Consider the following 54434-nt stretch of genomic DNA (forward strand, 5'->3'; position numbering starts at 1 on the left):
GATGCCCTTTGCTATAGTGCCAGTGATATTTTTGCCGCCGGCTTCCGCGACGAAAATCTGGGCAAGATTATCGGGGTGCACAAAAATACCGGTGCAGGGGGCGCCAATGTATGGACACATTCGCTGCTCTACCACCTGACCCGTGATGAAACGGGCAGGTCCGATTTTTTCCGCCCCTTGGGCTACGGGGCCGATATCCGGGTGGCAGTTCGCCGAACCTTGAGAAACGGCCTCAATCGCGGTGTGCCCTTGGAAGATTTGGGAATCGTTCCCGACAAAGTATGCCGTCTTACACGGGATGATCTACTTTTTAAAAACCGGGACCTTCTTGCAAAGGCTGTAGAAACGCTACAAAATGGGGTATACGACCGGGAAATTCCAGACGCTAAGCCCGTATAGCCATACCAACATCCATGTTTTTCCTGTAAGTTTATGGTTTTGGTAGTTATAGATAAAAACGGTCACGATGCGCTGTACACACGTTTTCCCCCAACGATGGTCTCCTGAATTTGTATGTTTTGGTCAAAGATGACGATATCGGCATCCTTGCCTATGCTAAGGCTTCCTTTCTTATGGTCGATGCCCATAATGCGGGCCGGAGTGTTGGTCATCATCAAAATGGCATCGAGCAAGGGAACGTCACCCATTTTTACCATGGTCCTAACCAGCCTGTCGGCAGTAGCGACACTACCGGCAAATGCACTGCGGTCGGGAAGTTTGGCCACACCATCCTCCACAATAACCTTTAGTCCGTGTTTTTTATGCCCTAAAATGCTTTCGCCGGAAGGTTTTCCCGCCGCGCGCATGGCATCGGTAATCAACGCTATCTTATGGGGCCCCTTTACCTTGTAGATCAGTTTTAACAGGGGGGAGGGGAGGTGTATTCCATCGGCAATTATCTCTACGTCCAGTTCGTCCATCAATAGGGAGCTTTCAATAACACCGGCGTAGCGAAAGGCATTTCTTCTACTAACCCCCGACATACCCGAATAGAGGTGGGTAGATAGGGAATATCCGTTCTCGACGGCCTCTACGACCTCCTCGTAAATGGCGTCGGTATGGGCAATGGCCGGAAGCACATTGTTTTTGAGCATGTAGCGTCCGAACTCCATCGCTCCTTCCAGTTCGGGGGCGGCACTCCAGCGCACGATGTGCTTCGATTTTTGCAGAATTTCGCGGTATTCCGCGGGATCGGGGTTTCTTATATACCTCGGGTCTTGTGCGCCCCTTTGGCTCATGGCAAAATAGGGGCCTTCTAAATGGAGTCCCAAAAACTCGGCCCCCTTGTCATTGATTTTAAGGGCCTGTTCGTAAACCTCCAAGGTGTTTAATAAATCTTCCTTGCCTCCGGTCAAGGTTGTCGGGAGCATGGCCGTGGTTCCGTATTGGGCATGCAGTTCGGCAATTTTCAGGAAGCCCTCGACTTCCCCGTCCATAAAATCATGGCCCCCACCACCGTGGACATGGATGTCGATAAATCCGGGTGAGATATACTGACCTTTGGCATCGATCAGAATGGCATTGTCCGTTTTTTTTGCCTCGCCTTCGTATATGGCGGTGATCTTGTTTTCGGTTACCTCTACGGTGCCCTTGGGAATTATTCTGAACGGAGTAATGATCTGTCCGTTGTGTATGACAAACTTTTGCATATTCTGTCTTTTATACCTTAGCTATTGCCGCCTCTAGGTCCTTTACTTCTTTCGAAACCGATTTTCTAAATATCCATCCCATCAGGGAATAGACTAGCATACTCACAATGACGGGTAGGCCTACTTCGAGGGCCATACTGTCCATAGGGAGGACTTTTGTTATCGTAAAGGCGACCAATCCCGCCAATACCGAAGCAATGGCCGCTACCGGGCCACAAGACCTGAAAACGGGAATCAAACCGAACAACAATGGCACGGCAATAGGCCCCAATAGGGCTCCGAACCAAGTAACGATAAGGCCCAATACACCGCCAAAATACTCGTATTGAAATGCAACGATAATAGTGAGTAAGGTAAAGGTAAAGGTGGTGATCCTGGCCGAAAGCAAGGAGTTTTTTTTAGTTTTGAACCTATCCGACAATACGGGCAGTATATCGCGGGTAATTACGGCCGAAATGGTATTGACGTCCGATGAGGTCATCGACATGGTATTGGCAAACAGGGAAGCAATGACCAGCCCAATCAGTCCGTTGGGCAAAAGTTTTTGTATTAAAAGGCCATAAGATTCGGAAGGGTCATCCAATCCGGGAAGGATAAGGGGAGCGGCCCACATGGGAAAAAACAGGATTAGGGGCCATATAAGATATAGTATCCCCGAAAGGTAGGCAGCCTTTGAGGCTTCCCGTTCGGTGTTGGAAGAAATATACCTTGTCGCCAAGGGCCAGCTACCGCCATTATAACTCAAAAAGTTAATGAACAGAAATACCAGGGCGAAGCCCACGGTGTACGGGTCGTTGAAAAGTTGACTGTTTTCCGAAGGGAGTTTGTCCCATATTTCAAAGATGGAATCCCAGCCCCCGAAACGGCTCAATACTATGACGAACATCGTAATACCGGCTACCAACTGTACCACGAATTGGGCCAAATCGGTCAGGATTACCGCCCAAAGGCCCCCAATGGTGATGTATATCAAAGAAACACCCCCGGAAATCAATATACCGTAGGTAAATGAAATTCCGGTGGTAACGTTGAGAAGAACGGCAATAGCCGCCCATTTGGCACCAACATCAAAGAGTTTGAGCACCACGCCCACCCAGGCTATCAGCTGTTGTGTAAAAACATTGTAGCGAATGGCCAAGTACTCCAAGGGGGACTGAATTTTGAATCGTTTACGTAAACGGACCCAATAGACCGGAAAGATTTTGGCGGTAACGATAACGGACATTCCAATGGTAAAGGCCCACCATACGTACAACGAAAATCCGTAGGTGTACGCCAAGGCCGCATAGGCCACAAAAACAGCACCACTATACCCGGAAACGTGATGTGAAATTCCGGAGAGCCACCAAGGCAAATCGCCACCGGCAACAAAGAAATCCTCGGAACTCTTGTTTTTAAAATAGGCATAGGCGCCAATGATGATCATTGATAAAAAGAACATGCCAATTACCAAAAAGTCGATATAGTTTAGTTCCATGATTGTGCTGTAAGTTTTTTTTGCACCCTTCTGTCGATGGGGTACTATGGTTTTTTAAAGTTTGGAAGCGGAGCCGTTGTCGAGAAATATCTTGGTTTTTGGATGCGTTCTCAATATGGTGGCGGGGCAGTCGGTACTTATCTCGTGATAAAGGGTATTGCGAACGGCTTCGGCCTTTCTTTCGTCCGGTACTACACAGCTGATCGTATCGCAGTTGAGTATGGCCGTTATGGTTAGGGTTAGGGCCTGGTCTGGAACATCGTCCAAAGTGGGGAACCATCCTTCACCGGTCTGCTGTTTTTTGCACGCCTCGTCCAAGGTGACCAGCTTGACCCATTTCGGGTCGTTAAAATCGGCTACGGGCGGGTCGTTAAAGGCAATATGCCCGTTTTCGCCTATACCGATGCAGGCGAGGTCTATGGGGTGTTTTTTTAACTCGTTGGTGTAGTACAGCATTTCTTGCTCCAAATCTTCGGCATCGCCGTTTAGGTAGTATGTTTTTTTGGGCGCCACCTCGTCCAGGATCCTTTCTTTTAGGTACTTGCGAAAGCTGGCGGGGTGTTGGTTTGAAATGCCCTTGTATTCGTCCAAGTGAAAAACCGTAATCTTTTTCCAATCGATGTCCCTTTCCTTTAAAGATTCCAAGAAGGTAAATTGGGATGATCCCGTTGCGAGAATGAGATTGGCGCCTCCCTTTTGGGCAATGGCCTCCTTTAATGTACGCTCGACAAAATCAGCTGCCGCCTTGCCCATTTCCTTGGGGTTGTTGTAAATGCCAACGGGTATGTTTTCAATGATCAATTCTTTTTCCATTATTTGGTTTTTTGGTTTTCTTTTAATTAACCTATTGCCGAGGTCCGCTTAGATTGAAAAACTAGGGGGTTGCATCCTTATCGTTGGCAACTGATTCTTGAAATTTTATATAATAATCTATATTCTCCTTAATAATGATATCGAGGGGTACGTGCTGTATTTTGGTAGGGGACTTCTTTTGTACAAAAAAATCGAAAAGGGTTTTGATGGCCATTGTCCCTTGCGAAATTGGTCTTTGGGAAATAAGGAAATCGATGTTTCCCTTTTTCATTTCAAGAATATTGGCCTGTAGCATATCAAAGCCGATCAGTTTAATGGGGAGTTCATGTTGGGCATGGTACTTGGCAATGATATGGGCCCTTGAATTGGTGACAAATACCCCTTGGATGTCCGAATTTTTAATGTAGTACTTGGTCAGTTCTCGGGTTATATCGGCCTCTTCTATTGAAGGTATGGTAACGGAGTTTATCTTTACGTCACCCATCTCTTTTGAAGCCTTGAAAAATTCCCGGAACCCCTTTTCGATCATATTGATATGGCTGTTCTCAAGCCCTTTTACAAAATTTAATATCAAGATGTTGTCGGAATTGTTTAGGATCGAACTCATCAACCTGCCCGCCACATGTCCGCTTCCCTTAAGGTCCGGACCTATATAGGAAAGGTTTCTTTGGTTCGGGATTATGGCGTCGACAAAGACATAGGGAATTTTTTTGTCGTCGAGCTTTTTAATGAACGAACGGCTTTCCTTTTCAAAGAGAGGGGCCAAAACAACGCCGTCCGGATTCATTTCGATTATCGCTTCGGCACTTTCGATAAAACTCGATTCATCAAATAAACTATATTCCATGGAATGGCATACAAGGCCAAAATCCCTATAGGAGCCAACGGCCTCTTCCACGCCGCGCTTGGGTAGGCTCCAATAGCTGTTCGGGTCGCTTGCCCGCGGAAAGAGACTGCAGACAACAAAGTGTTTTCCCAAGGCCAGGGTCCTAGCCAAGAGATTGGGGTTGAAGTTGAGGTTTTTAATGGCTTCCTCTACCTTTTTCTGTTTGGCAGGGGAGACCTTTCCCCTGTTGTGTATGACCCGGTCTACGGTTCCAATAGATACATTGGCGTAATTGGCAAGGTCTTGAATGGTTGTTTTCTTTGTCTTGATCATTTCTTTATGAAACAACTGGTTTTTAAGTCTTTAAAAAATTGTGTGCCTACACATATTTGTAAATATAATAGCTTTTTTTGGTTAAATTAGCTTGGTTTTAAAAAAAAAGAGGCTGATGTTGTGAAAAGTATGTGTTCGGACACATTTTTATGGTTTTCGCTTGTTTGTTATTATAATTTGATTAATTTAGTTTGTAAAATGAAAGGTTTTAGTTTAAAAAAATCTTTCTTATTCTTTTTTTCGTCAAATATGATTTGTCTATTTAATCGGTTATCACATCTGATTGGTAGTGAAGTTATTTTTCTTGATAGAGACTGTGTGCCTACACATAATTTGCATAAAAGGAAGAGTGCCAGGTGGTGTAGGTAGAGGTATCAAAGGATGATTTGATGTAAACTCGGAAAGCGCGTAAATAAATAAACGATAGAGAAACCAATGGGTGAAAATCGACGAAATTTTATAAAATCAACGGCATTGGCCGGCTTGGGAGTGGGGCTGACAGGGGCTGTTCCCCTAAACCTTAACGGCAAGGACAAACGCGAAGGTAGAATAGGTATTATCGGACTCGATACCTCCCACGTAACGGCTTTTACCAAGGCTATAAACAATGGCAATAGACCCGACTTGGAAGGGTTTAAAGTGGTTGCGGCCTATCCTACCAAAGGTAGTGCCGATATGTCGGCGAGTATCGACCGCTTGGAAAAGTTCACCACGGAGGTAAGGGCCATGGGGGTAGAAATAGTCAGCGCTATCGACGAGCTCATTGATAAAGTGGACTTTGTTCTTCTGGAATCCGTTGACGGCAGAAGGCATATAGACGAGGCCTTGCCCGTGTTAAAGGCCGGCAAGCCCATGTTTATTGATAAACCGATATCCAATAACTTGGTCGGGGCCATAAAAATCTTTGAGGCTTCCAAAAAATACAAGGTGCCGATATTTTCGGCCTCCAGTACCCGGTTCGCCCCGGAGTCCATTGAAATTGCAAAAGGGAAGAAGGAAATTGGCAAGGTCTTGGGCGCCTATACCTATGGTCCCGCGGGGAAGCAGGTGGGGCATATGGACTTGGCCTACTACGGGATTCATGCCATTGAGGCGCTTTTTACCTTAATGGGTACGGGTTGCAAAGAGGTGGCGAGATGGGATACCCCGGTGTCTACTACCGTTACCGGAATTTGGGACGACGGCAGAACGGGCGTTTTTGCTTCCACTCCCGTGGGCGGGAAGTCTTATTTTGGTGGCGTGGTGCACGGTAGTGAGGGGGTAGCGGAAAAGATTAAGGTCTTTGACGGGTACGAACCCTTGCTGGTAGAGGTCGTCAATTATTTTAGAACCGGAATAGTACCGGTCGATTATAACGAGACCCTGGAAATCTTTGCATTTATGGCCGCGGCCGACGAAAGTAAACTAAGGGGAGGGAAACCCGTCGCACTCAAGGATGTCATGCAAAGGGCGACCATGGAGGCAAAAAAAATCTAGAAAACATAAAAACGCACCAAGGCCGAGGGTAAGGCAACCAAAGACCCAAGACTACTGGGTCCTGCCCATAATTGTAGGACGGCGTATTAAATAATTTGAAACATCGAATATCAAAAGAATACCACATGGAAAACAAAAGAAGGTCATTTATAAAGAAAACGACAATGGGGGCATCGGCGGTTACCATAGGAGGTGTGCTTCCTGGGTTTAGTGCCCAAAGTTATGGCAATATCCTAGGGGCCAATGAGCGCCTCAACGTGGCCAGTATGGGGGTAAACAGCAGGGGGAAGGCGGTAGGCTCCAATTTCGCCAAACAGCCCAATTGCGAGGTTTTATACTCATGTGATGTAGATACAAGGGCGTCGGAGCGGTATATCGATGCCATAGGCAAGATCCAGAACAAGAAGCCGAAGCATGCCACCGATTTTAGAAAGGCCCTGGATGATAAGGACGTTGATATTCTTATAGTGGCGGCACCGGACCATTGGCATGCACCTGCGGCCATCATGGCCTGTAAGGCGGGAAAACATGTGTATTTGGAAAAACCCGCGAGCCATAATCCCCGGGAAGGGGAGCTCGCCGTGGCAGCGGCCCAAAAGTACGACCGGGTTGTACAGATGGGAAATCAACGCCGTTCGTGGCCCAACGTGATCGCCGCCATAGGGGAACTGAAAAACGGGATAATAGGCAGACCGTATTTTGCAAAGACCTGGTACGCCAACAACAGGCCGTCGATCGGTATTGGCAAGCTTGCCGAAGTACCCTCTTGGCTAAATTATGATTTATGGCAGGGCCCGGCCCCACGGGAAGCCTTTAGGGACAATATCGTTCATTACAACTGGCATTGGTTTTGGAATTGGGGTACCGGCGAAGCATTGAACAACGGCACCCACTTTGTCGATTTGGCCCGATGGGGACTGGGGGTCGACTATCCTGTTAAAGTAAGCTCGAACGGTGGAAGGTACCGTTATAAAGACGATTGGGAAACCCCCGATACACAAATCATAAACATGGAATTTTCGAACGACACCTTAATGACCTGGGAAGGGCGTAGCTGTAACGGCCGTACGGTCGAGGGAGGTGCCGTAGGTGTTATGTTCTATGGTGAAAATGGCTCCTTGGAAATCGAAGGTGGCAATTCCTATAAGGTCTACGACTTAAACAATAAGTTGATAAAAGAAGTAACGGGCAGCCGAAAAATTGGTAGTGGTAACTTGTCCGATCCTTCACAGGATCTCGATGTTTTGCACATTCAAAACTTTTTTGATGCCATTAGAAAGGGAACTGCCTTGAATTCCGATATCGTCGGGGGGCACCAAAGTACCTTGCTGGTCCAATTGGGTAATATCGCCCTGCGTTCAGGAAGCACTTTGAATATCGACCCCAATAATGGGCGTATAAAGGATAATAGTGAGGCCATGAAGTATTGGAGTAGGGATTACGAACCCGGGTGGGAAAAGGTTTTGTACTGATGTGTAACCGTTAAGGGGTATGGGGATGTCTGTTTGACGAAGGCGGCTTCGCGCTGTTTGGCTTCCTTACTGTTGATAGGCCCCTTAGGTCGAAAATCGGCCGAGAAATAAATAAAATCCGCCCGAAATAAGGAATTATTGGAAATCGAAATGAAAAATAATACATACGATGCCATTGTCGTAGGGTCGGGCATCACTGGTGGATGGGCGGCCAAGGAGTTAACGGAAAAAGGTCTAAAAACCCTTGTCTTGGAAAGGGGAAGGCATGTAGAGCATCAAAAGGATTACAATAATACCTATAAGGCTCCTTGGGACTATAAGTACCTGGGCGCCGTTTCGAAGGAGGACAAAAAGGATTATTTTATTCAAAGCAAGAAGTACAACTTCAATGCCGGTAGCAAACCCTTTTTTGTCAAAGACACCGAACATCCCTATACACACCCCGAGAACAAACCTTATCGTTGGTTCAGGGGCTACCAAACAGGTGGCCGCTCCTTAATTTGGGGGCGCGGGGCTTACCGCTTTAGCGATCTCGATTTTGAGGCCAACTTAAAGGACGGGGTCGGGGTAGACTGGCCGATAAGATATAAGGATATAGCGCCTTGGTACGACTATGTGGAGAAATTTATCGGGGTGTGTGGCTCGGTCGAGAACATATCCCATTTTCCGGATGGTCAGTTTTTACCTCCATTTGAATTGAACCGTGCCGAAAAGGTAATAAAGGAAAGATTGGAGTCGCATTACGGGGATCGCAAGTTGATTCCAAATCGGGCGGCCCACCTTACCGAGGTAAAACCGGGCCAATTTAAGGGAAGGTCGAAATGCATGTCCCGCAATATGTGCCATACAGGCTGTCCGTTTGGTGCGTATTTCAGTAGCAATAGTTCCACGCTTCCGGCTGCAAGGGATACGGGCAGGTTAACGCTAAAATCGAATGCCATAGTTACTTCCCTTATTTATGATGAAAAAACCAATAGGGTTTACGGGGTTCGTGTCATAGATGGCGTAACCAAACAAGAAACCGAATACTTTGCAAGGGTGGTGTTCTTATGTGCGTCTACCCTGGCCACAACGGGAATCTTGTTGAATTCCAAATCGAATAGTTTCCCTAATGGACTGGGTAATTCAAGTGGTGTTCTCGGGCATTATTTGATGGACCACCATAAAAATATTACCTCCTCGGGTATTCTCGAAGGGTATTTGGATAGAACATACAAGGGGTATAGGCCTACATCGGTCGCCATTCCCCGGTTCAGGAACCTGGGCAATACCGACATGGACTTTATCAGGGGGTATGGTATGTGGGGGTCGGCCCAACGCGAAGGGGTAAACCCCAATAAGGAAGGGGTAGGTGCCGATTTTAAAAAATCCCTGACCTTACCGGGGCCTTGGAAGATGTCGCTTTCGGCCTATGGGGAATGTTTGCCGTACTTCGATAACAAGGTCGAGCTCGATGAAGAACGGACGGATCAATGGGGGCTCCCTTTGTTGAAAATAAGCGCGGAATTTCGGGATAACGAAATGAAGATGCGAAAAGATATGAAAGCGCAGGCCAAGGAAGTCTTGGAAGTGGCGGGACTAAAGGAAGTTGAGGTGCACGAAGGCCCCAGTATACACGGCGACTCCGTACATGAAATGGGAACGGCAAGAATGGGCCGGGATCCAAAAACCTCATTTTTGAATGGCTATAACCAAAGCCACGACATTCCCAACCTGTTCGTAACCGACGGTTCCTGTATGGCATCGTCCAGTTATATGAGTCCCTCCCTTACGTACATGGCCTTGACGGCTCGGGCATGCGATTATGCCGTAAGGCAAATGAAGGACAAGGTATTTTAGGGCTGGTTATAACAATGAAATTTCAGTAGTATGGATAGAAGGGAGGCGGTAGTTAAAATATCGTGGATTTTGAAATCAGCTTATTTGGCCCCATCCGTTTTTACCGCTTTGGTAAGCTGTAAAGGCGATGTTGACGAGTCGAAGCTGACCGTATTCAACAAGGAACAGAATGACTTGGTAAAGGCTATTGCAGATACCATTCTTCCGAGAACGGATACGCCCAGTGCCTCCGATGTGCAGGTAGATTTGTATATGGACCTCTTGCTTAACGATGTCTACGACGAACCGACGCGAAAAAGTTTTCTCGAGGGCCTTGAACAGTTTAACGAAAACTGCAAGGCGTTCACGCGACATACATTTTCCCACCTCGATGGGGAGGAAAGGCATGCCTACCTCGAAAAATTGGACAAAAAGGCCAACTCGGAAAAAAAGGATGGGTGGGAAGCCTTCTTTACCCGGTTTAAAGCGCTCACCGTTCAAATCTATTTCTCTACGGAACAGGGTGTTAAGCAAAATTTAGACTACGTTCCGCTTCCAGGTGACTATGAGGGCGATGTAGCCTTGGGTGACAATGCAAGGATAATGGTCGGCAATTAACCCCTTCTTCTTTCATATTTAACTTCTTTGTTGGGCTTGCCCACTATCGAGAACCGGTACCAAATGCGGTTTTAAGGAAGGAAAACCATCTATTTTCCACGATAGGCTTTTCGTATTTGCTTTGGCCTTCTTGGCCCATCTTTCCATAGTTGATCAAAATACAAAACACTTGTATCGCTCCGGTGTGGGTTTATCCCGGTTTTTTTAATGGTCTGTTCGGCCTATGTGGCGAACCCCCAAACGGGTAGGCGTAGGTAATATCAATTGCTGCTATTTTTTTCATTTCATAACTATTTTTCAAATTAAAAATCATTAAATGAAACTAAATTATTTACGTATTATTTTTATTATGTCTTTTTATTGTTATATTAGCTATCATTAAGATATAAAGGAAAGAACTGTCTTTTCGTAAACGGATTGAAATTTTATGAAAATGAACTCGCGTATTTTTGCAGCCTGGTTTTTCTTGGTAGGTATGGTCTCTTTGCAAGCCCAGGACGATGTGTCCCTATTTAAGTATTGGACGTATTATTCGGATGTGGAGAATTCGCTCTATAAGACCCTTGCTTCAATAGGTTTGGAGCAACTGGAGCCAAGGAAGGGCGAGATTGCCAAGCTGAAAACCAAGGACGATTGGTTAAAACGCCAGCAACTGGTCAAAAAGAAGCTGTTGGAGGTAATCGGCCCTTTTCCCGAAAAGACTCCGTTAAACGTACGGGTGACAGGGGTGATACAAAGGGAGGATTATCGGGTCGAAAAATTGATATACGAGTCCCGTCCCGGTTACTATGTGCCCTCGGCCTTGTTTATTCCGAACAATATTAAGGGTAAGGCCCCGGCAATCTTAAATCCGATCGGGCATAGTCCTGCCAGCTTTAGAAGGGATTCGTATCAGCATAAGATCATCAACCTGGTAAAAAAGGGCTTTGTGGTATTGGCGTACGATCCCATTGGTCAAGGGGAGCGCCTGCAGTATTACGATGAAAAACTGGGCAAATCGATATTTCCCCCAAATCACGAACACTCCTATCCCGGGGCCCAATGTTATATCTCTGGGTATTCGTCGGCCAAATATTTTATTTGGGACGGTATTCGGGGCATCGACCTCTTGTTGTCAAGGCCCGAGGTAGATCCCGATAGGCTCGGTATGAACGGCATTTCGGGGGGAGGGAATATGACGGCGGTGATCGGGGCCATAGACGATAGGATTTTGGCAGCGGCCCCCGAATGTTGGATAACCAATTTCAATTACCTTCTAAAAACCGAAGCCCCCCAAGATTCCGAACAAAATCTGGTTAAAATGATCGCCGAAGGATTGGATCATGCGGATTTGATAGAGGTACGGGCCCCAAAGCCTACGTTGATCATGGCCACTACACGCGATTTTTTCAGTATTGAGGGAACCAGGGAGTCTTTTCATGAGGCCAGGAAGGCCTACGAGGCACTTGGGGCAAAAGAAAACTTGCAGATTACGGAAGATGATGACGTACACAATTCCACCAAAAAAAATAGGGAAGCCATGTATGCCTTTTTTCAGAAGCACTTGAATAATCCCGGTGATAGTAGGGATCATGAAGTGGAGCTGTTCACCAAAGAAGAGCTGTTCGTGACCAAAACGGGGCAACTGGCTACTTCGTTGAAGGGAGAAACAATGTATTCCCTGAACAAAAAGGTGGTTGAGGCCCAAGTGGCGGCCTTGAACGAATCAAGGGCGAATAGTGATAAACATTTATCGAAGGTGCGCAACTCGGCTATCGGGCTGTCGGGCTTTTCCTTTCCTGTGGAATACGGCAAAAGTATTTTTTCGGGCAGAATGGTGAATGAAGGCTATGTGCTTGAAAAATACCTTGTTGATGGCAGCGGGGATTATAAGCTTCCATTGGCCTTGTTCGTGCCCGATACGGGTTCGAAGGAGCAATTGCTTCTTTTGTTGCACGAGAAGGGAAAAGACCACGCCGTAAACAAGGAGGGCCTTGCCAAGCAACTGGTGGCGAAAGGTTACTCGGTCTTGGTGGCCGACCTGCCCGATATCGGGGAGATGGGCCCGGGATACCTGAGAGGGGATACCTATATTCGCGGGGTTTCCTATAACAAATGGTTTGCGGGCATCCTTACAGGGAAGTCCATCGTAGGCCTAAGGGCCGAAGACATTGTTAGAATAAGCCATTTTATCAAAAAAGACCTGCCGGAATACCGTTCAACGACGGCTATTTCGGTCGGGGTGTTGGGGAGTGAACTGTTGCATGCCGCCGCATTTGATGAAAATATTCAAAAGGTGTGTCTCGTTCGGCCCTTTATGAGTTATTCGAACATTGCACTGACCCGCGACTACCAGCCTTCCTATATCCATTCCGTTGTACAGGGGGCGATAACTGAATACGACCTGCCCGACCTGATGGCTTATTTGGCTCCCAGAAAAATGCTTGTGATAAATCCACTTGAGGCCAATGGGCAGAAAGCCAGTAGGCCAAAAGTAGAGGAAGAAATGGCCTTTCCCCTTAAGGTATACGGTAAGCAAAAAGGTACTAAAGGCCTTGCCGTCGAAAGTAATATAGAAGACGAAGATGTAACAACACAGGTGCTCTCTTGGCTGAAATAACAGTTTGCCATTGATGGGGAGGAACTTTATTAAATATCATTTCAATGCCCAGACCAACATTTGAAAAATCGCTAATACTTCTGTTTGCACTCTTGCTGAACGGCCTCGCGGTTTCGTGCAAGGGCGAAGGCAATAAGGAGGGGAGTACCGGAAAAACGGCTGTTGAAGAGCAATCCAAGGCAGGCCAGCCCTATCATTTGACCGAGGCCGAGGGAAAGAAAGATTTACAGGACATTCGAAGTTCGGTAACCACTCCCGAGGCATGGAGGGAAAGGGCCGATGCAATTCGAAGGCATATACTGGAGGCTACGGGCCTAAGTCCACTTCCGGAAAAATGTGCGCTTAACCCCATTTTTGGGGAGAAAAGATTGTTCGATGGCTACCAGGTTCAGAACGTGGCCTTTGAAAGTTTGCCCGGGGTCTATGTAACCGGGTCTTTGTACAGCCCGATAACGCAGGTCGATAACCCTCCCGCCGTATTGAGTCCCCATGGACACTGGCCCAAACGCGAAGACTATGGAAGGTACAGGCCCGATGTTCAAAAGCGGTGTGCCTCGATGGCGCGAATGGGGGCGGTTGTTTTTTCCTTTGATATGGTCGGTTACGGACAGTTGACCGAATACGGCTGGGAGCACAAGCACCCCGATACCATGAAACTGCAAATATGGAACAGTATCCGTGCGGTGGATTTTCTGGTTTCCTTGGGGGTGGATCCCGATAGGATTGCCTGTACGGGAGCTTCGGGAGGAGGTACGCAGACCTTTCATTTGGCCGCCGTAGACGACAGGATTTCCGTTTCTATTCCCGTGGTAATGGTTTCGTACCGTCATCATGGGGGCTGTGTTTGTGAGCTCGGCAGGCCGATCCGCGAAGGTGAAAATTTTAAGGCCAATAATGTAGAGATTGCCGCATGTATCGCCCCTAAGCCGCTTATGTTGGTTTCCGTGGGAACCGATGCAACGGAATCTACGCCCGAAGTCGAGTATCCCTTTATGAATTATATATACGGCCTGTTCGGTAAATCGGAAATGGTGGAAAATGCCCATTTTCCGAACGAATTGCACGGGTATGGGCCGAAGATGCGCGCTGCCGTTTATCCGTTTTTGGCAAAACACTTGAGCTTGGATGCTTCCCAAGTTATGAACGTTGACGGTAGCCCGAACGAAGAAGGCATCACCATAGAGGAAATAGAAGCCCTTTATCCCTTTGACGAGAACCATCCGTTTCCGGAATTCGGTGTTCGGTCCAATGACGGGGTGGTTTGGGATTGGAAAAACGAGACAAAATAAATAGCGAACAAGAAGTCTTTTTTAAAGGACATTGTTTGGATAAATATGGCAGAACATGGGTAAATTAATGAAGGTAATTCCGTTTTTGGTCCTATTGATAGGATGTCAGGACTCAGAAAACCAGTACAATGAGGTGTTGTTGTACGATGATTTCAGTTCAATTCGGCGCGGCCCGTATTCTGTCGATGTAGGTGCGCATACCGAGTACCACTATTTGCACGAGGCGGCACCGCGTTCGCAATGGGCCGTTTCGACATTTACATGGGATTCGGACTTCAAACGGGCTTGGCATGTACGCCAGGAGGGCGACGACCGTCAAATGGTACAGGAGATGAAAAATACCCCGAACAGGCATACCCATCCCATGGTGGTTGCGGGGGAGCACGATTGGGAAGACTATTCCGTGGAATTGCAATTGTCGCCCCAGTCTAAAGACCTGCAAAGTGGTCTTGTTTTCCGTTACCGCAACGACCGCAACTACTACTTTGCGGGGGTCAAGGGCGACTCCCTGCTGTTGAAGATGGTCAAGGGCGCTACGGGCTTCCATCAACCCTACGAAAAGGTTTTGGCCTCGTCTTTTCTGAAATGGGACGAAGGGGAATTGTTGACCTTGAGCGTAAGGGCCAAGGGAAACCAATTGTCGTGCTCGGTAAAAGACGTTTCTATCGATGCTGAAGACGATACCTATGTAAATGGCAATGTTGGCTTGATGGCCGATGTGCCCACAAAATTCCATAAAATCGAGGTAAGGACATCATCCAGCGAGTTGGAAAGGCTTAAAGAATCAAGGGATAGGTATGCGAGTGAACTTCGTAAGATCAGGGACTCCGTTCCAAGGATGAAGGTCTGGAAAAAAATAGGGACCAAAGGCTTCGGTGTCGGTCGAAATCTGCGCTTTGGCGATTTGAACAACGACGGAACGGTCGATGTGTTGATCGGTCAAATAGTCAATCACGGTCCGCAGGACAATAACAGCGAACTAAGCTGCCTTACGGCAATGACCTTCGATGGGGAAATACTGTGGAGAAAGGGAACCCCCGACCCCTGGAAAGTAAACCTGACAAGTGACGTGGCCTTTCAAATCCACGATTTGGACAACGATGGAAAGACCGAGGTAATCTATACCATGAACAGGGAATTGATCGTTGCCGATGGGGCCACCGGAAAAACCAAGTATAAAAAGACCACGCCAATGGTAACGGATCAAGAGGTCATTAGTCCATCGACGCACAATATGTTCGGTAATATTTTGGGCGACTGCCTTTACTTTGCCGATTTTAGGGGGAAGGGATACGACCACGATATCGTCATTAAAGACCGATACGAGCGCGTCTGGGTGATGGACGACCAGTTGAACACCCTGTGGTACAAAAAACTGAATACGGGCCATTATCCCTTTGCCTACGATATAGATGAAGACGGAAAGGACGAGCTTTTAATAGGGTATTCAATGCTCGATGATGATGGAAAGACCCTTTGGACCCTCGAAAATGAGTTGGAAGACCATGCCGATGGGGTTGCGGTCGTAAAATATACGGAAAATGCAGATCCCACGATTATGGTCGCGGCCAGCGACGAAGGCCTGTTTTTTGCCAACAGTAGGGGAGATAAGATAAAGCACCATTATATTGGGCATGCCCAAAACCCCGCGGTTGCCAATTTCAGGGACGACCTGCCCGGTTTGGAAACCATATCCATAAACTTCTGGGGCAATCAGGGGATCGTTCATTTTTATGATGCCCAAGGCGATATCTACCACGATTTTGAACCCAACCAGTACGGCAGTATGCTATTGCCGCTTAACTGGACGGGAAAATCGGAAGAGTTCTTTGTGCTCAACGCAAATGTTGACGAAGGGGGCGTATTCGATGGTTGGGGCCGAAAGGTACTGGAATTTCCCGACGACGGCCATCCCGATATGTGCAACGCCGTATTGGATATCACCGGCGACGGAAGGGATGAGATCGTAGTTTGGGACCCCAACGCGATTTGGGTCTATACCCAAGCCGACAATTTTTCCGGGGATAAAATGTACAAGCCCATCCGGAACCCGCTCTACAATTACTCGAACTATCAGACCACGGTTTCCCTGCCCGGTTGGGTGGAGGTAAAATAACCCTGGATCAGGAATTTTGGCCTACACAAAAGTGCCGTAGACCGTATTTCGGTGTTGGATAAGGATTTTGGGGGCGATAATTTCTTAGGGGACTAGGCTATTATTACTTCAACGTTGTTGTTTTTTAGAAACTCCAGCATTTCATCCTCTATCTGGTCGTCCGTTATCAGCTTGTTGATCTTGTCGAACCCGCATATCAATGCCCTTCCCGATTTTTTGAACTTGGAGGAATCGGCCACGACAAAGATATCATCGGCCATTTCGATCATTATTTGGTTGAGGTAGGCCTCTTCCAAATGATAGGTGAAAATACCTGAATTTTGTTTTATCCCGTCAATTCCAAGAAACAACTTGTTGCAATAGACCTGCTTTAGGTTTCTCTCGGCCATGGGGCCGACGAACGACATCGAGAAATCTTTTAGGTAACCACCCAACATCATGAGTTCTACATTGCTTTGTTGTGATAAATTGTTGATGATATCCAAAGCGTTGCTTATAACGGTTACCTTTTTCAAATGGGACAGGTTATTGGATATCTCGAAGGTCGTGGTTCCCGAATCCAAGATTATGCTATCGCCCTCGTTGATCAATGAGGCTGCCTTTTTCCCGATAAGCCGCTTTTGCTTAAGGTTGATCTGTTTCTTTTCGGTTACCGTAAGGGCAAACTTGTTCATTTTAAAGGCTCCGCCATGGGCGCGAACGAGAAGGTTGTGTTTTTCCAGGTTTCCCAGATCGTTCCTAATGGTAACAGCACTTACACCTAGGGCCGAGCTTAGTTGTTGAACATTGACTTGACCGTTCTTGTCGAGTTCCTTTAAGATTAAAGCTCGGCGTTTTGCTGTTTTTTTCATTTTGTTTCGATTATTCTGTAAAAGTCGATCGTCGTCAAAAATAGGAATAATTTAACAATCTTTCCTTGCGTTATGTTACGGTTTTTAATGCCGTTCAGGTCGGGAAACGTCCTTTGCCCGACATCGGTCTAAGGCACCTTTCCCGCTGTCCTTTCCCATTCCCCAAATACATACTAGAAAAGCGTGATAGCGGTACGCTGTAGGGCCTCAAGGGGGGCTTGGCTTGGCCCTAGCCTATTTGTTGGGCTTCAGGGGGCCAGGCTTTTTAGTTCCCTTATTAGATTTTCCATAAAAAGCGACCTTTTGTCTTCAGGCAAGAGGTCTATCGATAGATAGGGGTTAAGGTCTTCCAACTCGAGCAGCAATAGGCTGTTATCGGCCAACCTGCAGGCGTCTACCCGGGTTATGCCCCTTTCGATAGCGTTCCATTCGATAAATTGCCCGGCAAATGACAGGTCCGACGGGGTGGGCTCATAGGGGGCCAATTCCCACCTCTTGGTCTTGTCGGGGGCGTACAGCGCATATTGAAACGTATCGTTCAGATAGAAAAAGGAAACTTCGTATTCAAAATCGAGAAAAGGCTGTATGAGCTTTCCCCTCGGGTCTATTTGCGCTAATTCGTCCTTGTTCAAGAGTTCCATGCCGATCGAATCCGCCCCATTCTTTATTTTGATGATGTATTTCTTCGGATGGCCCAATGCTTCGATCTTCGATAGGTCTTCAATGGTGGGGATTACCGGAAAACCCAGTTCGTATAGTTCCAACAGGTATTGTTTTCCCTTAATGTCCGCTTTTCCGTCAAAGGAATTGAAGGTCGTTATCTTGCTCTCGTCGATTGTTTTGAGGAATTCTTGAAAGTAGTTCAGGTAGTTCAATACCGGCCCTGTATTTCTAAAAACGATCAAATCCGCACAGTCGATATATGAAATGGCCTGCCGTGGATTTCCGATCAGCACATTGAAATGTACCTGTAGTTTTGATGTTATATAGAGGTCTTCTTCGTAATATTTTCGACCTCTTGCCTTATAGGATAAGTCCGTTAAATAGAGAAGTGTTCGCATTTTTTCAATGGGGTAATGATTGTTGTCTGCAGTGAACCTGCAAAATAACTTGTTTTATGTTTGTTTCCTTGCTTAAATTAATCTGTGTGGGACGGCGAAAAGGGAGGGGAAAAGGCCTTCTTGGTTTGTTAAATGATGGTGGCCGTTCTTTGGTTTCCGTAGATCAAGCGGGATGGATCGCCCGGAGTTTTTCCTTGATCAGCTCGGTTATTTTTTCGGTTGCCACGGGAAAGATCTTTCTCAGGTCGATTTCATCGCTCTTGGCCATTTCGCGCTTAAGCGTGCCCATAAAGATGTTCTTGATCTCCGTGGCCAGGTTAATTTTTCCCACGCCCAGTGAAATGGCCTTGGCCAAACATTCGTTCGATAGGCCCGAGCTTCCGTGGAGCACTAGGGTGGCCGAAGTGTTTTGGGCAATGGCCGAAAGTAGTTTAAAATCAAGGTTCGGCTTTTCCTTGTAAAAGCCATGGGCGGTTCCGATGGCAACGGCAAGGGCGTCGACCCCTGTTTCCTCAACAAAGCGTTTGGCCTGGTCGGGACTGGTAAACCCGACCTTGTCCTTTGCCTGTCCGAGTTTGGCAATGTAGCCCAGCTCGGCCTCTACATGCGCGCCGTATTTTTCTGCGTACTTGACCACCTCCGAGGTAAGTTGAACGTTTTCTTCGAAAGGAAGGTCGCTTCCGTCGATCATAACCGAATCGAAACCGGCGTCCAAACAGGTTAGTACAATTTCCTTTGAGCCGCCATGGTCTAAATGCAGCCATCCCTCCACGCCGAATTGTTCCAGCCCGGTCCGGGCAAGTTGGGTGGCCGTCTTTAGCCCCATATATTCGATAGAGCTTTGTGTGAGTTGCAGGATGATGGGTTCATTCAGTTCGGCAGCGGCCTTTAGGGTGCCGTGGAGTGTTTCCATGTTGTAAAAGTTGGTGGCCAGTATCCCCCGTTTTAGGGCGGTGTAGGATTTTAATTTTTCTTTGATTTGCATACTGTCGTTATGTTTTGAAATTAAATAGGGATTTGACTTTTTGCCGTACGCCTTCCAAACTTTCGAAAGCCCCGGTTCCCCCGACCGAAGAGGTGTTAAGGGCGCCCATAAGGTTGCCGTATTCAAGGCATTCCCTTGGTTCGGCCCCGCTGAGAAACTTTTTGATGAAGGCCGCATTGAACGAATCGCCGGCACCGATCGAGTCTACGTATTCGGGGTTTTTGTAGGCAGGGCAACGGATCGTCTTGCCGTCCGCATAGCCCATGCTGCCCTCTTCGCCCAGTTTGATCGCAATCCAATTGCCGTGGGCCTTTAATTGGTCTAGGCCGGTTTCTATGTCGGGACTTTGGGTCAGTGCCAATAATTCTTTTTTGTTGGGAAGGAAAACATCGACCAGGGGAAGGCACTCGCGGTAGTTGAAATCCCACTTTTCCTCGGGGTCCCATTGTATGTCCAAAGACGTGGTAAGCCCCTTGTCCTTGGCTCTTTTTAAAATTGTCCCGATGTCCTTGCGAAGTCCTTTTTGTAAAAAAATGCTGGAAATATGCAGGTGGTCGAAGGATCCTAGTTCCTTCCAGGGAATGGCCTCCATTGTCAGGAACTCCATAGTGCCGCAATACGAAATATTGGCTCTTTCGATACCGTAGTTCATTACAATGGTCGCACCCGTCTTATGGTCTTTCCATTTTGAGATGTATTGGGTGTCGACGCCTTTTGACCGTAGCTCGTCGATCAGGAACTTTCCGAAGGAGTCGTCTCCCGTAATTCCACAAAAGGAGGTCGCTGTGCCCAATACCGATGAATTTGCGGCCATGATCGCAGAGGAGCTTCCCAGGGAAATGGTCATGCTTTCCGCTATTTTTTCTTTTTCGAGTTCGGGAAACCCTTGTATTCCGTTAAGTATAATATCTACGTTTAGCTCCCCAACAACCAATAGTCTTTTTGTGTGTTTCACGTCTTAATGTTTTGATAGTTATTTCATTACAAATTTCTAAATCTTTTTGACTGATTTGTGGTTTTTGGTTTTTGGGGAGTTGGTAATCCCTAAGACTATAGAATCAATACAAATAAAAGATAATTAAATGAAAGAAAAAAAATTTCATTAAGTTTTAGTATTTGATTAGGGTCTTGTTCTTTGTGCAGGGCTAAGATATCGGGGCGTGGGTCTCGTTGCCTAGGTCCGTGGTTCCTCTTTAATAGGGTGTTTTTAATTTTTTTTCTTTGATTTACAGTGTGTTGGTGAATGTGTGGATGGCTTGGAAGGGAGTGTCCGGGGTGGTGTTTTCTTGCTTGTTTCTGTTCTTGTGTGCTTCTATTTCTTTAATATTTTATTTCTTTTGCGAAACTTTTTGTTATTATTTCCTTGTGTTATTGAATATTTTCTATATTTTTATCGAAATATGTAACGTAAACACAATTTAACATTTGCGTTTATATGGTGTATGATTAAAAATGTTCAGGGGTAGGGCTTGGACAAAAGCTCTTTTACGGGACTTGGAACTGAAAAATTTAAAAATCAACTAAACCAAAATTTATGATGAAAAAATTTGCTAGCTTAATTCTGATGTCAGTGTTCGCCGTTCTCGCGTTACACGCTCAAGAAAAGGATTTAACGGTAGCGGGAGTCGTTACCGATATGGACGGAGTCCCCTTGCCGGGTGTCAGTATCGTTGAGGTGGGTACGGTAAACGGTACCCAAACCGATTTTGACGGGAGCTATTCCATTGAGGTCGCCGTCGGTAGTGAACTGCGGTTTTCTTACCTGGGTATGAAAACCGAAACAAGGACCGTTCAATCTTCCAATGTACTTAATATTAAGATGCAGGAAGACCTCAACCAACTGAGTGAGGTTATTGTTACGGCCCTGGGTATTGAAAAAAGCAAAAAGGCCTTGGGGTATTCTGCCCAGGAGATTGACGGTGATGCGTTTTCAGAGGCCAGGGAAACGAATATTGCAAGCTCCTTGGCCGGTAAGGTCGCCGGTGTACAGGTTAGCAACATAGCTACAGGTGCCGGCGGATCCTCTAGGGTGGTCATACGCGGAAACAGTTCGATTTCCGGTAATGATGCGCCGCTTTATGTGGTAGATGGAATTCCGATTGACAACCAAAACATCGATCCTGCCGATTATGCCGCGGGAGGTGTCGATTACGGCGATGGTATTTCGGGGATCAACCCCGACGATGTTGAGTCGATGACCGTTCTTAAGGGGCCCAATGCGGCCGCACTGTATGGCGCAAGGGCGGCAAACGGGGTAATTTTGATTACCACAAAAACAGGTGGCAGCAAAAAAAAGGGAATAGGTGTTACCTTTAATTCTAACCTTACATCGGAAACGATTGCCACCATGCCCACCTATCAGAACCGGTTCGGAATTGGTTACGACCCTTCTTTTGGGGCCAGTGGCACTACCATTATCGATGGTAAGGAGTACGAGGTGTTGGATCCCAACCAATGGCAAAGTTGGGGACCTGAGCTGAATGGACAGATTGTGGCGGACTGGGAAGATCCCACAAAGACCTTTGCCATGGTGCCGCAGCCTTCCGATAACATTAGAAATTTCTTTCAATCGGGTTTTACCGCTACCAATACGGTCTCCTTTTCCAGCGGGGATGAGAAGGCCAATATGCGGCTCTCCCTTTCGAACCTGGGCAATGAGGGTATAATTCCCGGTAGTACCTACGATAGGCAAACGATCAATTTTAGGGGTTTTGCCAATGTTACCGACCGGTTTTCAATAGATGCCAAGGTAAATTATATCCATCATAAGGGGGTAAATAGACCGGGCCTTGCAGCGAGTTCTTCCAACGTGATGAGCGTACTCATCCAAATGCCAAGGCATATCGATTTAGACCGATTAAAGGACTATAAGGATGAAAACGGGGACCCATTCAATTTCACCACGGCTTTTGAAAATCCGTACTGGACCATTAATGAACTGCAAAATGAAGATGAGCGGGACAGGGTGATCGGTTTTGTTTCCATGAACTACAAATTCAACGATTGGCTCAATGTCAGGGCCAGGACCGGTACCGATTTCTACACCGACGAACGATTCAGCCGTAGGGCGATAGGTAGTAGGAGTGCGAGAACGGGAAGGGTAAGCAACTATACCTGGCATGTTAAGGAGAACAATAGCGATATTTTGTTTACGGCCGAGGACGATCTGTCGGAAAACTGGTCGGGAAGCCTAAGTGTCGGGGCCAGTCGCCTGTATTCCAAGACCGAGGTTACCGGGGCCTTGGGACAAAGTCTTAGGGTGCCCGAACTTTATCACATAACCAACGCCGAGCAAATAACCCCCCGGTACGACAAGGTAGAGCGCGAAATGCAGTCGGTCTATGCGGCGGGCCAATTGGCCTATAAGAACTACCTGTTCTTGGACCTGACCGCGCGAAACGATTGGTCTTCCGTGTTGGGCATTAACAATTATTCGTTTTTCTATCCTTCGGTATCGACAAGTTTTGTCTTTACCGATGCCCTGAAACTCAACTCAAATGTCTTTAGTTTCGGAAAATTACGTGCGGGATATGCCGAAGTGGGAAACGACTCAAATCCCTACCTGACCACCCTGGGCTATGTGAGCAATACCCAGACCGTCAACGGCCAAGGGCAGGCGGCCATACAAACCCAAATTCCCAATCCCAATTTAAAGAACGAATTGACCCGATCCTATGAATTCGGTACGGACATGCGCTTTTTTAAGAATCGTGTCGGAATCGATTTTACCTATTACAATTCGTCGACCAAAAATCAAATACTGCCGGTAAATATTTCATCGGGTACCGGATTTAACAGGATGGTGATCAATGCCGGTGAGATTCAAAACGAGGGGGTCGAACTGCTCTTTAATGTAACGCCGATACAATTGAAAAATAGCTTTCAATGGGACCTGACCTTGAATTACGCCAAGAACAAGTCGAAGGTGGTTTCCTTGGCCGATGGCATCGAAACCCATATCATGTCGCAAGACCGTTGGGGTACGATCGAGGCCAGGCCGGGAGAGGACTTCGGAAATATCGTAGGCTTCTACTATAAGCGAAATGAAAATGGCGAAAAACTCTTGGACGAATACGGAAGGTATCAAAGGGACGGAAACAATGTAAAAATACTGGGCAACATCCAACCCGATTGGATAGCGGGTATTACCAACCGCTTTTCCTATAAGGGCTTTACCTTAAGCACGCTCATTGATATTAAAATGGGCGGGGAGCTCTTGTCGGGAACAAAATACATTCAGGCCGCAAGGGGCACCGGACGATTTACAACCAAGGGCCTTCGTCAAAATGAGGACGGGGTTTGGGTCGGGGTTGCCGATGGCGTTATGGAGAACGACTACTACGTCGACGATGGCAATGGCAACCAAGTGCTTCATCTGGCCGCTGGTGAACGGAGTGATATAGAGCTTGATAGGGTGAATTTATACGGTATGTGGACAAGGGCCGATATTATTGAGGAGTTTGTTTTGGATGCCAGTTATATATCGCTCAGGGAAATTAATTTGGGCTATAGTTTTTCCGAAAAATTGCTGGCCAAAACCCCCTTTACCTCGGCGCGGATATCCCTAGTGGGCAGAAACCTGCTGTACCTGCAAGAGCATATGGATGGTATTGGGGTAACCCCCGAGGCTGCATTTAGTTCCGAATCGGGTTCCCAGGGATCCGAATCCTATACCCTGCCTTCTACCCGAAGTGTGGGTGTGAACCTAAATGTCGCATTTTAGTATGAAAACAAATCGAAGATTAAAATTGGAAAGAACTATGAAACCTTATAAAATATCTAAATACCTCTTGGCCTTGGTCGCGGCCGTTTCCTTGGTCTACGCCTGTACCGACGATTTTCAGGAACTCAATACGAACCCTGCCCTGCTCTCCGAAGAGCAGCTCGATGTGGGCCTATTGCTGACAAGGGTGCAGCAAGAAATGATCATTAACGGCTCCAACCCCATAGGAACCCTTGCCAATTATGCCGGCTATGCTTCTTCGGGCGGAAACAGGCCCTTCGATGGCGGCTTCTTTTCGGATGAATTTGCAAAGGGATACAGAAACCTTTTGAATATTTCCGAGATCATACGTTTGACCGATGGCGATGCCGAAATGCAGGGGCAAAATGCGATCGCCCGGGTAATGAGGGTCTATATTTTTCATCGTTTGACCGATCTCTATGGCGATATACCGTATTCAGAGGCCGTTAAGGCGTCATCGGAGGTTATTACCCAACCCATGTACGATACCCAGGAAAGTATATACGGATCGATGCTTGACGAGTTGAAGGAATTGTCTTCGGTGCTCTCCGAAACCCAGCAAGGAAGCTTTGGCGACTCGGATATGATGTACCAAAGCGATAATGAAAAATGGATGCGTTTTGCAAATTCCCTTAGGTTGAGAATAGCCCTTAGGGTGCGTTATGTCGATGAGGCCTTGGCGCGCGAACATATTTCCGAACTTGTCAATATGGACCTGATCGAAAGTAACGAAGAAAATGCATTTGTCCCTTCGAGCGATGATTTTGACAGCAACCAGAACCCGGTTTACAATCGATTGATTTCCAATAGCGGTATCCTGCCCGAACATATGGGGCAAACGATCGTCGACCTGTTGAACGACCAAGACGATCCAAGGTTGACCATCTTGGTGACCCCGACCCCCAATTCGGTCATGGTGGCCGACAGTGTAGGGGACAGCAATTTGTTGGAATACCGGGGAAGGCCGCTTGGACTTGAAGGATTGGAACGCGATGCCTACCCTACGAGCGACTTGTCGCAGATAGGCCTGTACTATCGCGAACCTGTAATCGAAATGCCGGTTCTGTATTACAGCGAAGTCTGTTTTGCCCTTGCCGAGGCCAAGCTTATGCTTGATCTGGGTAGTTTGGAAGCCGATGTATGGTATGAAAGGGGAGTTAGGGCCGATATGGAGCGATACGGAATAGACGAGGCGGAAATCGCAAGCTTCCTAAGTTCGAATTCCTTGGATGTGGTGGCTGACGAGGAAGCGAAATTGGAGATGATCATGAACCAAAAGAACATTGCGTTGTTTCCCAATGAACTGGAGGCCTGGTCCGAATGGAGAAGAACGGGTTACCCCAAAATATTGATCGGCTCCATGGTGGGGGAAACCGATGGGCAGATTCCTAGAAGAATCAACTACCCCGTCTCCGAGGCGAATGTAAACAGTGTCAATTATCAAGAGGTTTCGACAAGGATCGGTGGCGATTTGATGACCACCAAGGTGTGGTGGGATGCCAATCCCAACGTACCCTATGAGCATCCTGGTGAAATCCTGGTCCCCGAACCATAATATAAAAGCAATTGTTGGAGTAAGTTGTTAGTTTAGCTGCCCTTCCCTTAAAAAGACAAAAAACTTTTGGGGAAGGGCTATTAACGAAATTGATCGCAAGGTGTCGACCTTAAGTCTTGGGTCTTCCGGTTTTTATGGAAAACGGTACCGGGATGCTAGGGCAAAGGGCTTGTTGTACGGGGGCAAACCGCGATTTAGATCATTTAAATGGTATCTTAGTAATGATGAATATGTATTATAGAAATTTATTTCAAATGTTGGAACGAAGCTTTCCCCAAAAACGGGATATGGGGTATTTTAAGGTCCCGTCCACGGTATTCGGGCTTCTTGTCCTCGGTTTTATTCTTTCCTCTACCCTTGCCTTTGCAAACGATTTGGCGACGAGGGGCTACAGTATTATTCCTGCGCCCCAAGAGATTTCCCTTAAGGAAAGGGATATCGTGGTAGATGAAAGTTGGGGGGTTCGCTCGGCTATGGCCGATGGAATGGCGTTTAAAAGACTTACTTCGGGAGCCCTTGAATTTTACGATCTTGCTTTTAAGGGAAATGGAAAGGGAAAAATAGTCCTGAAACTGGTTGCTTCCCCTTTGCTGAAAAAAATAAGTGCGAAACAAGAAGAGCAGGCCTATCGCTTGGAAATACGGCCCGATCTTATTGTTGTGAGCAGCTCCTCTGAGCAGGGACTGTTTTATGGGGTGCAATCGCTACTTCAGTTGCTGCGCCCCAGGGAAAACGGCGACCTCGTCGTTCCGGAAGGGCTTATTTCCGATTGGCCGGATTTGGAGCTTCGCGTGATTCATTGGGATACCAAACACCACCAAGACCGGATGGAAACCCTAAAGCGATACCTCGATTGGGCCGCTTATTTTAAGGTGAACGCCGTGGCCTTTGAAATTGAGGACAAATACGAATATCCGAGCCATCCGGTAATCGGAGCCCCGGGGGCATTTACCAAAAGTGAAATGCAGGAAATTACTTCCTATGCATTGGCCCGGTATATTCAATTGATTCCCGTGGTCCAGGCTCCCTCGCACATGGCCTTCGTGCTAAAGCACAAAGAGTTTGAGCATTTAAAGGCGGATCCGAGAAGCAACTACCATGCCTGTATGTGCGATGAAGAGGCCATGGATTTGATTTTTGACATGTACCAGGATATGATCGATGCCACCCCGGGGGTAGATTACTTTTTTGTCTCGACCGATGAGGTCTATTATGCGGGGAGTTGCGGAAAATGCAAGTTTGAATACAATGAGACCAACCGCAGCCAAGCCTGGGTCGATTATGTCAACAGGGTGCATAAGTGGATGGCCAAACGAAACCGAAAAATGCTGGCTTGGGTAGAATACCCGCTATTGTCCGAGCATATCGAACAATTGCCTTCGGGCATTATCGATGCCATTATGGGGCCCTACAGGGACGAGGTTTGGATTGCCAATGAAAATTCAGCCGGAATCGAGCAATTGGCCTATAGCTCTATGCAAGGTGCCGAACTGCTCTTTCCGAACTATTTTCCTACGGAGTATCGGAATAAACCGATAGATGGGCGCCTGAAGGATGCTTTTAGAACCATTCCCGACGTTAGGGAAAAGGGGGCGCAATTGATCGGTACTTTTGCGGCCGCATGGGACGATGCGGGTTTGCACAATGAAACCTTTTGGTTGGGTTGGGCAACCGTTACCCAGTATGGTTGGACCAATGAGGCCCCGTCCCTTGAACAGAGTACCAACGACTTCTTCAATGTGTTCTATGGTTATAATCGCCCCGAAATGGCAGAGGTGTACAAGCTTCTGGAAAAGGGCGCAAGGTTCTATGAGGCACTTTGGGATAGAACCCCCTCAATGGAAAGGGACTCCGCCTTTGGAAGTTCCTATGGGATAAAGCCCTATCGCCTTATGGATTTGACCTTGGAAATGCCGAAGCTTCCGAGGGTTGACAATTTGCTTGTCGAACCGCGGTTCGGGACCAAATACCAAGACAAGATAGCCCAGGCTCGCGAGTTGATCTCGCAAAATGACCGCCTGATAAGCCTTTTGTTCTACAGCCTAAGTCGCGTTGGTAGAAACCGATACAATATCGAGGTGCTTTTGTCAATTGCCCGGTTGGAGCGTTACGCCATGAATATGGTGTCGAAAATGGCGAAGGCCGAAGATTATTTGCTCGGGGCCGCTAAGGCCACCGAAAAGCAGAAGGCCCTTAATCAACTGGTGGAGGCCTATAAATTGGTCGACGAGGTAATGGAAGAGGAAACGAAGGTAAGGGGCGAGCTGACCAGGGTATGGGAAAAAAGCCAATTCGAGAAAGGGCGCAGTGTAGATGGCAAGCATTTCGTTCACGTTATGGATGATGTAAAAGACCATTTTGCGGACCGCCGTGTAGACCTTGGGTATATGTTTGCTCCCTTTGAAAGAATGGAAATGAAGCAATGGAAAGGCCAATTAAGGGAACTTATTGATAAATATTCAAAAAAGAACAACCTGGTCATTGACGGAATCCCCGTGGAGCGCTTGGAGGATTGATCGCTCTTCCCTAAAGCGACCGTGACTTTCGGTCGTTCGGGAAAACCGTGGTCGTCGGGGCCGGGCGTACACGGATGTGCTTTTTTCGGTTTGTGCATGGGCAAAGGGCTTTGTGCGGACCGCCCGATCGCTATTCGTTGCACCTGATCCTGTCTCGCTAAATTATAGACTTATTCCTTGATCAAGACCTGCTTTTAGTTTTATAAAGTCACTGATGGAATCGACCGTTTTTGGGGTTCTATGGTGAAAACCAGTGCCTTATTCTAAGAAAAAATAGTGTTTTCTTGTTTTAAAGGTAACATATCGAAAGATTTTTATATCTTTAAAGAAAGAATACGAAAATATTTTATTTTTATATTATATATAATTTTATGTCTCAACAATACTTAAAGCTTTCTGAAGGACATTTGAAATCCAAGGGTGGTATTCATACGGCAAGGGAAATTTGCCAACAGCCTGAAATGTGGCGTGCTACCTATGCGATTTTCGAAGAGCAATGTGGGGAAGTATCCCGATTTCTTACCGGTTTTTTGGAAAATGAACATGTACAGGTCATTTTGACCGGTGCGGGTACTTCGGCCTATCTCGGGGAAACCTTGACCGGGGTTTTTCAGAGGAGGTGGGGGGTGTGTTGCAAGGCGGTCTGTACGACCGATATCGTTACCCATCCCAAAAACTATTTTATCAAGTCCAAGCCCACGCTCTTGATTTCCTTTGCGCGTTCGGGCGATAGTCCCGAAAGCGAGGCTACCATCGCCCTGGCCAGAAAATATTGTAGCCGTCTTTATGAGCTTTCCATTACCTGTAATGCCGAAGGCAAGTTGGCCCAGATGGCTTCGGGCAATGGGCGCTCCTATGTTTTTGTATTGCCCCAAAAGACCAATGATAAGTCCTTGGCAATGACGAGCTCGTTTTCTTCCATGCTCTTCGCAGGCTTGTTGATTGCCGAATTTAAAAAGGTCGGGCGGCTCGAAAAAATCGTTGATACGGTATGTAGGCTCGGCGAATATATTCTGGCCAACTACTTGGACGATTTTAAAAAAATAGCGGGTTTTAAGGATGACCGTATGGTCTTTCTCGCTTCGGCACTCCTCTATGGCGTGGCGCACGAATCCCAATTAAAGCTGCAAGAGCTTACCAACGGCGAGGTTATCGGGGCTTCCGAAACCTTTTTGGGCTTTCGCCACGGGCCAAGGGTGATCTTAAATAATTCCACTACCGTATTTTACCTGATATCCAATAATCCCTTCGTGGCACAATATGAACTCGATTTTGTATATGCTACCATACACAGTGATTTTTACGGGCACTCGATGGCCATCGGATTCGAGGAACAGGTCGAGGGACTGAACTGCGATTGTGTCGTCAAGTTGCCCAAGGAGTTGTCGGACATACCCGAAGACTATTTGTCGGTACTCTATGTGCTCCCCGCCCAAATCATAGGATTCTATAAATCATTGAATTACGGACTGTCCCCTGATGCGCCCTCCAGCAACGGTACCATATCGCGTGTGGTACAGGGGGTAAGGATTTATGATATTCAAGATTGAATTGTTCCACTTGAAGTAAATTAGTACAAATGGATAAGATCAAATTTGCGGTTGCAACACTTTCGATGGCCTTGCTCGTCATTTGTCTCGCTTGTTCCGATGGCGGGGCCTGCTTGGATGATAAGACCCGATCCCTCATAACGGAGCCCTACGGGCAAATACTGGAAGACTCCAAAGACCTTACCCAAATTCCCCGTTCCGTAAATGCGGATGGGGATTTAAGGTATACGGGAATCTATGGGTGGACCAGTGGGTTTTTCCCGGGCAACCTGTGGTATATCCATAGGCTGACCGGAGACCCGAAGTGGAAGGAGGAAGCGATCAAATGGACGGAGGCATTGGACAGTGTACAGTACTATGGCGATGACCACGATATCGGCTTTATGATCAATTGTAGCTATGGGAATGCCTTGGAGGTGGCCGAAAACGAATACTATAAGCAGGTTATGGTCCAAAGTGCAAAGACATTGTCGGGCAGGTACGACCCCAAGGTAAAAAGTATCAAGTCTTGGAATTATAAGAAATCCTGGGACCGGATGACGGAATGGTTCTTTCCCGTGATAATTGATAATATGATGAACTTGGAGCTGATGTTCAAGGCATCGGAAATAAGTGGCGATACCACCTATTCGAATATTGCCGTTCAACATGCCCTGACCACAATGAAGAACCATTACCGCGAGGATTTTTCGAGTTTTCACGTGGTGAACTACGACACCATTTCCGGAAAGGTGTTGGACAGGGGCACAAACCAAGGCTTTTCCGATCAATCGTCCTGGGCGAGGGGACAGGCCTGGGGACTGTATGGCTTTATCATTTGCTATCGCTATACCAAGGATGAAAAATTCCTGGATTTTGCCGAGCAAATAGCGAACTACATTTTAACCCACCCCAATCTACCGGACGATAAAATTCCTTATTGGGACTTTAATGCCAATGATCCCGACTATGTACCGGAATGGGATTATGATCCCTCGGCCTACCGGACCATTCCCAGGGATGTGTCCGCGGCTGCAATAACCGCTTCCGCATTGTACGAATTGGCCCACTATTCCGATAAAAAGAAGGATTTTTATACCGAAGCGGCCGATGGGATGCTCGCATCCCTCATGTCTCCAACGTATTTGGCGGCCTCCAGGGGTACGGAATACTTTATACTCGACCATAGCGTGGGTAGCATTCCCCATGGGGCCGAACTCGATGTGCCTTTGGTATATGCCGATTACTATTTCTTGGAAGCCCTTTTAAGAAAATGCCACGGGGTTTCCTTTGACCGGTAGTGGAGGCGGTTAAAACTTAAGCCGGGGCTGTCCCATCAGCTAATCGGCCTATTCCTTGTCCTCGATCCATACGGGTTTCGTGGTCGACTTGTGCTCCCGTCCGATGATGGATCCGTACAATTCCGGTCTTCTCGCATTTTTATAACGGTATCCACCGGCCAAGGTAAGTTTGTCCTTGGTAAGGGTGGCCGTGGCAATTTGCTTGTCAAAATCCTGTATTTCGGCAAGCACCTCCCCGTAAGGGTCAAGAATCATTGAATTTCCGTTTTTTAAATGTTCGCCATCGTAGCCTATGGGGTTGGTAAAGGCATAGTACACCCCATTGTCATAGGCCCGGGCCGGTAACCAACGCATGAGCCATCCCCTGCCTTTCGGGCCATTGAACTCCCGTCGCAGTGAAACGGGGTCCTTGGTCCTGTTTTGCCAATAGCGGTCTTCCACAAAGCCGCGTCCGGGCATGGGGGAAGGGGTGCATCCCGTTACGTGGGGCGCGAATATCACTTCGGCCCCCAACAATGCGGTCGCCCTAACGTTTTCGATAATGTTGTTGTCGTAGCATATTAAAATACCACATTTCCAACCTAAGAGCTCAAATACCACATATGCCTCGCCTGCCGACATATAGGGACTGATAAAGGGGTGGAGCTTTCTGTATTTGGCTACCATCTCGCCCTGGTGTACACAGATGTACGTATTGTACAGGGCCTCATTGTCGATTTCGACCAGACCGGCGAGGATGGCGATGTCGTATTGCTTCGAGATTTCGATCAATCTTTGGGTGCTTCCACCAAAAGGTACGGGCTCGGCCAGGTTTTTTATTTCGGCCAGACTTAGGTTTTTGGTGTAGGTGTAGGCGGTTACCGACATTTCGTGAAAACTGATCACATCGGCCCCCTCGGCTTTCGCCCTTTGGGTCAGCTCTTCTATGATGGAAAGGTTGTAATCTTTGTCCCCGTCCTTGGGCTCAAATTGGGCTACGGCTAATTTCATTGCTTATAGTGGTTTTTTTGCTGTTCCGAACAAAGCTGTCCCTTGGGTGCTTAAAGGCTTTCCTCGGAAATTATAATATGATTTTGCAATTAAAAATAACACTTATTCGTCTAATTAAGAAAAATAACGTAAATATTTAAATTTCATTTCATTTCTTTTTATCTTTGATAGAAATGGTATTGCCTAAATAAACGCTTGTCTTTTGAGGAAGTGGAAGGCTTTGGGCTTTGCTTTCGCCCACCTTTGTATGGCGGGCAAAGGCAGGGCGATCCGTTTATACGCGAATTAATTAAACCTAAAGATATATGAAAGCTTATAGTGTCCGCTTTTGGGTGATGGCCGCTTTGTTCCTGGCCGCATGCAAGAACCAACAACCCGTCGAAAAGGCGAAGTCCCTACCTATTGGAGAGGAAATGTTCGATCACCACTACATATCCCGCGACATGCCCGGCAATGCCGATTGGGGCTACGGGGGTTCGGTGAGTTCGGACTTCGATAATGATGGCGACCCCGATTATGCCGTATCCTGTGCCGAAGGCTTTTTTTGGTTTGAAAACGCGGACAACGATAGCCTTTGGGCCAGTCATAAAATAGGGGAGCTCGCCATCCGCCATCTGGGTGCGGCTACCTTCGACGTCGATAACGATGGTTGGAGCGATGTGATCATCGGAAATACGTGGTATAGAAATACCCACAGTCCAAGGGAAGAGGAGTTTGAGCCCTATGTTTTTGACGAGGCCATCGATTCCAATATCCACGATATCGTAATGGTCGATATCGATGGGGACGGTAAGGAGGAGATGGTGCTGACAGGGGAAGGGGAAGGCGTGTTTTGGTATGAAATACCCGAAAACCCGACTGAAACCGCGAATTGGGAGAAGTTCGTCGTTACCTTGGACGTGCTAAGGGACAAGGACCATATCCACGCCGGGTTTTATCCCAATGGAATCGGGGATCTCGATGGCGACGGCGACAAGGATTTGGTTTTGCCCGATAGATGGATGGAGAATGTAAAGGGCGACGGGAAGGAATGGAAAAAACATCCGATACCCTTTGGCAAAAGAGGGCCTTACGGACTTTCGGCCAGAAGCTGGATCGTTGATTTGGACCAGGATGGCGATAACGATATTGTTATGACCGACTGCGACCAACAGGCTTCAAGGGCCGCATGGCTCGAAAACAATGGGGAGGTTTCGCCTACGTTTACCGCCCATTTTTTACCGATGACGGCCACTGGGATCAGGGGCTCCTTTCATTCCCTTTTTGTGGGGGACTTCGACGATGATGGCGACTTGGATATCTTTACCTGCGACCAGGAAGATAGAACCCTCTTGCCCGAAGGGGCTTCGCCCCGATGGTACATTTGGGAAAATATAGGGGGCAATGGTGTTGTGAAGTTTGAGGAACGGGTTATACTCGACAAAAGATTGGGAGGGCACGATGCCCTTGTCTTGGACGTGGACGGCGATGGGGACCTCGACATCCTATCGAAAGTATGGAACCTATGGCCCGATAATGCAAACAAGGGGCTCGAGCACGTAGATTATTTGGAAAACAAACATAAATAAATACTGGATTTTCACGGTTTACCGGGGCGACTTCACTTTGCCCCGCTTGGGAAGCTCCCGCCATGGAGGCTAATGGGCTATTGTTCGTTATCGTCGGCCGTTTTTATTTCGGCCATGACCATGAGCACGGAAGCTATAATGGCCAATACGATGCCGCCAATGATGATGGGGTGGGGCACGACGGAGTAAATGGCCAATGAGATCACTACGGTCAAAACCGGGGAAAGTGCCGTGGTCATCGGAGCTACTATAATGGCCTTTCCGTAGCGGAAGGCGTAGACCAGGAACAAGACCCCAAAGGCGTTTAGCGATTGAACACCGATCGACAGCAATAGTCCGTCGTTCTCCCAGTTTACGGTTTCGCTAAAGTCCGTCATATATAAGGCTGCCGGGGCCAGTACGATCGACGATAGCATCATGTAAAAAAAGATGCTTTCGGCCTTCATCGATTGGTTGGCAAAGCGCATTACATACCCTTGTGTTCCCCAGGTGAGCAAGGGTATAACGGTAAGCAGTATCCATAGGTATCCGGTAACGGATCCGTTTTCGGCCGGTTGGTACGAAAGGGCCAAAATGGCTATTAGGGCAATGGCGATGCCCAGCCATCCTATAAGCTTTGTCCGTTCCCTTAAAAACAGGATCGCCAGTAAAATGGTGACCACGGGGGTCAACGACAGTATGGGAAAAACAAGGTAGGCCGGTGCGATCTTTAAGACCATAAAAAGGACCAATTGTCCCGAAGCCCCCAATAGGCCGACGGTCATACCCAAAAAGATCGACTTTTTGTCGTTGTCCAATTTCCAATTGTTGATTTTCAGGGCGATCAGGGCGGCAGGAACCATGGTCAATGCCCAAACGATATACCCAAAGGTGGCGGGAAACCCGTTCTTTTCGGGAATCTCTACCAAGGCCCCCCAGATTCCTAAAAAGATGACGTGTAGAACGACAAAATATTTCCAATTCCTTGTTTTCATGATGTATTGAATAAGTTGGTTTGTAATGGGTGTTTTTATGGGGTCGAGGGACTTTTTCCTTGAAAATGGATATGGAACCACTCAATCATCCGTTCGTACACATTTTGTCTGTTTTTGGGCCTTAAATCGGGCCTCCACCCGTGCCCTTCCCCGCAATACATGATCAGGGAGGTAGCTACGCCCATCTTTTTTAGGGCCATGTACATCTCTTCCGACTGCGATAGCGGAACTTCATTGTCCGTTTCGCCATGTAGGAAGAGGGTAGGGGTTTGCACGGCCGATGCATTTCTTAGGGGTGAACATTTCCATAGGGCATCATAATTTAAGGGAGCGTATTCCCCAAACTCCGATTCTAGCAGGGAATGGATCACCGATGTGCCGGAAAAACTGATAAGGTTGCTTATCCCCCCATCCGAAACGGCGGCCTTGAACACCTTGGTCTTGGTAATGATCCAATTGGTCAGGTATCCGCCATAGCTCTGTCCCGTTACCCCCAATTTTTCCCGATCGATCCACTTGTTGTTTTTCAACGCCAGGTTCAGTCCGGCCATAAGGTCTTCGTAATCGCCCCCTCCCCAGTCGTTGAGGTTTCCGTTTTTAAATTCCTGTCCGTAACCGTCGCTGCCCCGGGGGTTGATCTGTAGCACTCCGAAGCCGGCAGCGGCAAGAACCTGTAGCTTTTCGTCAAATTCATACCCGAACATATTGTGGGGCCCGCCGTGTATGACCAAGATCAGGGGGTAGGTGGTGTTCGACTTAAAATGTACGGGCTTGGTAAGCCAGGCCTGTATTTTGGTGCCGTCGAAGCTGTTGAACCAAAAGGTTTTACTGCTTTGCAAAAGGCGTTTTTCGGCCAAGAATCGGTTGAAACGGGTCAATTGTTCCGATTCGCCCGTCGTGGCCTGGTACAGGTACAGCTCCGTAGGGTTGTTTTGGGAGGATTTGACATAGATGATGTCGTCGCCTTGGGCCATGGTGGAAAAACCGTCGATTTTGCTTTCGGTCGCAGGTATGATCGGGGTCTTGCCTTTGTTTGAAATGGAAACGCGGTACAGTTTGGAAGTACCTTCGTCCTCAATGGTGAAGTAGAGGGAGCCGCTATTGGGGTGCCATCTGAAATTAAGGATGTTTCTGTCCATCTCCCCGGTCAGGCACAGCAGTTGGCCCCCATGGGCCGGAAGTAGGTAAAGCTGGGTGTTTTCGGCCATGCTGTCGTTGTTGTTCTTGGCGCCCACGGTGGCCAAAAAGGCAATGTGCCTGCCATCGGGCGACCATTGGGGCGTAAAGACCGATTCGTTGTTTTGGGTAAGCTGGCGGGTGCTTTTGGTCTTGATGTCCACCGTCCATAATGCATGGTGCTGGTTGTTGTCGGGGTCGCTGGTCCTGTTGCTTATAAAGGCGATCTTCTGTCCGTCGGGCGACCAGGTAATGGAGTGTTCGTTAAAAGGGGAGGGGGTAAGGCATTCCGGCGTACCTCCCGTACGGGGCACGATATAAATATGGCTTAGGCGGTTGTCGTTGTAATAGGGGCGGTTGCTGCCGCCCTTGGTCTTGTACAATATCCTGTTGACTTCCCTAAAGGCCTTGGGGCTGTCGGTTTCGCCAGGGGCGCTTTCGCTGCTTACAAATGCAATATGCCTCCCGTCGGGCGACCACGAAAGGCCCTTGTCTACCCAATGGTTGATAAAATGGGCCGAATGTTCAATTTTGCAAAGCGTCCTAATGTTCTCCATTTCCATGTCGTAAACGGCCAACATACCGTCGGTGTTCTCAAAGGCCACTTCCCTGCCGTCGGGCGACCAGTCGTGGGAACCGCCTTCGGCGATGGACTTGATGCTTTTCGAGTCGAGGTTGAAGAGGGTGATCGTATCGCGATTGGTATTTGCGGCGCCATCCCTTTGAAATACCCCGAACACTACGTTTTTGCCATCGGGGGCAACTTTGGGGTCGTACACTGACCGGGTTTTGCACAGGTCGTCCAAGGTAAATCTTGATTTTGTGGTAGCGGGTTTCATAGGAGTGGACTTTTAGGTGGTCGGCCTAAACGGGGTATGGCGGTATTTAAATTAAACGATCCGATCAAATGTACACGTTTACTGTTCTTAAAATTTTTCGCTGATTACGCGGTTCGGTCGCCTTGGATAGGCGGCTATAAACATTTCGTTTTGTAATATATGAAAAAGATACGAAGAAAAATAAATTTCATATCATTATTAAATGTAAATATCTGAATTCCTATATATAGGTTGCCAATAATATGAAATAGGCAAGGGTGGGGTGGTTTTTTTAGTGTTTGGGCCTTGCTCTGGTAATGTGAAGTCACCGACTATGACTTAAATTGAAAATGGCCTTGTTTGGGGCGGATCGAGCGGTTAATGGAGATTATGGAAATGCAAATGGATGGAGTTGTTTTTTGGGGAGGTATGGTAATTGAAAAACATTCAAGATCCATCGATTAAATCTACTTTACTTTATAAATGAATCGTTATCATTCTTATGTAGGGATACATATTTTTGGATGATATAAGGAGTAATGTGCTTTAATGTTTTACCATTTATTGGATGTAATCCTGGGGATTTATAAAACTCGATTTCACTATCACTCTTTTTATGGTACCAAACCAAAGGTTCTTTTTTATGGTTAAAGAAGGTATAGGCGGCATCTACCTTAACCTTTTTCATGTTTTTGAATAAATAATCATTAAACGGGATTACTTTGGTGCCCCATGTAGAATAGGGGCCCTCATCACAAGAATATTTGACGTATAAGGAATCGGCCCAGGTCATACACGCAGTGGTTATTCTCCCATCCGTCATTTTCTTGTGCTTAGATCCAGAAACAAAGAATACAATAAGTAGAATGCCAATTACCCCCATGGCATAAAATAAAATCCTTTTTCTTTTTAGGGGGCTGTTGTTTTCTACTGTTCTTTTTACAGGTTTTGACGAGTGGGATTGTTGTCGAGATTTTTTTATATAATCTGTATAACCTTCAAACCCCAAAAACTGACAAAGTATGTCTACGCTTGCGGATTGGGGAATACCACATTTATTGGATTTGGCAACATACTTATCATAGGCTCTTTCAAGGGTTTTGGTACTTAAACCGGTGTGGTCGCTTATATATTGAGACAAGCCATGCTTTGAATGGGAAATGTGTTCGGCTTTTGCTTTTTCGAAAGCCTTTATAACGATCTCACTGATTATATTCTCATTCATGAGTCTAAAATACAAAAAATGGTCACTGAATATTTAATCCTAAACGTCTCTTTAAGAGCCTTTTCCATCCATGTCCGATAAATGACCAATCAATGTCCAATATCTGTCTACAACAGGCTTGAATCCTTTGTTTTCCTTTGTTCCCGGAATGATTCCAGCTATGCTTTGCAAACATAGTTTTTCTAGAAAAATCATTCGTAAAGGAAATCCGCGATACAGTCGGCAAAAGAGCTGATTGAGAAGTAAGCTTAATGCTGCTGTATTCGGATTTACCCACTTCTCACCTTGGGGAGACGTCCCTTCATTTTTCAATGTGATGGAATCATCGCAGGTAACTGAGTATTCACTCGGGCAGCTATCGGCTTGCCCAAAATCAAAGTAAAATGAAGAGAGTATTTTTAGCCCTTGCGGCCATAATCATAAACACGTTTTTGTTTTCATGTACAAATGAAACCGTTTCTGAAATGGATCAACTCTATGGTAGTTATGACACCGAAGGAGACGACGCCGATCCACCGCCACCGCCACCGGAAGGATGATTAATTGTTTGGGGCCATACATTTTGTATGGCCCTTTTATTGTAGTTGGAATTTCAATAGAACAGGTAGATGGTCGGAAAGTTGACGCGCCATTGGCAAATTTTCGCAGAACTTTATATAATCTATGGTTCCGCCCTGCAATTTTAAAATGTTTTTGGAATAGAAAATGTTGTCAATGGCATAGTTTAAGTACCTACCATTTCCATCGCATTTGTGTTTAAGGGTGGTTTTTTGATTGCTGATGCTTGACTTAAATCCAATGTTTTTAAGTGGTTCAAATACGGCTTCCTTTTCATCTACATTAAAGTCCCCCGCCAAAATTAAAGGCTGCTCAGGTTTCTTCTCGGTCAAATATTCTGTTATTGCCATAATCTCGGCTTCGGGGTTTTTTCCGTGTGGTCTGGAGTGAAAATTAAGAATGGTCAGTTTATGTGCATTTATGTAGAAATCTATAAAAAAAGGCTCCCTATCCACTAAAGAGTCCAATTCTTTTATCAGTTGGCCGCGGTTCTTGATTTTAATTTTGCTGGTTTTCCATAGAAAGGCATAGCGTTCGGTGGCGTATTTGCTACTGTTTGTAGGGTTACTGATAACATAATCCCATTTACTGCCCTTTCTATTTAGTAAGTCGCTTAGTTTGGCAACGGCCTGTGCGCCCCCGTAGCCCGCTACCACTTCTTGTATGGCCACGATATCGGCTTCACGAATAATTTCTGCAATCTGTTCCAGTTCTTCCGCATTTTTACTTTGACCGAAATCTTGAATGTTCCAAGAGATAAGAGTTGCTTTTCCTTGACCGAAAAAGCTAAAGTGAACGAGCGTCAACAATAGAACTGTGGTTCTTAGTATCATACCTGTAGTAAGGTTAGATCCAAAAATAATTTAAATAATTAAAGCCAATTACGGAAATCTGTAAGGTGTTGGTTTTTAATAGGGTTAAGTTTGGGTATTGTAAATAAAAAACTGATATGGCTGTAAAACATACACCTACAAATGAAGTTCATAAGGGAACAAAGGGAGGAATCACTGGTTGTGGATTTAATACAAGTGAAAATCCAGATCATTGGGTAACTACATCGGAACAAATTACTTGCGATAAAAATGGGTGCAAAAATTAAAATTGCCCATAAACGAGAGTTTAGCAAAGATAAAATTATCCGATGGAGGGGAGAAGAATGGCTACCTATTCGGTCACTTAATCGGATTGTATTTAGAATACTTAAAAAGGAAGAGTTGCCTATGAGAGCTATGGAGTATAAGGTTATACCTTTTATCGCTGCAATTGATGCCAACAAAGGGACATCTAAACATGTTGCCGACCAACTTGAGGAAATAATTGAACATCATTCTAACCAAGGGTGGAATTATGTAAGACTTGAGAGCGTGTCTACACAAGTGTTGCCGCAGAGTGGCTGTTTTGGATTGAGGTCTAGTCCAGGTTATACAACAACAAGGCAAATGATTGTATTTAAGAAAGGTTAAATGCGGCTTTTTCTACTGTTTTCTATAATAATGTATTGGATAACGATTCCAAAGTCAAAAAGAAGAAACTGTATTTTTCATGAATCTTGCTCACATTATGTATATAGAATTACCAGGGACAATGGTTTTTATGAAGGGTTGAAAGCACTTCTTTATCGATATAGGAATTGTAGGCCTGAAGCCGAAGTCTTTATCCATCCAATTACTGGGAAATATCAATTGATTCTGCCAGATAAGACTATCCTTGGACAGGATGAAATTGCAGACCGATTAACGTCTTGATTAATTGTGTGGAGATGAAGAAACCATTGAAAAGTTTGGCAGCCTTGTTTAAGGGAATAGATATGCATGCCTCTGTTAAGAATACTGTTGTTATTCTAGTAATCTTGGTGTTGCTCTCGTTTATAGGGCCTGTCGAAAATGAAAGAGGGGTTTACATCTGCAAAGGAAAAGGGAGTAAAAAATACCACTATATAAAATCGTGCAGAGGATTGTCCAATTGTTCGACCAAAACTTATGAGGTATCGATTTCCAGTGCAAGACAATTGGGGAGAACTCTTTGTGGCTGGGAAGATTAGATTTAGAATAAAAAAGACGGTAAATAACTGTTCTTTTTTTTGCTTTACGGATATCTGTAAGGGACAACCATCTAATTGTCATAGGTTTGAACAAGAGATGAACCGACCAAACCCAAAAGCATATGAGAGCCGTTTTTAAAAAGGATATTTTTAGTTACGTCGCATTGTTGTGCGTGGCGTTCCTGTTGCTTTCGCTGTTGAATTGGCGGAGCGAATACTATACACTTTTGAGAACTGTTGTTTTTATAGGGGCGGTACTTGTCGCGCTAAAGGAATCAAAGGTTCTTTTTACCTTTTTTTGCTTTGCTCTCGTGGCTTACCTCTTTAATCCTTTTATCCCGGTTTACCTATACCGCAAAATAATATGGATTCCCATCGACCTTATCTGTGCCCTCCTTTTTCTGCTTCAGGCCTTTCAAATTCGAAAGCGGCCTAAACCCTACGTTCCCTATGCCCCTAAAAAAAGGAAAGCAAAGTCCTACGGACGCGATAAAAAATACTAAACCAATACATTTCAAATTATGGAAGATACTGCAATATCAGAAGAGATTAAAAGTCATTTTTTGCGCTTGTACCAAATTGCATTGACCGATGATGATTTTAGTCCGCTGGAAATGAAGTTGTTATATGAATTTGCCAGTGAAAGAAACATCTCGAAAGAACAGTTGGATGAGATTTTGGTAGCACATCCAGGGGCTATAACCATACCCGAAACCGTTGAAACACGTATCGAATACCTCTACGACTTGGCCCGTATGATCTGGGCCGATGAAAAGGTAACCGAAGATGAATACAACACCCTAAAAAAATATTGTAGAAAGTTCGAATTTTTGGAGGAGAATGTAGTCCCCTTGGCGGATTACCTCATTGAAAGTGCCAAAGAAGGCAAAAGTAAGGAAGCCATTCTTCAAGAACTTAATAATTAAATAAGAAACCATGGGACTATTAAAAAGTATCGCTCAATTAAAACCGACCAAAAAACCTGAACCCTTAAAGGCGGTCAAGACCATTGAAGATGAAAAAGTGACCTATCATAAAGACGGACTTGAATCTTCTAAATCGTGTCAAGGGCAACCTGAGAATTTAAAGATCAACCTAGAGGCCATCTACTATAAGTTTGAGAATAAATGTAAAGTGGAAGAGCTGGAACAGATCAAACTGAAACAACCCTACATGACGGAACTAAAGGGTAAAAAAACAATTCTATTGAATAAAAAAGAAGAGCTTGAACGGGAAAAGGAGCGGCTCGAAAAAATTGAAGATCAAATAGGCGGATTAAAAAACGATATCGTAAATGTGAGGAGAAATCCACAAGATTATGGTATATCCGCTGATCGTAGATCATCTTCAAAGTTTTGGATAGGTTTCGTATTGCTACTGTTTTTAACCCTATACACCTTCATTTTTTATATTTCCACCTCATTCTCGGCATTCTTCAGAACTTTTGATCCTTCAACAGAGCTCTTTGGGGGTATGTTTTATCCACAGGCACTTCAAGAGGCCTATGACGCGGGCGTGTTGGAGTTGGGCTTTATTCTCTTTATTCCTTTCGTGTTTTTTGGCTTGGGCTATCTCATCCACATGTTCTGGCATAAGCCTACGACCCTGAATATTATTAAGGTGGTTATGCTCTTTATCACCACCTTTATTTTCGATGCCTTATTGGCCTATCTCATTGATGAAAAACTGTACAACCTGAACAAGACGTTCGAAGATCCTGATTTTTCAGTCTCCTTGGCTCTTAATAGTCCTAGTTTTTGGGTCATCATCTTTGCGGGTTTCGTATCCTATGTGATTTGGGGCTTGGTCTTTGATTTTGTCATGAAAGAGCATGCCGATAGGGATAAAATCCAAAATTTTATCAACTCGCTTGAGCAGGATATCAATAATCTTCTAGGACGTGCCGAAAAGCACAAGGAGGTTATTGTCGCTATTGAAAAGGTAAAGGACGAGCTTAAGATAAGGTGTACCGAACTAGAGAACATCATTGAAGGTTTTATTCTTCCCATTAGAAACTACAAGGCCCTTTCCTCGGAATACCTGCAAGGATGGTTGGAAAGTATTACTAGGCACGTAGTTTTGGGTCCTGAAGAGACCAAAGCCTATTTAAGCGAGTGTCGCAAAGTTTATGACAATCATATAAAGGAACTCGATTTGGATACGGACACCTACCAAAATAAAGTATACACCAAAACCCTTTAAAATGAAATTTTCAATTCAAATAGTATTAGTAATTGTTTTGTACCTCCTTCAAGGTACGGTCGGATGCAAACGAGACGTTAAGGAAAAACTATCCGAGGTTGAGCTACCAGCGCCCCCTGTAACGGGGGAATGCCCTGAATTTGTCCTGAAAAACAAAGAAAACAACCTGAACATCAGTGTGTTTTTAGATTTGTCGGATAGGATTACGGAAGCAAAAACCATTCAAAAAGATACCCAATACCTTAAAAGTATCTCTAAAGCTTTTGTCAATCATATAAAAACCAAAAAACTAATTCTGTTGCAAGACCGGATACAGCTTTACTTTAATCCCGAACCTGCCAATGAAGGGATCAATTCCATTGCAGAAAAGCTTCATGTAGAATTCAACAGGGATACACCAAAATCAAGGATCCAAGAAACCATTAGGCTCTATGCCGAAGAGCCCATCAAGTTGTATGGGCTGGCACAGGCAGATTCTAAACAGGCCAAAGATTATCCGGGTTCCGATATTTGGCGCTTTTTTAAAGATAATGTGAAGGATTATACGATCAGTACCTGCCACCGCAACATATTGGTGATTTTAACAGATGGTTATATGTACCATAAAGACACCCAAATGAAACAAGGGAACCAAAGTTCTTATCTGACCCCAAAATCCTTGGGGGCATTGCGGCTGAACAACTCCGATTACAAAAAGGCCATGCAAGAAAAGGGCTATGGCTTTATACCCGCCAACGACGGACTGGAAGATTTGGAGGTATTGGTGATCGGTGTTCAAAGTTCCAATACGGCCAATCCGTATGCCATTGATATCATTAGGGAGTATTGGACCAATTGGTTCGAAGCCATGGGAATTAAGAAATACAAAATTCAAAATGCCGATTTGGCCTCCAGTGTAGAAAAAGTAATCGTAAGCTTTATAAATTCATGAAAAAGCCAATCTTCTTTGTCATGCTTCTGTTCTGGATCGGCTCAAACGCACAATCCTCTTGTTCAGATTTGATGGCCATGGTAAAATCGCAAGATTATGGATATACTTATTATAGTTATGACAGTGATGCTATTTCGAAGGTCACCTTTTACGAAGTGTCAGATGATAGCTTTAACAGGTACTATTTCGCCCTTGTACAGTTTACAAGCTCGTACAAAGAATATATTTACCAAGTAGGCCCCAGAACAAAATTCAATTATTCAATGGATTATATGGACAGTGCCGGTAAGGCCTTTTGGAAGTACATTCAGCCCTATAATGAAAATCTAAATTGCGGCCCTGATTTTTAACAGGGGTATCTACAAGAAGACATGAATCAATCGATTATGATAGACCAATGGACATGTTTAAAAAAGCAGCATAAATTAACCTGGATTTGTAGAAAACCTGTCCTACTAATTGGGGGATGAACAGTAAGATTTGCCTTCAACATAATATTTGCCTTAACTTTAATAGTTCTAAACTGACCATGATTATCAATGATTTTCAACGAAGATTCTAGAGTTAAGATCCCTTCCATACTGCATTTGGTCCAATTGGGGTATCAGTACCTATCACTAAAGGATAACAAGTGGGATGAAAGCACTAATATTTTTACCGAAATTTTTGAAAAACAAATAGGAGAGATAAACGCTGGCCTTTCCAAAAACGACATCAAGAAGGTGTTTGATGAAGTTTCCCTTTCATTGGAAAATGAAGACTTGGGCCGTGCCTTTTACAGTAAGTTGATTGACCAATCGGGAGTCAAGTTGATTGATTTTGAAAATTTTGAAGCCAACAACTCCTTTCACGTAGTTACGGAATTGCCCTATCAAAAAGATGATGAATCCTTTAGGCCTGATATCATTTTATTGATTAACGGAATGCCCTTGTTCTTTATAGAGGTCAAAAAGCCAAATAACAGGGACGGTATTTTGGCCGAACATCGACGGATGAAAACCCGTTTCCAAAATAAAAAGTTCCGTAAGTTCATCAATATTACCCAACTCATGGTGTTTTCGAACAACATGAAATATAGCGATGATGACACACAAATGCTAGAGGGTGCTTTTTATAGTACAACCAATTATTATAGCCCTGTTTTTAATTATTTCAGGGAAGAAGAAACTTTTGATTTAGATACCCTGCTTCAACCTATATCAGAGGAGACCGAGAATTTTATTCTTAAGGACACGAATTACTTGAGTATCAAAAACTCAAAAGAATACTTGGCCAATAAAAGCCCGAATACGCCAACCAACGCTATAACTACTTCATTATTCCAGAAAGAGCGGTTACAATTTATTTTACGCTACGCCTTTGCTTATGTAGAAGAAGAAAAGGGATTGGAAAAGCACGTAATGCGTTACCCGCAATTGTTCGCTACAAAAGCTATAGAGAACAAACTGGAAAACGGGGTAAAAAAAGGCATTATATGGCACACCCAAGGTTCGGGAAAAACGGCCTTGGCCTATTTCAATGTTAAACATCTTACGGATTACTATCAAAAAAAGAACATCATTCCCAAGTTCTACTTCATTGTAGACCGGTTGGATCTATTGACCCAAGCAGCCAAGGAGTTCACGGCCAGAGGGCTGGTAGTGCATAAGATTGATTCTAGGGATGCCTTCACAAAGGACATAAAATCGACAGAGGTTATCCATAACAGTTCGGGCAAGGCAGAAATAACGGTCGTTAATATTCAAAAGTTCAAAGATGATCCCGATGTTATCAAAAACAACGATTACAACCTAAGTGTACAGCGTATTTTTTTCTTGGATGAAGTTCATCGAAGTTACAATCCCAAGGGTAGTTTTTTGGCCAATTTGGAATTGGCGGACACCCATTCCATAAAGATTGGGCTTACCGGTACTCCATTGTTAGGAAAGGAATATAATTCTAAAACCTTATTTGGCGATTATATTCATAAATACTACTACAATCTGTCCATTAAAGATGGGTATACGTTACGGCTGATTCGTGAAGAAATAGAAACCAATTATAAACTTGCACTGCAAAAGACCTTGGAAGACATTAAAATCTTACAGGGGAATACGGACAAGAAAATGGTATTTGCCCATCATAGGTTCGTGGAGCCGATGCTCGACTATATCGTAAAAGATATGGAACAGGCCAGGATCTCAATGAACGACAACAGTATCGGTGGCATGGTCGTTTGCGATTCTTCCGATCAGGCAAAGATGATGTACGAAATATTTCAAGATAAATATGCCGCTAAAAAAGAATCTGATTTGCATCTGGCGGCCGAGGAACCTATCAGTTATGGAAGTAAAAAGAAAGAGGCAAGCGATGTTAATTCTGCCCAAGTAATTTTACATGATATTGGCACTAAACAAGAGCGTAAAGATTGGGTGTCTGACTTTAAAGCAGGAAAACTGGATTTCCTTTTTGTCTACAACATGCTATTGACCGGTTTTGATGCCAAGCGATTAAAGAAGCTGTACATAGGTCGTAAAATAAAATCCCATAATTTATTACAGACCCTTACCCGGGTCAATAGAACCTACAAGAACCATAAATATGGTTATGTGGTGGACTTTGCCGATATTCAAAAGGAGTTCGATAAGACCAACCAGGATTATTTTAATGAACTGCAATCGGAGCTCGGCGATGAACTGCAACATTATTCCAACCTTTTTAAATCGGCCAGTGAGATTACAACCGAGATTGAAGAAATAAAGGATGTACTTTTTAAGTTCAATACCGAAAATGCCACCGTTTTTGGGGAACAGATTTCTGAAATCAACGACCGTACCGAAATCAGACTTATTGCCAAGGCATTGAACAATGCAAAGGAGCTGTACAATCTGATCCGGTTGTCCGGCAATTTTGAATTGCTCGAAAAATTGGACTTTAGAAAACTTGCCGTTTTGTCTAGGTTGACCAACGAGAGGTTGGCCCTTATAAATACGAGGGAGGCCTTGGAAAATAATGTAGGCACCGAAAACATTTTGAACACCGCTTTGGAGGATGTCATTTTTGCCTTCACCAAAGTAAAGGAGGAGGAAATGGTTTTGGCCGATGAGTTAAAGAACACCTTACAACGCACGCGTGAAATGTTGGGAGGAAATTTTGACCAAAAAGACCCGGTTTTCGTGTCCTTAAAAGAGGAATTGGAGCGACTCTTTAAAAAGAAAAACCTCAGTGAGGTTACTAAGGAAGAAATGGAGGCCAATATAAAGGCCTTAAACGAGATTTATGATAAAGCGAAGAAATTGGAACGGGAGAACCAATTACTAAAAGCGAAATATGATTACGACGCCAAGTACGCCCGCATACACAAACGTCTCATGGAAAAGAATCCCTTAACGGATAGTGAACGCAAATTGTTCGAGGCCTTAATGGGATTAAAATCTGCGGTGGATAAAGAAATTATGCAGAACTCCAAAATATTGGAAAACGAAAGTTATGTAGAAAGAATGGTTATGCGCTTGGTCGTCAACCAATTTAAAAACGAACAGCACATCCCCATAAACACTACCGATGTAAAGCGCATCAACAGTATTATCGTAAAAGAATATATGAACGAATACAACGGTTTTGTTGCGTAAAACACGGTGTAAGTTGTGTTAATTGGTTTTTATATTCACTAAAAAGCATAACTATTAGTGAATACGATATAAAATGGTATATTTGTAAAAAAGGGCATGTATAAGCGGACATTGCAAGATATTGTTGAAAGCAAGCTCGGAAAAGGGAAGGCCATATTATTGGTCGGCCCCAGACAAGTGGGCAAGACCACATTGATAAAAGAGATCATTGCCAGTAAAGAGCACCTCTTTTTAGATGGTGACGACCCTACCGTAAGAAGCTTGTTGAACACCCCAAATACAACCCAAATAAAAAGTATTTTGGCCGCCCATAAAATAGTTTTTATTGATGAGGCCCAAAGAATTGAGGGTATAGGCCTTACCTTAAAAATTATTACAGATCAATTTAAAGATGTGCAATTACTTGTAAGTGGCTCCTCCTCTTTTGATTTGTCCAACGCACTGAACGAGCCCCTTACAGGCAGAAAATGGGAATATCAACTATACCCCATAAGTTGGGAAGAATTTGAAAACAAACATGGGTATCTGGCAGCGGAACAACAACTGGAAAACAGAATGTTGTACGGGTTTTACCCCGATGTCCTCAATCATCCCGGAGAAGAAAAAGAACTCTTAAAACAATTGGTGAACAGTTATTTGTACAGGGATATATTGGCATATTCCAATATTAGAAAACCCGAAGTACTGGAAAAGCTCGTTCAGGCCTTGGCCCTTCAATTGGGCAGCGAAGTAAATTACAATGAACTTGCCTCAATAGTAGGGGTGGACAAGAATACCGTCGCCAATTACATAGATATTCTCGAAAAGGGATTTGTGATCTATAAGCTCAATAGCTTTAGCAGGAACATCCGCAATGAAATAAAAAAGAACAAAAAAATCTATTTCTATGACAACGGCGTCCGCAATATGGTCTTGGGCAATTTTACCCCCCTTGCGTTGCGCCAAGATACGGGCGCGCTATGGGAAAACTTTTTGATTACCGAAAGGCTAAAACAAAATACCTATAAAAACACGAATGCAAAAATGTATTTCTGGCGCACCAAACAACAACAGGAAGTAGACTTGGTAGAGGAACGGAACGGTGTTATAACAGGATTTGAATTTAAGTGGAAAGCCAAGAAAAAACTGCGATTGCCGAAAACCTTTGTAAATGAATACAAGGCCAAAGAGGTTATTGTGGACCATACCAATTTTAGAGAATTTATTGTCCTATAAACTAAGATACGATCAATGACGACAACCATACAATTTGAAACCCAGACCAAAGCACTTATAGACGACCTTAAAAGTGTTTGTGCCAATTATGGCCTGGGAAATGACGGGAACGAATTTAAGATCATCACCCAGGTTTTTCTATACAAGTTCCTGAACGATAAATATGTCTACGAGTTAAAACAGCTGGAGCCTAGCTTGGCAGAGGCCGAAGATTTTGACGAAGCCCTAAAAAAATATTCCGATGATGAGCTGGAACTGTTGGGCATGCAGATAAGCGAGAATACCGCCCATATTGCACCCAAGAACTTTTTGTCCCGTTTGTTCGAACAGCAGAACCAACCCAAGTTTGCCGAGATTTTTGACCAAACCCTGCTCGATATCGCCAAGGCCAATAACGATATCTTCTCGGTATCTACCCAAGGCGGCGAAAAAATAATTTTGTTCGAGAACATAAGCAAGTATGTGTCCGATAATAGGGATGCCTTCTGTAAGGCATTGGTCAACAAATTGGTGGGCTTTAGTTTTGAGCATATTTTTACCCAAAAGTTCGACTTTTTCGCTACAATTTTCGAGTACCTGATCAAAGACTACAACTCTAACAGTGGAGGTAAATATGCCGAGTATTTTACGCCCCATGCCGTTGCCAAGATCATGGCGGCCTGTTTGGTGCCCGAACAAAATGTAAACAATGTCACCTGTTATGATCCCAGTGCGGGGTCGGGGACCCTATTAATGAATTTGGCACATGCCATTGGGGAGGACAAGTGTACCATTTACTCTCAAGACATTTCCCAAAAGTCCTCGGCCTTGTTGCGGTTGAACTTGATACTGAACAATCTGGTACATTCCATTCAGAATATTATACAGGGCAACACCATTTTATCGCCTTATCACAAACAGGAAAATGGACAATTGGAAAAGTTTGACTTTATTGTTTCTAACCCACCTTTTAAACTAGATTTTTCTGATTACAGTGCCGATTTGGACAGCAAAGCCAATAAGGAACGTTTTTTTGCGGGCATCCCGAGAGTACCTGCCAAAAAGAAAGAATCCATGGCCATTTACCTGTTGTTTATACAGCATATTATGTATTCGCTTAGGGATAAAACGGGCAAGGCTGCCATTGTGGTGCCTACGGGTTTTATTACGGCCCAAAGCGGTATCGATAAAAAGATTAGGCAAAAATTGGTAGAAAGTAAAATGTTGGCAGGAGTGGTAAGTATGCCCAGCAATATTTTTGCCTCCACCGGTACCAATGTGAGTATATTATTTTTAGACAAAGCCAATACCGAAGAAGTGGTATTGATAGATGCCTCTAATTTGGGCACCAAGGTAAAAGAAGGCAAAAACCAAAAAACGGTATTGAGCGAGGCCGAAGAACAGCAGATTATTGATGTCTTTAATACCAAGGAAGCCAAGGACGATTTCTCGGTAGTGGTAAGCTATGACGATATTAAAGCAAAAAACTATAGCCTCAGTGCAGGCCAATATTTTGAGGTAAAGATTGAATATGTTGATATTACGGCGGAAGAGTTTACAAACAAAATAAAGGGCTTTGAAACTAATTTGGAAAGCCTGTTTGCCGAATCTAAACGTTTGGAAAAGGAGATTCAGAATAATTTTAAGAGTTTACGATATGAGTAAGATACTTGTAAACGCGGCTAATTATTCAAAAGAAAGAATTTCGTTGGATAATATCAATGTCCATAATTATGTAACTACCGATAATTTACTGCAAAACAAACAAGGAAAGGTAGAGGCTGAAAAAATGCCAAAGCAAACATCAAGTACCGTAACTCGATACGATGAAAACGATATATTGATTGCAAATATTCGACCTTATTTGAAAAAGATTTGGTTTGCAAATTGTTCGGGCGGTAGTTCGTCAGATGTTCTCACTCTAAAAGTAAAAAAAGGATATAGTCCGAAATTCATTTATTATTCACTTTTTAGAGATGAATTTTTTGATTATATGATGACAGGTTCAAAAGGTACCAAGATGCCTCGAGGTGATAAAAATCAAATTCTAGATTTTCCAATTCCTGATTTTGAACTGGATGAACAAAAACAAATCGCCAAAGTCTTATCCGATTTAGATGCCAAAATAGAAGTCAACAACAAAATCAACCAAGAGTTAGAGGCACTCGCCAAAACCATTTACGACTATTGGTTTGTCCAGTTTGATTTTCCAGACCAAAACGGCAAACCCTACAAATCGTCAGGTGGTAAAATGGTGTATAACGAGCAGCTAAAACGGGAGATACCTGAGGGGTGGGAGGTGAAATATTTAGGTGATTTAGTTGATTGTAATAAGTGGAATAGAACAAAAGAAACCAAATTTTCACGCATTAATTATCTTGACACAAGTAATTTAACTAGAAATGTTATCGATTCTGTTCAAGAGTTGATAGTTGGATTTGATAAAATTCCAAGTAGAGCTCAACGAATAGTATCACCAAACGATATTCTATATTCAACTGTTCGTCCTAATCAAGAACATTTTGGTATAATAAAATCACCAATAGAAAACTTAGTAGCATCTACTGGATTTGCACAAATTCAAAGTAAAAACAATAAGTTTACAAATGACTTTATCTATCAATTTTTATGTCAAGATTATGTTACTGTTAGGCTACAAAAAATAGCTGAAGGGTCGGTTTCAGCTTATCCATCAATATCTCACAATGATATAATGGATTTAAAAATAGTTTTACCGATTGGAGGTAAAATAATAGAAAAAGCAAATACAATCTTTAGCCAATACAATGAGAAAATTGCTTTGAATTTAAAAGAAAACCAAAAACTCTCCGAACTGCGCGATTGGTTGTTGCCCATGTTAATGAATGGGCAGGCGACCGTAAGGAGTCCCGAAAAAGTTCGGGATAAAGGTGGGGTAAAAGAACAGTTAGGTATGGTTGCTGAGGAGGGGGGAACGTATAAAACAAAATAGCATGTACCAAAAGACCCGACCCAATATATCTTTTATAGAATTTATGCAACTTGTTGGTCCTGTGGTTTCATTTAATAGCCTAGAGGGCTGTGAATATATTGTACAAAAGTACAAGGGGACCACAATGGTTTTCAAACGGCAATCCACAAAAGAAATATGGGATATGGATTTAAAGCAAGTTCATAAAGCCTACCTGGAACTAAAAGATTTTAAAACCATAAACTTTAAAGAATATGTGTATAAAAGGCATTCACCTGCATTGGGTTTATTGTTGCATTTGAAATTGTTGGTAGATGAACTAAGAAAGATTATTTAAGAGATTAGGAAGGGGTAGCCTTCACAAAGTTATAAAAGGTTCTTTTGGCAATTATGGTTTTTTTACCAATTGTGAATAAAAATAAAACATGTTTAACTCCTTATTTAACCTCTACCGGAAGCACACGTACAAGACTCCTTTGGAAGACTATACCACAGAGGCTCTTGCGGGACTACTTCAAATGTTTCCTGGGATAACCAACGAGTTTTGTGCTGGGTTTTTAAAATTACCGGAAGACAATTATGAAGTACTGACCCAACAACACTTTGTACTAAGCTCTGACGACCCCAACTGTATTATTGACTTGGTTCTTGCTGGGAAAAATACTATCTGCTTTGTAGAGCATAAAGTAGAGTCGGGGGAAGGGAAGAATCAATTACTCAAATACACGATTGCATTAAATGAGCATTTTGCAAAGAAAGTAAAGCACTTACGGTATTGTACAAAATATGCCGACCCAAAAAGTTTAAGTGATGAAGGCATTGTTTATGCCCAATTTAGATGGTATGAGGTAGCGAAATTTCTACAAGCGTTTGACAATAACCCATTGGTAAAGTCTTTTTTGGAATTTTTAAAAAATAATAAAATGGCCCAAGACAACACTATAAAGAGCGATAATCTGATTGCTATGGAAAGTATGCGAAAAACTATTGAAATTATTGAATTTCATATAGAAAATAGCAAACCGGAATTTGTAAGGAAGTTTGGTAAAGTTAAGTATAACAAGAACTTTAATTGGGACCAAATTCGGAATCATAATAGAATTGTATACTCTGTTGAGGATGTTTTGAAATCAAAGACGGGCAAGTTGTCAGAAATATTATATGGTATTAAGTTTGAAAACTTAAAAATGATTACACGAGTTCTTGTGGCTAAAGAACATGAACATTTTACAACCTTTATTGATCTAGACAATTCTCCGGAATTTAAAAAAATTGAATACGACATAGGTACTGTTTTTCAATTAGAGGAGGATTTAGGTAGGTTTTTGAACAATCAAAATGCGGATAAGGAAATCCAGGATTGGTTTACAGGTAGTTTTGAGAAATTATATGATTTCATCAGCCAGAACAAGCGATTGCCTTGGCGTTTTATAAAGTAAATGCGTCAGAAGCAGCTAGGGGACAGAAGAAAAATAGCAAGTACGTATAGGTGTTTTAAGAATAGCCCGGCAGTAAAGAAGAACAAATTACGATACATACGAAGATTACCACAAAAAAAGTATATCAATGGTTTATGCAGGAGCATTGAAAGATTGGGGTATCTACATTCTTCCATGTCACCTAGCCTGAAGCCCTAGAACCTACCTGCACCCCATACAGTAAGCACTTTTAGCGACGTCCCCTCCATTTACAAGGCCACATAAGCCGTCGGCTATTTTCCAAATTTGTACACGCCGTTTAAGGCTCCTCTCTGGAAAAGGACTACTCTTCAACGGATAATTTTCTTCTATAAAATCAGTAAGGTACAATCTTTAGTTGTTTTCCGAGAAGCTTAGTAATAATTACTAATTATCTCGCATTTTTACTAAAGTTGTTTTAGAATCAATTCGGCTACCCATCCCGTAGACGGAACAAAAAAACACCCAAAAAGTGGTTTCTTGAGTGTCGTGGAGCCGTAGGCGCCCGAGCGTTAAAAAAGGTCCGGTAGCCCTTTTTAGTGAAGGTGTAGCCTTCAAAAACAGGAAAGCCTTCAATACCAAAAACAACCGAGGCTTTTGCCCCGGTTATCGAGTGTGTTGCTATTCCGCCTTTAATAGTCAAGCCCAAAGTGGTCCATTACCTCTTGATAGGACATTTTGGAGTAGTTCAGGCTTTCCGCTTTGCCGCTCTCTGAAGACGAAGGTATGATGACATACCTTGCCCGCCCTGCTGGCGGCCAAAAGTCTGTATCTGCCCTGAAATAAATTCTAATTTGCCCGGCTTGCAAGGCATAGTTCACAGTTATGGTCGCTGTCCAGGTTAAGGGGAGCGGGTAAACGAAGGGTGAAGTTTCAAAATATACTAGAACGACCGAATCTTCCAAAATTTGGTCTGTTACATCTGGGGCGGGTTCGTCGTGATAGCCAAAAGTTGCGGGGCTAGACGACCAGGAAATATCAAACCAATCCGAAGATAATACATTGGCATTCCCATCTTCTCCATCTTCTCCATCTTCTCCATCCTCGCCTTGGGGGCCTTGTTCACCTTGGGGACCTTGAGGTCCCATGGGGCCCTCGGGACCTTCCTTGTCACAGGAAATCAGGACAGTTCCAAGAGCAAAAAATAACAGCATACTTAATTTCATAGTTTTCATAATAAAATGGTTTAATTCGTAATTGTTCTTTGCCAATTAATCAAGAAGAAGGGGTAAAGGTTAACGTGTAGATAAAAAAAAGGGATGGATTATTGGAAGAAACCATCCAGGCTTCGGGGCGGGATGGCGCGCAGGCCTTGGGATCCCGTAGGCGGAACAAAAAAAGCCACCCAGAAGGTGGCTTTATTTTGTGGAGCCGGAGGATTACCTGCGGTGTTCCCTCCTGACCAATGTTGCAAATAAGAAACCACGAAGCTATCGCTTCCGGTTTTGTGTTTTATTCATTTACAAAACTTCGTTTTGACATTTCATAAAACATAAAACCACGCCCAAAGGCGTGGTTTCTTGAGTGTCGTGGAGCCGGAGACGCCCGAGCGTTTAAAAAAGGTCCGGTGGACCTTTTTAGCGAAGGGGCGGGATGGCGCGCAGGCCTTCGAATCCCGTAGGCGGAACGAAAAAGGTTGCACAAAAAGGTGGTTTCTTGAGTATTGTGGAGCCGGAGGATTACCTGCGGTGTTCCCTCCTGACCAATGTTG

The 54434-nt window shown here is 44.7% G+C and carries 42 protein-coding genes; 28 read left to right on the forward strand and 14 right to left on the reverse strand.

The annotated features are described in order from the left end of the window. Positions 1 to 399, forward strand: a 399-nt coding sequence (locus tag BUB37_RS21730; protein ID WP_212635333.1) for a S41 family peptidase, incomplete at its 5' end; no start/stop codon positions are given. Between the two features lie 62 nt (positions 400 to 461). Here the strand turns inward: BUB37_RS21730 and nagA are convergent. From nagA to BUB37_RS19635, 4 genes are all read right to left on the reverse strand, one after another. Further along, positions 462 to 1649, reverse strand: a complete 1188-nt coding sequence (gene nagA, locus BUB37_RS19620) for an N-acetylglucosamine-6-phosphate deacetylase (RefSeq protein WP_072995540.1) — start codon at positions 1647 to 1649, stop codon at positions 462 to 464. A 10-nt stretch (positions 1650 to 1659) separates the two neighbouring features. Beyond that, on the reverse strand, positions 1660 to 3126 hold the full coding sequence (locus BUB37_RS19625) for a sodium:solute symporter family protein (protein ID WP_072995541.1): 1467 nt from the start codon (positions 3124 to 3126) through the stop codon (positions 1660 to 1662). A 54-nt stretch (positions 3127 to 3180) separates the two neighbouring features. Continuing rightward, on the reverse strand, positions 3181 to 3939 hold the full coding sequence (locus BUB37_RS19630; protein WP_212635334.1) for a glucosamine-6-phosphate deaminase: 759 nt from the start codon (positions 3937 to 3939) through the stop codon (positions 3181 to 3183). Between the two features lie 61 nt (positions 3940 to 4000). Next, a complete protein-coding gene (locus BUB37_RS19635) occupies positions 4001 to 5098 on the reverse strand; it encodes a substrate-binding domain-containing protein (protein WP_072995542.1) in 1098 nt (365 codons plus the stop codon). Between the two features lie 435 nt (positions 5099 to 5533). On the opposite strand from BUB37_RS19635, the gene BUB37_RS19640 reads away from it, so the two are divergent. The 7 genes from BUB37_RS19640 to BUB37_RS19670 all read left to right on the forward strand — a co-directional run bounded on the left by BUB37_RS19640 (position 5534) and on the right by BUB37_RS19670 (position 16486). After that, the gene (locus tag BUB37_RS19640; protein WP_072995543.1) at positions 5534 to 6574 is read left to right on the forward strand and encodes a Gfo/Idh/MocA family protein; all 1041 of its coding nucleotides are present in this window, start codon (positions 5534 to 5536) and stop codon (positions 6572 to 6574) included. Between the two features lie 125 nt (positions 6575 to 6699). Next, positions 6700 to 8046 (forward strand): Gfo/Idh/MocA family protein, encoded by a 1347-nt coding sequence (locus BUB37_RS19645; protein ID WP_072995544.1) that lies wholly within the window; start codon positions 6700 to 6702, stop codon positions 8044 to 8046. Positions 8047 to 8196: 150 nt separating this feature from the next. Next, positions 8197 to 9885: a GMC oxidoreductase gene (locus BUB37_RS19650; RefSeq protein WP_072995545.1), complete on the forward strand. Its 1689-nt coding sequence runs from the start codon at positions 8197 to 8199 to the stop codon at positions 9883 to 9885. 30 nt (positions 9886 to 9915) lie between these two features. Beyond that, positions 9916 to 10482, forward strand: a complete 567-nt coding sequence (locus tag BUB37_RS19655) for a gluconate 2-dehydrogenase subunit 3 family protein (RefSeq protein WP_072995546.1) — start codon at positions 9916 to 9918, stop codon at positions 10480 to 10482. A gap of 427 nt (positions 10483 to 10909) precedes the next feature. Further along, a complete protein-coding gene (locus BUB37_RS19660) occupies positions 10910 to 13081 on the forward strand; it encodes an alpha/beta hydrolase family protein (RefSeq protein WP_094766807.1) in 2172 nt (723 codons plus the stop codon). Between the two features lie 44 nt (positions 13082 to 13125). Then, on the forward strand, positions 13126 to 14370 hold the full coding sequence (locus BUB37_RS19665; RefSeq protein WP_072995547.1) for an alpha/beta hydrolase family protein: 1245 nt from the start codon (positions 13126 to 13128) through the stop codon (positions 14368 to 14370). 55 nt (positions 14371 to 14425) lie between these two features. Next, positions 14426 to 16486 carry a hypothetical protein gene (locus BUB37_RS19670; protein WP_072995548.1) on the forward strand — a complete coding sequence of 687 codons (2061 nt, stop codon included), beginning with the start codon at positions 14426 to 14428 and terminating at the stop codon, positions 16484 to 16486. Positions 16487 to 16578: 92 nt separating this feature from the next. Here the strand turns inward: BUB37_RS19670 and agaR are convergent, their stop codons facing one another. From agaR to BUB37_RS19690, 4 genes are all read right to left on the reverse strand, one after another. Beyond that, on the reverse strand, positions 16579 to 17337 hold the full coding sequence (gene agaR / locus BUB37_RS19675) for a transcriptional repressor AgaR (RefSeq protein ID WP_072995549.1): 759 nt from the start codon (positions 17335 to 17337) through the stop codon (positions 16579 to 16581). Positions 17338 to 17585: 248 nt separating this feature from the next. Further along, a complete protein-coding gene (locus tag BUB37_RS19680) occupies positions 17586 to 18398 on the reverse strand; it encodes a hypothetical protein (RefSeq protein ID WP_072995550.1) in 813 nt (270 codons plus the stop codon). Positions 18399 to 18561: 163 nt separating this feature from the next. Next, complete coding sequence (locus BUB37_RS19685; protein WP_072995551.1) at positions 18562 to 19383, reverse strand: class II fructose-bisphosphate aldolase; 822 nt, start codon at positions 19381 to 19383, stop codon at positions 18562 to 18564. Positions 19384 to 19390: 7 nt separating this feature from the next. Next, on the reverse strand, positions 19391 to 20338 hold the full coding sequence (locus BUB37_RS19690) for a carbohydrate kinase family protein (RefSeq protein WP_072995552.1): 948 nt from the start codon (positions 20336 to 20338) through the stop codon (positions 19391 to 19393). Positions 20339 to 20917: 579 nt separating this feature from the next. Between BUB37_RS19690 and BUB37_RS19695 the strand changes: the two genes are divergently transcribed. The 5 genes from BUB37_RS19695 to BUB37_RS19715 all read left to right on the forward strand — a co-directional run bounded on the left by BUB37_RS19695 (position 20918) and on the right by BUB37_RS19715 (position 31028). Next, positions 20918 to 24106 (forward strand): SusC/RagA family TonB-linked outer membrane protein, encoded by a 3189-nt coding sequence (locus BUB37_RS19695; protein WP_094766808.1) that lies wholly within the window; start codon positions 20918 to 20920, stop codon positions 24104 to 24106. Positions 24107 to 24143: 37 nt separating this feature from the next. Then, entirely contained in the window at positions 24144 to 25682 is a 1539-nt protein-coding gene (locus tag BUB37_RS19700; protein WP_170863199.1) for a SusD/RagB family nutrient-binding outer membrane lipoprotein, read from the forward strand. 287 nt (positions 25683 to 25969) lie between these two features. Beyond that, entirely contained in the window at positions 25970 to 28198 is a 2229-nt protein-coding gene (locus tag BUB37_RS19705) for a beta-N-acetylhexosaminidase (protein WP_170863200.1), read from the forward strand. A 371-nt stretch (positions 28199 to 28569) separates the two neighbouring features. Then, a complete protein-coding gene (locus BUB37_RS19710) occupies positions 28570 to 29748 on the forward strand; it encodes an SIS domain-containing protein (RefSeq protein ID WP_072995556.1) in 1179 nt (392 codons plus the stop codon). A 29-nt stretch (positions 29749 to 29777) separates the two neighbouring features. Then, positions 29778 to 31028 (forward strand): glycoside hydrolase family 88 protein, encoded by a 1251-nt coding sequence (locus BUB37_RS19715; RefSeq protein WP_094766810.1) that lies wholly within the window; start codon positions 29778 to 29780, stop codon positions 31026 to 31028. A gap of 48 nt (positions 31029 to 31076) precedes the next feature. Here BUB37_RS19715 and BUB37_RS19720 read toward each other — a convergent pair whose 3' ends face one another. Next, positions 31077 to 32018: a nitrilase family protein gene (locus BUB37_RS19720; protein WP_072995557.1), complete on the reverse strand. Its 942-nt coding sequence runs from the start codon at positions 32016 to 32018 to the stop codon at positions 31077 to 31079. A gap of 305 nt (positions 32019 to 32323) precedes the next feature. Here BUB37_RS19720 and BUB37_RS19725 point away from each other — a divergent pair, with 305 nt between their 5' ends. Next, a complete protein-coding gene (locus BUB37_RS19725; RefSeq protein ID WP_094766811.1) occupies positions 32324 to 33586 on the forward strand; it encodes an FG-GAP repeat domain-containing protein in 1263 nt (420 codons plus the stop codon). A 77-nt stretch (positions 33587 to 33663) separates the two neighbouring features. Here BUB37_RS19725 and BUB37_RS19730 read toward each other — a convergent pair whose 3' ends face one another. The 3 genes from BUB37_RS19730 to BUB37_RS19740 form a co-directional block, all read right to left on the reverse strand. Then, positions 33664 to 34560, reverse strand: coding sequence for a DMT family transporter (locus tag BUB37_RS19730; protein WP_072995559.1), 897 nt, complete (start codon positions 34558 to 34560; stop codon positions 33664 to 33666). 35 nt (positions 34561 to 34595) lie between these two features. Next, a complete protein-coding gene (locus BUB37_RS19735; protein WP_072995560.1) occupies positions 34596 to 36575 on the reverse strand; it encodes a S9 family peptidase in 1980 nt (659 codons plus the stop codon). A 451-nt stretch (positions 36576 to 37026) separates the two neighbouring features. Next, positions 37027 to 37779: a hypothetical protein gene (locus BUB37_RS19740; protein WP_072995562.1), complete on the reverse strand. Its 753-nt coding sequence runs from the start codon at positions 37777 to 37779 to the stop codon at positions 37027 to 37029. 383 nt (positions 37780 to 38162) lie between these two features. Between BUB37_RS19740 and BUB37_RS21735 the strand changes: the two genes are divergently transcribed. Further along, positions 38163 to 38318 (forward strand): hypothetical protein, encoded by a 156-nt coding sequence (locus BUB37_RS21735; protein ID WP_170863201.1) that lies wholly within the window; start codon positions 38163 to 38165, stop codon positions 38316 to 38318. A 36-nt stretch (positions 38319 to 38354) separates the two neighbouring features. On the opposite strand, the gene BUB37_RS19745 is transcribed toward BUB37_RS21735, so the two are convergent. After that, positions 38355 to 39170: an endonuclease/exonuclease/phosphatase family protein gene (locus tag BUB37_RS19745; RefSeq protein WP_072995563.1), complete on the reverse strand. Its 816-nt coding sequence runs from the start codon at positions 39168 to 39170 to the stop codon at positions 38355 to 38357. A 249-nt stretch (positions 39171 to 39419) separates the two neighbouring features. On the opposite strand from BUB37_RS19745, the gene BUB37_RS21990 reads away from it, so the two are divergent. The 13 genes from BUB37_RS21990 (at position 39420) to BUB37_RS19815 (ending at position 52705) form a co-directional block, all read left to right on the forward strand. Continuing rightward, a complete protein-coding gene (locus tag BUB37_RS21990; RefSeq protein WP_317616560.1) occupies positions 39420 to 39800 on the forward strand; it encodes a hypothetical protein in 381 nt (126 codons plus the stop codon). Further along, on the forward strand, positions 39801 to 40082 hold the full coding sequence (gene yidD / locus BUB37_RS19755; protein ID WP_072995564.1) for a membrane protein insertion efficiency factor YidD: 282 nt from the start codon (positions 39801 to 39803) through the stop codon (positions 40080 to 40082). A 418-nt stretch (positions 40083 to 40500) separates the two neighbouring features. Next, on the forward strand, positions 40501 to 40881 hold the full coding sequence (locus tag BUB37_RS22020) for a DUF6804 family protein (RefSeq protein WP_072995565.1): 381 nt from the start codon (positions 40501 to 40503) through the stop codon (positions 40879 to 40881). An 18-nt stretch (positions 40882 to 40899) separates the two neighbouring features. Beyond that, positions 40900 to 41304, forward strand: coding sequence for a hypothetical protein (locus BUB37_RS19770; protein WP_072995570.1), 405 nt, complete (start codon positions 40900 to 40902; stop codon positions 41302 to 41304). Positions 41305 to 41314: 10 nt separating this feature from the next. Then, entirely contained in the window at positions 41315 to 42580 is a 1266-nt protein-coding gene (locus tag BUB37_RS19775) for a hypothetical protein (RefSeq protein WP_072995573.1), read from the forward strand. A 1-nt stretch (position 42581) separates the two neighbouring features. Then, positions 42582 to 43511, forward strand: a complete 930-nt coding sequence (locus BUB37_RS19780; protein WP_072995583.1) for a hypothetical protein — start codon at positions 42582 to 42584, stop codon at positions 43509 to 43511. Further along, complete coding sequence (locus BUB37_RS19785; RefSeq protein ID WP_072995587.1) at positions 43508 to 43861, forward strand: hypothetical protein; 354 nt, start codon at positions 43508 to 43510, stop codon at positions 43859 to 43861. Before BUB37_RS19780 ends, BUB37_RS19785 begins: the two co-directional genes overlap by 4 nt. Positions 43862 to 44050: 189 nt before the next feature. After that, the gene (locus BUB37_RS19790; protein ID WP_072995589.1) at positions 44051 to 47122 is read left to right on the forward strand and encodes a type I restriction endonuclease subunit R; all 3072 of its coding nucleotides are present in this window, start codon (positions 44051 to 44053) and stop codon (positions 47120 to 47122) included. 96 nt (positions 47123 to 47218) lie between these two features. Then, on the forward strand, positions 47219 to 48337 hold the full coding sequence (locus BUB37_RS19795) for an ATP-binding protein (protein ID WP_072995591.1): 1119 nt from the start codon (positions 47219 to 47221) through the stop codon (positions 48335 to 48337). 15 nt (positions 48338 to 48352) lie between these two features. Continuing rightward, positions 48353 to 49981, forward strand: a complete 1629-nt coding sequence (locus BUB37_RS19800) for an HsdM family class I SAM-dependent methyltransferase (protein ID WP_072995593.1) — start codon at positions 48353 to 48355, stop codon at positions 49979 to 49981. Next, positions 49974 to 51287, forward strand: a complete 1314-nt coding sequence (locus BUB37_RS19805; protein WP_072995595.1) for a restriction endonuclease subunit S — start codon at positions 49974 to 49976, stop codon at positions 51285 to 51287. The genes BUB37_RS19800 and BUB37_RS19805 overlap by 8 nt, the downstream gene beginning before the upstream one ends. A 1-nt stretch (position 51288) precedes the next feature. Continuing rightward, on the forward strand, positions 51289 to 51603 hold the full coding sequence (locus tag BUB37_RS19810) for a hypothetical protein (RefSeq protein ID WP_072995598.1): 315 nt from the start codon (positions 51289 to 51291) through the stop codon (positions 51601 to 51603). Positions 51604 to 51742: 139 nt separating this feature from the next. After that, on the forward strand, positions 51743 to 52705 hold the full coding sequence (locus BUB37_RS19815; RefSeq protein WP_170863202.1) for a PD-(D/E)XK nuclease family protein: 963 nt from the start codon (positions 51743 to 51745) through the stop codon (positions 52703 to 52705). Positions 52706 to 53355: 650 nt separating this feature from the next. On the opposite strand, the gene BUB37_RS19820 is transcribed toward BUB37_RS19815, so the two are convergent. Then, positions 53356 to 53898 (reverse strand): hypothetical protein, encoded by a 543-nt coding sequence (locus BUB37_RS19820; RefSeq protein WP_072995602.1) that lies wholly within the window; start codon positions 53896 to 53898, stop codon positions 53356 to 53358. Positions 53899 to 54434: the final 536 nt, after the last annotated feature.

Origin of the sequence: Pseudozobellia thermophila (assembly GCF_900141855.1) — a bacterium.
GTDB classification, from domain to species: domain Bacteria; phylum Bacteroidota; class Bacteroidia; order Flavobacteriales; family Flavobacteriaceae; genus Pseudozobellia; species Pseudozobellia thermophila.

Coding starts and splice junctions, on each gene's coding strand:
- nagA (WP_072995540.1), bottom strand. CDS start 1,649: ATGCAAAAGTTTGTCATACACAACGGACAGATCATTACTCCGTTCAGA.
- BUB37_RS19625 (WP_072995541.1), bottom strand. CDS start 3,126: ATGGAACTAAACTATATCGACTTTTTGGTAATTGGCATGTTCTTTTTA.
- BUB37_RS19630 (WP_212635334.1), bottom strand. CDS start 3,939: ATGGAAAAAGAATTGATCATTGAAAACATACCCGTTGGCATTTACAAC.
- BUB37_RS19635 (WP_072995542.1), bottom strand. CDS start 5,098: ATGATCAAGACAAAGAAAACAACCATTCAAGACCTTGCCAATTACGCC.
- BUB37_RS19640 (WP_072995543.1), top strand. CDS start 5,534: ATGGGTGAAAATCGACGAAATTTTATAAAATCAACGGCATTGGCCGGC.
- BUB37_RS19645 (WP_072995544.1), top strand. CDS start 6,700: ATGGAAAACAAAAGAAGGTCATTTATAAAGAAAACGACAATGGGGGCA.
- BUB37_RS19650 (WP_072995545.1), top strand. CDS start 8,197: ATGAAAAATAATACATACGATGCCATTGTCGTAGGGTCGGGCATCACT.
- BUB37_RS19655 (WP_072995546.1), top strand. CDS start 9,916: ATGGATAGAAGGGAGGCGGTAGTTAAAATATCGTGGATTTTGAAATCA.
- BUB37_RS19660 (WP_094766807.1), top strand. CDS start 10,910: ATGAAAATGAACTCGCGTATTTTTGCAGCCTGGTTTTTCTTGGTAGGT.
- BUB37_RS19665 (WP_072995547.1), top strand. CDS start 13,126: ATGCCCAGACCAACATTTGAAAAATCGCTAATACTTCTGTTTGCACTC.
- BUB37_RS19670 (WP_072995548.1), top strand. CDS start 14,426: ATGGGTAAATTAATGAAGGTAATTCCGTTTTTGGTCCTATTGATAGGA.
- agaR (WP_072995549.1), bottom strand. CDS start 17,337: ATGAAAAAAACAGCAAAACGCCGAGCTTTAATCTTAAAGGAACTCGAC.
- BUB37_RS19680 (WP_072995550.1), bottom strand. CDS start 18,398: ATGCGAACACTTCTCTATTTAACGGACTTATCCTATAAGGCAAGAGGT.
- BUB37_RS19685 (WP_072995551.1), bottom strand. CDS start 19,383: ATGCAAATCAAAGAAAAATTAAAATCCTACACCGCCCTAAAACGGGGG.
- BUB37_RS19695 (WP_094766808.1), top strand. CDS start 20,918: ATGATGAAAAAATTTGCTAGCTTAATTCTGATGTCAGTGTTCGCCGTT.
- BUB37_RS19700 (WP_170863199.1), top strand. CDS start 24,144: ATGAAACCTTATAAAATATCTAAATACCTCTTGGCCTTGGTCGCGGCC.
- BUB37_RS19705 (WP_170863200.1), top strand. CDS start 25,970: ATGGGGTATTTTAAGGTCCCGTCCACGGTATTCGGGCTTCTTGTCCTC.
- BUB37_RS19710 (WP_072995556.1), top strand. CDS start 28,570: ATGTCTCAACAATACTTAAAGCTTTCTGAAGGACATTTGAAATCCAAG.
- BUB37_RS19715 (WP_094766810.1), top strand. CDS start 29,778: ATGGATAAGATCAAATTTGCGGTTGCAACACTTTCGATGGCCTTGCTC.
- BUB37_RS19720 (WP_072995557.1), bottom strand. CDS start 32,018: ATGAAATTAGCCGTAGCCCAATTTGAGCCCAAGGACGGGGACAAAGAT.
- BUB37_RS19725 (WP_094766811.1), top strand. CDS start 32,324: ATGAAAGCTTATAGTGTCCGCTTTTGGGTGATGGCCGCTTTGTTCCTG.
- BUB37_RS19730 (WP_072995559.1), bottom strand. CDS start 34,560: ATGAAAACAAGGAATTGGAAATATTTTGTCGTTCTACACGTCATCTTT.
- BUB37_RS19735 (WP_072995560.1), bottom strand. CDS start 36,575: ATGAAACCCGCTACCACAAAATCAAGATTTACCTTGGACGACCTGTGC.
- BUB37_RS19740 (WP_072995562.1), bottom strand. CDS start 37,779: ATGAATGAGAATATAATCAGTGAGATCGTTATAAAGGCTTTCGAAAAA.
- BUB37_RS21735 (WP_170863201.1), top strand. CDS start 38,163: ATGAAGAGAGTATTTTTAGCCCTTGCGGCCATAATCATAAACACGTTT.
- BUB37_RS19745 (WP_072995563.1), bottom strand. CDS start 39,170: ATGATACTAAGAACCACAGTTCTATTGTTGACGCTCGTTCACTTTAGC.
- BUB37_RS21990 (WP_317616560.1), top strand. CDS start 39,420: ATGGGTGCAAAAATTAAAATTGCCCATAAACGAGAGTTTAGCAAAGAT.
- yidD (WP_072995564.1), top strand. CDS start 39,801: ATGCGGCTTTTTCTACTGTTTTCTATAATAATGTATTGGATAACGATT.
- BUB37_RS22020 (WP_072995565.1), top strand. CDS start 40,501: ATGAGAGCCGTTTTTAAAAAGGATATTTTTAGTTACGTCGCATTGTTG.
- BUB37_RS19770 (WP_072995570.1), top strand. CDS start 40,900: ATGGAAGATACTGCAATATCAGAAGAGATTAAAAGTCATTTTTTGCGC.
- BUB37_RS19775 (WP_072995573.1), top strand. CDS start 41,315: ATGGGACTATTAAAAAGTATCGCTCAATTAAAACCGACCAAAAAACCT.
- BUB37_RS19780 (WP_072995583.1), top strand. CDS start 42,582: ATGAAATTTTCAATTCAAATAGTATTAGTAATTGTTTTGTACCTCCTT.
- BUB37_RS19785 (WP_072995587.1), top strand. CDS start 43,508: ATGAAAAAGCCAATCTTCTTTGTCATGCTTCTGTTCTGGATCGGCTCA.
- BUB37_RS19790 (WP_072995589.1), top strand. CDS start 44,051: ATGATTTTCAACGAAGATTCTAGAGTTAAGATCCCTTCCATACTGCAT.
- BUB37_RS19795 (WP_072995591.1), top strand. CDS start 47,219: ATGTATAAGCGGACATTGCAAGATATTGTTGAAAGCAAGCTCGGAAAA.
- BUB37_RS19800 (WP_072995593.1), top strand. CDS start 48,353: ATGACGACAACCATACAATTTGAAACCCAGACCAAAGCACTTATAGAC.
- BUB37_RS19805 (WP_072995595.1), top strand. CDS start 49,974: ATGAGTAAGATACTTGTAAACGCGGCTAATTATTCAAAAGAAAGAATT.
- BUB37_RS19810 (WP_072995598.1), top strand. CDS start 51,289: ATGTACCAAAAGACCCGACCCAATATATCTTTTATAGAATTTATGCAA.
- BUB37_RS19820 (WP_072995602.1), bottom strand. CDS start 53,898: ATGAAAACTATGAAATTAAGTATGCTGTTATTTTTTGCTCTTGGAACT.